Here is a 57,671-nt window from a genome sequence, read left to right as displayed (position 1 = left end):
GCCTAGCGAAACCGCTAGGCCTTTGTTATTCACAGTAGATTGGCTAGAGAGCGCTGTATTATTTAGCGACAAAAGACAGCGGGATCTCAACCAATTGAGGTCCTTGGTTCATTGGATACACTAAATACTCGCCATGGTACTTAACCTTGGATTTGTAATCAGTACGTTTGTGCAGCATAAAGCCTGCTTCATACGCTTTAGTAATAAACTCGGCATGGTTGCCACGAACAAACCAGCTCATTGGTTTGACTAATTTTTCACCATCAAAGCAGTCATCACACTGGTTTGCACACAAAGCAAATGAATTTTGACCGTCGGTAAAGAATTGCACCTTACTTCCATCCGTTAGGATTTCTGATGTAGTGACGCCCCAATCCGCCTGCTCCATTTGCTCTAAGAACGTTTCGATCATCGCATCAGTGACAACTTTGGTTTCGGCACCAAAGAATTCATTGTAATAGGCAGCAATACGACGGAACGTCGACTCTAGCATGGCATCATTGCCTTTAGAGCGCCCCATTTTTTGCCATCGGATGATATCGGGAGCAACCACTTTATGAAAACGCTGCGATTTAATACTTTTCGTTACCCAACGTAGTAAAAACAGGTTGTTTGACGTTGGTGAATCAATCACCTTTCCACTTTGATGCCCTTGACTTAGTTCTTCAAGTGCACTGTTTACCACGTTTTGAATTTCTGAATAATACTCAGACATTATGCTTTTTTTCCTAGTGTCCAATATAAGCCGGCGGATAATACCGAACAAATAGTCATTAATACAATCATTGGCCAAATTGTTCCTGCGGGGAGCATTGCGACAATTGCGCCTACCACCGAACCCGTGCCAAATCTCAATGTTCCTGCTAGCGAAGAAGCGGTGCCTGCCATTGTTGGGTAACCGCTAAGCAACAGCCCCATCGAGTTACTACCAATCGTAGACAACGTCCCAATAAATAGCATCACAAATGGCACAATTCCCCAGATACCCAAATCTAAAAAGCCACTTGCTAACAGCCCTAGCCCGGCAAACAATTGCACACTCAGACCAAACTTTAGCATGCCATGTAGCCCGACCTTTTTAACCAAACGACCATTGATGCTGGTCATGATAATCATGGTCACGATGTTCAAACCAAACAAATAGCCAAATTGATCAGGCGTGACTCCGTAGATATCGATGTAAACGAAGGAGCCTGCGGTTAAAAATGCAAACATACCAGCAAATGAAAATGCACCAGAAAACATTAAGCCCATGGCGACTGGGTTTTTGCATAAACGGGCATAATTTCTAAGGGTAGTTCTAAATCGTAACGGTTGGCGATTTTCCGGTGCTAGCGTTTCTGGGATTTTCCATAGTACCGCAGCAATAACGACGACCGAGAATGCCGTTAGCAACCAAAAGATCGAGCGCCAGCCAAACCAAATCGCTAAATGACCACCGATCATTGGCGCGACTAACGGCGCTAAGGTAATCACCAATGTGACAAACGACATGGTGCGAGCAAAGTCTTCTTTGTCGAACATGTCTCGAACTATGGCTTGAATAATAACGGCAGCAGCGGCACCGGCAAAACCTTGCGCCGTTCGTACTAACGTCAGCGACTCAATACTCGTTGTTGTCGCGCTCACCGCAGAAGCAACACCAAAAAAGAACACGCCAAACAGCAAAATCGGTCTACGACCAAAACTGTCGGCGAGTGGACCATGTAAAAGCTGACCAAGGGCAAAACCGGCGGTGTAGACCGTTAGCGTGATTTGTACTGCACCAGCATTAACGCCAAAATCTTTGGCAATGGTTGGCATCGCAGGTAGATACATATCGATGGCGAGCGGGGTTAACGCACCAATTGCCCCAAGCACTAGAAATAGCAATAAACCTAATTTGGGTATGTCGGGTTGCGTTCGTAATTCAGAACTCATGTAGCTCCTAGGTCATAGCGCTATTATCCTGCAATCCTTGCATTCAAATGCACTCTAAAACTCAATCACTCCGAATTGAGTTAACCATTTACCGTTATCTGCGAAAGAGGATTACCCAAGAGGCTAGGCCCAAAGCAATAATATACAGACACTAACAATAGAATAAGTGTCATGCTGATGAAAAGGCATAACACTTATTACTCACATGACAATTTACCAGTACTACAGTGTCAGGAAGGATGGATTCACTGCAGCGATAATGCTTTATGTTTTATTACTTTTTCCAGATTGAGTCCACTTCTTCTTGAGTAAGATAACGATACTCGCCAAGTTCTAACTCTTCATCTAACTCAATTTCACCAATTCGTTCACGGTGCAGGGCTTCTACTTTATTGCCAAGCGCAGCAAACATACGCTTCACTTGATGATATTTACCTTCATGAATAGTTAGCAGCACTTCTTTTTCTGCTCTCACTTCTAAGTGAGCAGGTAACGTTAGTCCTTTTTCACTGCGAAGCTGAATGCCTTCTTTAAACTTCTCGACATAATCCTCTTCAACTGGCTCATCAAGCCACACGCGATAGGTTTTTTCGCATTTATGCTTTGGTGAAGTAATTCTATGTGACCATTGACCATCATCGGTGATCAAAACAAGGCCAGTGGTATCCACATCTAAACGCCCAGCAAAATGTAGCGCGTCCATTTTAATTTCATCAAGCAGCTCAAATGCCGTTTGATTGGATCCATCTTCATGAGAACACACAAACCCTTCAGGCTTGTAGAGCATAATGTAACGAGGGCCTTTAACCGTGATTTCACGCTCTTGCCATTCTACGCAGCACTGCTCGCTCACCTTAACGGAACCACTCTTTTTGATTTCGCCGTTAACCGTCACTTCCCCTTTTCGTAAAAGGATGGTTGCTTCTCTACGGGTGACACCTAACGAATCACACAAAAATTTATCTAAACGCATGAATACCTCAATCTGATTAAGTTCGCTATTATATGGGCTTTTCATTCAGATGTAGAGTCAAACTCACTCATATGTACACACTTCGTCCATATCAAGCCGACTCCGTAAAAGCGGTCGTGCATTATTTTCGCAAAAACGATACGCCAGCGGTCATTGTCTTACCCACAGGAGCCGGAAAAAGCCTCGTTATCGCCGATCTAGCTCGATTAGCTCGTGGGCGTGTATTGGTGCTGGCGCACGTTAAAGAGTTAGTGGAACAAAATCACGCGAAATATGAAGGCTATGGACTAACTGGCTCCATTTTTTCTGCCGGATTGGGACGAAAAGAAACCTCGGAACAAGTGGTGTTTGCTTCCGTTCAATCCGTTGTGCGAAACCTTGAACACTTCGCCAACCAATTCTCGCTATTAGTCATTGATGAATGCCACCGGGTACCTGAGGTGAAAACCTCTAGCTACCAAAAAGTCATTACGCATTTAAGTGAAATTAATCCCGGCATTAAAATTCTAGGGCTTACCGCCACCCCCTATCGACTCGGCGTGGGCTGGATTTATCAATACCATACCAAGGGCTTAGTACGTAGCGACGAACCTCGCTTCTTTAAAGATTGTATATTCGAGCTTCCTATCCAGTACTTGCTTGATGAAGGCTTTTTAACGCCCGCCAAACTCATTGACGCGCCCGTGTTAAGTTACGACTTTTCACAACTCAAGCCTACGAGCATGGGGAAATACAAAGAATCGGAACTCGACTTAGTTATCGAACAATCTAAACGCGCGACGCCACAGATTATCGAGCAAATAATTCGTTACAGTGAAGATAAGCAAGGCATCATGATCTTTGCTGCCACGGTTCGTCATGCGCAAGAAATCCTATCGCTTCTACCAGAACAATGCAGCCAGATTGTGATTGGTGATACACCAACTCCCGAGCGAGACAGCATCATCAATGACTTCAAAGAAAAACGGCTTAAGTATTTGGTGAATGTTTCCGTGTTAACAACGGGCTTCGATGCTCCCCATGTTGACCTCATTGCGATTCTAAGACCAACCGAATCTGTCGGTTTATATCAGCAAATTGTTGGTCGCGGGCTAAGACTCTCTGAAGGAAAAACCGAGTGTTTAGTTTTAGATTATGCCGGTAATACCTACGATTTATATCAGCCGGAAATTGGCAACCCTAAACCCGATAGCGACTCTGAGATCATTACCATTCCTTGCCCTGCCTGTGGGTTTAACAATAACTTTTGGGGGAAATTGGATGCTAACGGTTTCCTACTTGAGCATTTTGGCCGTAAATGCCAAGGCTACTTCACCGATGAAGAAACCAAAGAACGCGAACACTGCAACTATCGCTTTAGAGCTAAGTATTGCAATGAATGTGGCGCTGACAACGACATTGCAGCGCGAATTTGTCATGAATGCGATGCCACACTCGTTGATCCCGACAAGAAATTAAAAGAGGCGCTCAGCCTTAAAGATGCATTGGTATTTGAATGTGTCGACATGCAGTTGTCTGTTCATAAAGATGACAAAGGAAAAAACAGCCTACGAATTGCCTACATTGGCGAAAACGATGCCCAAGTGAGCGAATTCTGGTCCCTCAATACCAAAAAACAAAAAGCCTTATTTTTGGCGAAGTTTGTACGACCGCATCTCGCAGATAAACACCGCGAATTTGATGCCACATCACCAACAAAAATCGTTAATAATCAACATCGCTTTCGTCTACCGACCTTCATAATTGCACGAAAAAGTGGCCGTTTTTGGAAGTTACGCGATAAGATTTTTTCGGACGAATTGAAGTAACGGTATTCAGCTTCTATTCATATTGAAAACTCTATACTTTGCGGTAGAGTAACCATTAACCCCAATCATAGGTGAGAGTCATGCACGTTCAACGAAACCGACGATTTTCGACATCTTTATTGCCTGTATTCGCGCTTTCTTTATTTTGGATGGCTCCTATTACCACTCATGCTGCATTCCTTTCAGACTCACCCAATGGTCATGAACTCGTGCAAGACGTTGAAACAGGTGGTGCACATATCGAGTTTGATGAAGACCAAGAAGAGGTATTTGACGCCGTTCAAAGAGGCTTAATCAAACCTTTTTCTGAGCTGTTCGCAACCGTAGAAAATGACCTGAATGGCCGAGTCATTAAAGTAGAGTTAGAAGAAGACGACGATGCATGGGTTTATGAGCTAAAATTGATGCATAATCAAGATATTATCAAAGTCGAATATAACGCGACAACACTTGAGTTAATGGAAATAAAAGGCCATAACCTTCAACAAGTCATCAAAAAATAATAACAGACTATTATAAATTATAAGAGACGCTATTCATGAAAATTCTCGTAGTTGAAGACGACCCAAAGTTGGGTGAGCAAATTATAAATACGCTAGAAAGTGCGGGCTGGGTACCGGAGCTCTCACAAGATGGCATAGACGCTTTGTATCGTGCGACATCGGAAGAGTGGGATGTCATCGTTCTTGACCTTGGTCTACCAAAAATTGATGGGCTCACCGTTCTTAAGGGCATCCGAGATGAAAACATCAATACGCCTGTTGTCATTCTTAGCGCCCGAGATACATTGAGCCAGCGTGTTGAAGGCCTAAACGCCGGCGCCGATGACTATTTAACCAAGCCATTCGAAATGGTGGAGCTGATTGCCCGTATTCGAGCGCAATTGCGTCGTGCTTCTGGAAACGCCTCTCCCGTCATGCAAATTGGTGATCTTAGCCTCGACACTCGCTCGTCTAAAGTCATGTGGCAAGGCCAAGCGGTGAGCCTAACGGCATTGGAATATAAGGTCGTTGCGTATTTCATGCACAACGCAGAGAAAGTCATCTCACGAACAGAGCTTGTCGAGCACATATATAAACAAGATTTTGATCGTGACTCCAATACTGTTGAAGTTTTTATCGGTCGGATTCGTAAAAAAATATCACCGAAAATCATTAAAACGGTTAGAGGACTAGGGTATCAACTGAATGCCTAACACAGATGCATCAACGACCCGTACTTCGGCAATAAAAGCTGAGTTTAAAAAACTCAGCTTAAAAACTCGCTTACTACTGGCCGCAACATTGTGGCTATCTGCCATGACGATTGCAGCGGGTATTATGATTCCCGGCTTGGTAAGAGAATACTTGGTTCAAGATTTAGAAACTCAGTTAGGTCGTTCCATGGACGAAATAGCCGCCAACCTTGAAACCAACAAACAAGGTAATCTCGTGCTAACGGCTCGCCTCTCCGACCCACGTTTTAATCAACCCTACAGCGGGCTGTACTGGCGCATTAACACCGATTCCGACACACTGCGCTCTCGTTCACTTTGGGATAAAAACATCTCAGAAAAAGAACGCGCTCACACCACGTCATACTACGGCGCCAAAGACGAAAAGCTCGTCACCATTAAACGTACCATCTTCCTTCCCGACATTAGTGACGGCGTCACTATACTAATTGCACAAGATGAAGCGCCCATCGATAAAGCGCTGCATGCTCTCACCAACCAAGTTTGGGTGTTATTGGGTATTATGGTCGTCGGCATCCTTAGCCTTGTCGTTGCCCAAGTTAGCTGGTCTCTACGACCGCTAACTAAAATGCAAAAAGAACTTAAGATGTTAAGAAATGGCGAGCGCCAGTCGTTAGATGAACAGTACCCGAAAGAAATCGCCCCACTCGTCAACGATCTTAACGCGCTCATTTTCCACTACCAAGAACTACTTGCCAGAGCCCGTAATCATGCTGGTAATCTCTCCCACGCACTAAAAACGCCGCTTTCTATTCTTAAAAATGAGCAAGCCAATCTAAGTGAAGAAGACCGTGATAGACTCGCTCCTGCATTACTGCAAATTCAATCACAGATAGATTATCACTTAGGGCGTGCTCGCATGGCCGGCGCAATGAACATCCTCTCCGTCAAATCAAACCCCAGTGAACGCGTTGATGCCATTTCTCTGGCATTCGATAAAGTCTATGCTGAGCGTGAGATCATACTCATCAATGAACTTGATACTGAGCTATTCGTTTCTGTTGAGAAAACCGACTTAGACGAAATGCTCGGTAACTTAATAGAAAATGCTTATAAGTGGGGAAAGAGCCTGGTTCGAGTACATTCAGCCACGTTAAGCGACAACATGATTCAGATCATCATCGAAGATGACGGTATCGGCATCCCAGAAGAACAATGTCGCAGTGTGATAAAACGTGGTGTTCGCTTGGATGAAACGACACCTGGCACCGGTTTGGGGCTGAACATTGTCAGCGAGATGGCACATGGTTACCGGGGAGAATTAGTACTTTCTGCAAGCAAATTGGGTGGTTTACAAGCAACCCTTACCCTACAAGCCGTAAAGGACTAAAAAATCAGTCAATCTTGGCTTCAAACTATTGCTCAGATGACTATTGGATGTTAGTATCCGCGCTCGTTTTGAGAGTATCTTAAGATACTTCAAGGCGTTCTATGTTCTAACTAGGTCGCTAAGATTAGAACGATATTTATTAATTTTACTATTTGAGAGTAAATACTATGAAATTCGAAGCAGTAGTACGTACTGAACTAGGTAAGGGTGCGAGCCGCCGCCTACGTCACGCTGGCAAATTCCCAGCAATCATCTACGGTGGTGAAGCAGCACCGATCTCTATCGCGCTTACGCACGATGAAGTGATCAACCAAATGGACAAGCCTGAGTTCTACGAAGCAATCACTCTATTGATTGACGGCGCAGAAGTTAAGGTTAAGCCGCAAGACGTTCAACGTCACGCGTTCAAGCCAAAAGTTGAGCACATGGACTTCATCCGCATCTAATTCCCTACCAAGGAATTAGTTGGATTAAATCCAGCCTTTTGCATAAAAAGATACTCAGTCTTACCAACTAAGTAATCTAAAGAAATTCGAAACCCCGATGCTACCAACATCGGGGTTTCACCGTTTCTGGGGCTTAGAACATCGAGTTACATTTCGATTGGTCATAGCGTTTATACCGTTTATACCGTACTCACATGACCTGTTATTCACTCCGATACACCCTCCCATAATCTTGCCCTTTAAGTAACACAACACTTTGTCACTCTGGTCCAAATAGCGTCTGTTCTATTCCGGTCGTCATCCTCTTGAAAGCGAGGGTCTTCCAAAACACATGACTCGCGTTAAATAGAAATGAATTACCGATAATGCGCTTAAGAAGATTCCCTTCTTAAAAAGGAATGACGGTTACTTGTGACTGAGTTGTTGATTTAAATTGTTATGGCGCAAAATCATTTTACTTTCCACACTTATCATAGTTCTGAAGAATGTCTGAAATCGTTTTATCAAACCTACCATAAAACCCAATAGGTACTGACTTTACCATTCAACACTTCAAATTTAGGATGCTGCGTTTCAAATGTTTCGGCTTAAAGATGCCCTTATCTTATTGTATCATTCATGACTCTGTTGAGTTACCTAGATGGATTCCGGTACAGACTTTACCACATGCTAGCGCATGAAGGATCGCTGCATGTTAAGTGAGTATTGAAATGAAATATGCCCTTCTTACTAAAAGGAAGTCGGTAGTAATTTGTGAGGAAGATGAGGTAGATAGCCTGTCTAAAAAGGGCTACAAACTCAAGCGTGAAGCTGACTCATTACAAGTACTAGAGATAGCCAAAGGCGATATAGAAGCTACCTTTTCAAAGAAAAAACGTCGTCGTTACATTATGTTATTAGTACTTCTTGCAGTAGGTTACTACTTCTTCCAGCTATATGTTGGAGATAAAAGAGCTGGGCAAGTGTTTGGTGTAAAAGGTGAAGCTTCAACAAGAGACTTATGTGCAGCTCGCTCAGAATTACGGTCGATTGCCCGAAAAGGCTTCGATGCCAGAGTTGACGGTGATCTGGGAATAGAATGTGTACAGCTAGGGTTCAATCAATGATTATTCGTCTTTTTATTGTTCTAATTTTAACTTCACCAACTGTAGTAAATGCTACGTCTACACAATCCCAGCTAGACCAATTAGCACCTGAATACAGAGACTGGATTAACGATTCATGTTCAAAATCTTTGGGCCCCTCATTGTGGCGCTCGTGTGTTAACCGGAATATAGATGCAATAGCCAGTAACTTTCCGGATAAAAGATTAAAAGATACGGAACGTTCACGCCGTAATTGGATAAACGACTCTTGCTCTCGCTCTCTAGGTCCTAACTTATGGGGTTCTTGTGTCAAACGGAACTTGGAGGCATTTGATAATGACTTCCCTGAGGATCGCCTAGCATCTCTTGACTCATCCACTCAGGCGTGGGTAAATGACTCCTGCGATCGCTCTTTAGGTCCTAATTTATGGTCTTCTTGTGTTACACGAAACTTAAGGGGTATTGATCGAGTAGCACAACAGAAAGAAGAAACAGTCGAGAAAAAAGTTCATAAGACTTCCCACTCTCAGCGAGCTAGTAATGACACCGTGACTAAATGGGAAGTAAATACCAATAACGTAGCTTTTCTTTCGATTAGCCATAACATTTTCTCTGGCTCAGGAACGGCTCTGGTTGCTTGGCCTATGAATAATGGCGAAGTGACCGTTGCGTATACGACATTATCGGTGAATCCAGAAGATCTCGTATGTGATGAGTCAAGCGAGACAGTCCATCGCATTAAAGAGCAAGCGGTTAGGTTTACCACTCATCGTGTTAGCGAAACACAGTGTATGGAAACTCCTAAGTCATCTGCCGGTAGGAAGTTTGTAGCTGAAGCTTTTGTTAATGGTAGATATGTACAGTGGAACAAGGTTCAACTCTCAGCAATTGGATTTACTTCAGCAATGAATAAAGTTACTGAGGGTTATAACGCACTCTAACTATCTGGTTGGGATAAAAATCCAACGTTCTTCTTTATCGGGATATTTCCTATAACAACGAGCACCAATCTAAAAGAGATTAGTGCTCGTTTTTCAAGCCTTTAAAAAGGTGTCATATTTTTTGGTGTGTGTCCTTCTAATCATTCTAATCACATCGATTGAAATCGAGTTTGATGCTTACGAACGAGCTTGGGCTCAAAGCTCGTCTCTCGGTCTCTTGGAGCCTCGATAGGGACTTCGCCATCATCAGTAATGATAGTCTTGGCAGAATAGCCATCACGGGTGTTGGAGTTTGGTTTGTTGGCATGTTTTTCATAACCAAGGTGGTCGTCTAATTCGCCATTGAGCCTTTGGGGCAAATACATTCTAACTGTTCTGCTCCCCAGTTACGTAAACCTCAGGGTCTACAGATACAAAAAATGACAAACTATATTGTCTTCTGGTAACCGACTACTTCGATCACCACGTGATGCTCGCTTTTTTGTCTACGCTATAGTTAGTAGCCGTAATGCTACAACTCCCCCCAAAAGGCTAGGTAGAAGGACTAACAAAATGACTATATGGAAAAATTTAGCGCTCAGTGGAGCCATCGCACTCGTAGTAACTGGATGTGCAAACAACGACATAGGGCATAACGATGTAGGTTATGCATGGTGCAACGCGAGGTACCTTGATTATACCTTTTACACAGCAGAAGCTGGTTTTAATTTAGATAAAGATAAAAGATTCAGTCTTGCAAGCAAAGGTTACCTTTACGCTATCGCTGCGGACTATTCTTTACAGAAAGACCTAGCCAACAAAGATAGACATGTAAAGCTACCACCATATATGCGAGTGGTGTCCGAACTTACAGTAGATAAAGATCCGAACGGCACCGGTTTTGAAGCAACCACCATCGAAATCTATTCTGGCGACGATTTACGAGAGATCGTAATGGCATTTACCGGCTCCAATGATAGTGCAGATTGGGGCCATAACCTAAAGCTAATGAAGTCACAGTTCGGTGTTACAGAGAAGTACATTGATCGGGTGGTTGAGCACTATCGTGACGTACTAGATGACGACTCAATTAAGTTTGTGTCTGCTGGATACTCTCTTGGTGGAGGACTAAGTATGCAGGCTCTTAGGTATGAGAAACGTGTGGACGAAGGTTGGGCTTTCAACCCATCACCATGGTCGGGAATGCCATTTAGTGTAGAAGATAATCAGTACTTGCTTGCTGCTTCTGGGGAGATTCTGGCTTACACACGATGGATAAAGAAAGGTCCTCACCGATTAGGAACTCTCGATGAAAACTATTCGGACAATTACAACCTAATTAAAGCAAACCCGTTCACTACTCATAGTAGATGGATACTCACTAGACAGCTACTCATAATGGCTGATCTTGACTACTTCGAAAAAACAAATCGTACAGACTCACCAGAGCCAGGACGCACCCAATCACCAGCACTAAAGATCTTACATGAATCTCCATTACCGCGGGGTTGTATATCACCTTATCGAGAAGAATTAGAGGCGAAAGGAAGATTAGTAGTGACTATGTCAGAGTAGTTTTTCTGCACTGCTGTCTCTTTCTGGTAGGGCGGCATGTAGTGATACACAAAAAAATACCCAGTCAATTGACTGGGTATAGAAACTAAATTTACTGATAGGAGACGTTAGATAGCCCAACCACCCGCATAGAAAACAACTAACACTAGGGTAATAAGCACAATACCCAGATTCAGTTTCTTCCATTCGCCAGAGAAAAGGCGACCAACAACGAGACACAAGAACCCGAGCATAATGCCTGTTACGATGTTACCAGTTAGAACAATGAATACCGCACAAACCAAACCCGATAATGCATCAACCGAATCATCAAAATTCAGCTTACGTACGTTACCTAGCATCAGTAAACCCACATACATTAACGCTGGTGCTGTTGCGTATGCAGGCACTAAATAACTAATTGGCGCTAAGAATAATAGAAACAGGAACAGCACACCCACCACTACAGCGGTAAGACCGGTTTTACCACCAGCCGCAGTACCCGCTGCTGATTCAATGTAAACGGCGGCAGGTGCACCACCCACCGCACCAGAAACGATACTCGACACAGAATCTGAGGTTAGTGCTTTACCGCCATCAATAATATTGCCGTCTTTATCAAGTAGATTGGCTTGACCCGCTACTGCTCGAATAGTGCCAGTGGCATCAAAAATAGCGGTCATGACTAAGGCTAATACGCTCGGTAAAACGATTGGATTGAGCGCCCCCATGATGTCCATCGTCCCCATCAGAGAGCCCTCACCACCAATGCTAGGTAACGCGAAAAATCCCTGATATTGCACAGCAGGATCAAAAATCAGACCAAAGACAGAAATCGCAACTATAACAAAGAGAATGCCACCAGGAACCTGACGCTTTTCAAGTCCAAAAATAGCGGCAAGACCCAGCATGGACATGATCACTGGAAACGAAGTGAACTCACCTAACGTGACTGGTAATCCTTCTACCGGGTTTTTGATGACAAGACCTACACCGCTCGCGGCGATCAATAAAAGAAATAAACCAATACCAATACCCGTACCGTGAGCAATCCCTTCAGGAAGGTTAGTTAGAATCCACTGGCGCACGCCCGTAACGGTAATGGCGGTAAAAATAACCCCCATTAAGAATACCGCACCCAATGCAACCGGTATTGAAACGCCCTGCCCCAACACTAAGCTAAAAGCGGTAAACGCCGTTAATGAGATGGCACAACCAATGGCCATGGGTAGGTTGGCCCAAAACCCCATCAACATTGAACCAAACGCCGCCACCAAACACGTGGCGATAAAAACAGAACCTTGGTCAAAACCCGCCACACCCAGCATGCTAGGGACAACAATAACCGAATATACCATCGCCAAAAATGTCGTAAGACCTGCAACAACCTCTTGACGAACGTTACTTCCACGTTGTGAAATCAAAAAGAAATTATTGAGCCAACTACCCGTTGCAGTTGATGTAATCTCGGTCATGCCTATTCCTCGTTTCTATTGGGTCTCAGCCGTTCAATAGCGACCCAACAAAATGTTAGTAAAAATTTAAGTGGCGAGAAAATACACGTAAACGTTTGCTTGCGCAATAGGTAGAATCGAAGGTTTCATCTTTGATAGGAAAAAGCAGGATAACATGACCCAAGTGTGGCAAAAATTAACCTGCTAACGCGTTCTTTCATAAACACAACGGCGTTGTCACAGGCATATCATTCAAGCTACACCTTCACGGATATTACGGCGCACTTAACTCGCCGCCATATTCACAGCAATGACTAACAACAGCCCAGCAAAGATCTTTTTAATTGTCGATACTGGTAGGTAATGGGTTGCTTTGGCGCCTAATGGCGCAGTAAACCAAGATGTACATACGATGCCCAGTAGCGCAGGTAAATACACAAACCCTACAAATCCATCTGCTAATGCTAAGTCACGGCTACCTGTAGTGATGTACCCGATAGACCCGAATAGCGCAATAACAATTCCACATGCAGACGCACAGCCTATTGCCTTTTTCATGTCGACCGAAAAAAACGTCAACAGAGGCACCAACAACGCCCCTCCCCCTATTCCAATCATGGCAGATAGACCACCCGTGATTGTGGTAAGGAGCGTTAGCACACCTTTATTAGGTATTTTTCTTTGTTTCGTCTTATGACTTTTGCTGCTCAAAAACATCTTTATCGCGATAAGGACAACGCTTACCGCAAACACTAAGCGAACGACTTGCTCTGGCAAAAGCGTGGCTAAAAAGCCACTGATCAGCGCACCTAATGCCACTCCCACCATAACCCATGGCGCCAGCTCCCAGGGTACGTTGCCGTTTTTATGATGAGCGATCGCTGAAGAGGTAGACGTAAACAATATTGACGCCAAGGAGGTGGCAATCGCCGCGACGACAACTTGCTCAGAAGGCAAAATGTTGAAGTGAAATAAAATACTACTCAGCACTGGCACTATAATCAGCCCTCCTCCTATGCCTAACAGCCCAGCTAAAAAGCCAACACCACTTCCTAGAAGTAAGCAGTACATTACTAACAACAGCATTTCACTCATCCGTTTATCTCTTTAATTAATGTAATAATAAGTATGCAAAAATAAACCACACAAAAATGAGGTATATTTTATTTAAGAAAACATATAACCGACGAACAATACTAATTTCAAAACAAAATAGTTTCAAACAGTATTCATCATGAAAATTATTCATATTGAATGTGAAGTAAAAGCATTTTTCATCACCCGTTAATATCCGTATAAATTACTTAAGCAACAATTTCAATACAGCATCACATTAATGTCATTCCGGTCATAGCACGCTTTCATTAAAACTATCCGAGACGAAAAAACATTAATTTTAGACACTAATTTGGGACAATAAATCATGATAAGCACAGAAAATACACAGTTTGATTTTACGATTAAGAGTACTTGTCTCGATGAAAACTATCAGCCTTCTGACAACACTCGTATCACAACCAACTTTGCTAATCTAGCGAGGGGCCGTAACCGACAAGAAAACTTACGTAACGCGTTAAAGATGATTAACAACAGTTTCAATGCCTTAGCTAGCTGGGACAACCCTAGCGCGGAGCGTTACTCTATTGAACTAGAGATCATTTCGGTTGATTTAGATATTGAAGGTACGGGCCAAGCATTTCCTTCAATTGAAGTTTTAAAAACAAATATTATCGACCATAAAACGAATGAGCGCAGTGAAGGAATAGTAGGAAACAACTTCTCCTCCTATGTGCGAGATTATGACTTTAGCGTCTTACTCCTTAACCATAATAAAGATCAACCACAATTTAGTGTTCCTGATAACTTTGGTGAGTTACACGGAAAGTTATTTAAGCATTTCGTCAACTCCCCAACTTATCAAGAAAACTTTAATAAGCCACCAGTAATATGTCTGAGTGTTTCTGACAACAAGACCTATTACCGCACGGAGAATCAACATCCAGTGCTAGGGTTTGAATATGAGCCAAATGATACGTCGTTAACGGAGCAATATTTTAAAAAAATGGGATTACAGGTTCGCTATTTCATGCCATCGAACAGTGTTGCCCCTTTTGCTTTTTATTTCTTTGGTGATTTATTGAATGATTACACCAATCTTGAACTCATCAGCACAATCAGCACGATGGGCACGTTTCAAAAAATCTACCGCCCCGAGATCTATAATGCGAATGCCGCTGCGGGTAAGTGTTATCGACCAAACTTGAAAAACCTCGATCACTCACTGACTCAAATTGTTTATGACAGAGGTGAGCGGAGCCAGTTAGCGGTTGATCAAGGGAAGTTTGCGGAAGAACACTTTATTAAGCCCTATAACATTGTTCTTGAGCAATGGTCTGCTCAGTACTTTCTTTAATTAACCGAAATATAAGCAGCATTGATTATGAAAAGACTATTACCCACTTCAACCGCTGGCAGTTTGCCTAAACCGTCTTGGCTCGCTCAGCCAGAAACACTTTGGTCACCGTGGAAGTTACAAGGCCACGAATTAACCGACGGAAAACACGACGCCTTACGCGTGTCCTTACAAGAGCAGCAACAGGCTGGGATTGATATCGTCAGTGATGGCGAACAAACACGTCAACACTTCGTCACGACATTTATCGAGCACCTCAATGGTGTTGACTTTGAAAAGCGTAAAACCGTTAAAATTCGTGATCGCTATGAAGCCAGCGTCCCTACGGTCGTTAGTGAAGTTTCTCGCCAAAAGCCTGTATTTGTCGACGACGCTAAACTATTACGTCAACAAACCAAGCAACCGATAAAATGGGCGCTGCCAGGTCCAATGACCATGATAGACACGCTATTTGATGACCATTATAAAAGCCGTGAAAAGCTTGCATGGGAATTTGCTAAAATTCTTAATCAAGAAGCCAAAGAACTAGAAGCCGCCGGTGTCGATATTATTCAATTTGATGAGCCAGCCTTTAATGTTTTTTTTGACGAGGTCAATGATTGGGGTATTGCGACTCTAGAGCGAGCTATTGAAGGGCTGAAATGTGAGACCGCAGTGCACATTTGTTATGGCTATGGCATCAAAGCCAATACCGATTGGAAAAAGACATTAGGTTCTGAGTGGCGACAATATGAAGCCGTGTTTCCTAAGCTACAGCAGTCAAACATCGATATTATCTCGCTAGAGTGTCATAACTCTCATGTCCCAATGGAGCTACTTGAACTGATTCGAGGTAAAAAGGTCATGGTCGGTGCCATTGATGTCGCTACTGAGTCAATTGAAACGCCAGAAGAAGTCGCAGATACTTTACGGCACGCGCTTAAGTTTGTGGATGCTGAAAACCTCTACCCTTGCACTAACTGTGGTATGGCACCATTATCTCGCTCTATTGCAACAGCCAAACTCAAAGCACTAAAAGCGGGCGCAGATATTGTCCGAAACGAACTCTTGAGTTAGCTCTCATAACTGACAAGCTAACTTCAGTCCAGCATGTCACCAGCTAGCGTTATGAAGCCGCTGATGACATGCTTCATTGATAACATTAATTTACTACACATTGAATTAACTGAGTTTCTAGCGCTGAATCCACGTAGTCAGAAATAACCTCTATTCGGCTCTCAGTACTTTCATTTAATTCCACTTCGGTGAGTCCATCTACAGTCATGTTATAACCAAAGATGCCGTCTTTCGTAATAAATACCGCTTTCATTCTTTCGACATCCAGCCCAATCAAAAGGTGAATTAATCGCTTACGGTCAAAGTGTTTGTTGGGTGAAAATCTCCAGCCAACACTTTCAAACCCCTCCCCTTGGTTGGTCGCTTTAATAAGGCCACTTTCAGGCATCGGTAATTCAGAGGCAAGTGGTTTACTGTGCCCGTGGTGGTGATCATGTGGTGGGTGCTCATGAATGCTGGTATCGCCCTCAAAGTCTGCAAATGGAATAGCGCCATGTTGCGTAAATATCACCTTTGTCATCGGGCGACCGACGTCTGCAACGTACGCTTGCAGTTTTTCCGCGTCGCCTGGTTGATAGAGATCGATTTTATTACCAACGACCGTATCGGCAATGGCAATCTGCTGATTGAACGTTTCATTACTGGTATAGCGGCTATCGGATAATTTACGGGCATCCACTAAAGTAATGTTTTTTTGCAATGATAGGATCTTTCGATAGTGTTCTGTCGAGAGAACTTGTAACACTTCTTTAGGGTGCCCAAGTCCCGTAGGTTCGATTAATAATCGGTCAGGTCGAGCTTCTGACAGTAATTGACTCAGTGCAATTTGCATCGGTAAGCCTGCCGTGCAGCACATGCACCCACCGGGAACTTCACGAATAAATACGCGCTGCTCTGCGTTTTTCTGGCCCTGCAGTAAACTGCCATCAACACCGATTTCACCGAACTCATTAACCAAAATCGCCCAGCGTTCATCCTTTGGTTTGTGTTCCATTAATTCTACAATGGCCGATGTTTTACCTACACCCAGAAAACCAGTAATGATATTGGTTGGAACCGCTGAAATAGCTTGTTTATCAGAGCTCATTGGCGATTCTCCTATAGCCTTGCACTAGGGTATGGTTCGCGGAAACCACAGACTCAGAAAAGGCGGAATACTCAGGTGGTACTTTAGAAATGCTGTTTAAATCGAAGCCTGTACCAATATTGGTCATAGGGGGGACATGAAAACGCGCTGGCAGGTCTAACCCGTCCACCACACAGTTATGACGAATCACGCAGCCACTACCAATGACCGCATTAAACACCACGGAATTAAAACCAATAAACACATCATCACGAACTTCACAGGGTCCATGGATAATAGAACGATGCGCAATGGATGAGCGTTCACCAATGGTGACCGCCGCCCCTGATTTTGAGTGAATCACCACGCCATCTTGAATATTGGTATCTCGTTTTATCACAATCGCGTCCATTTCCCCTTGCTCGTTAACCTCATCAGCGCGAATAACGGCATAAGGTCCAATGAAAACGTTCGATTCGATGATCACTTTTCCGCAAATAATCGCGGTCGGATCGATAAAAGCTGATTCTGACACCTCGGGTAAGTGTCCGGTTGGATTTCTTCTTATCATAGTCATTTTTCGTAATTTGAGGATAAGTGAAAAGCATGCTGGTGATCACAAAGGATATGAGAGCAAACGATGTATTTATTGGACACGTTTAGTTTATGAGTTAAATGTTCACTCTCTAGAAAATCCAAAATACGATAAACCGACATCGCCTGAATGCTCTGATCTAAATACTCTTTACAATGATGCCTTCAATCTCTCGCATTTCGCTACCTCAAGTCTAACGTTAGTAACAATCGACGTTGACCTGGTGTCGCTTCTGGCGATCGATGTACCAGCCCTGTATCTTCATTGCCTTCCCAACCGCTTCCTTTGAGTAAGGCAACGTCACCGCGTTCTATCTGGTTGATAGCATTGGTATTTTGATACAAACCTGATTGGTGATCGGGTAAACCAACACTGCCCGCCCCTAATTTGCTGCGATCAACGTCCTCGTTACGTAACCACTGGGTTGCCGCACCCGCATAGGTTGTGACTAAGCGGCATGGTAAATGATCTACATGAAATTTTGGACACATTGGGCTATCAAGTGTGGTGAGTCGCAGCCCTGCTTCGTTTACGTCGAACAGACAACAAAACATATCAACAATTAACGCAATATCCTGACTCAGTTCATCTGCGCATGAATGGTCAGACAATTTGTTTCGAAGCCAAGCAGCGGTAGTATCTGGTGTCACCGTTTGCACCACAGATAACGCAACGCCATTTTTAAGCATTTCATCAATAGATTGAGTTAACGTTGCCGGTAATGAACGTTGCCATACCGCGAGATTATGGTCTTGTTTATAAATATCGGAAAGAACGGTTGGCTGTGTCGCTTTGGCTAGTAAAGACGTTGCACTAACGATATTGGCTGGCTCTAAAGTATTTATCTCTGTAGCACTTATGTTCAAGCGGCTTATACTCATGCTTCTGCCTCCCAGCGAGGAAACGGGTCCGATAGCATCAACCAATAGGATTCTCCGGCAGACATTTCTTGGTCATTTAATAAGCATTCATCAAGAGCTTGCGTCATTGCGACTTGATCAAGACCCTGACCAATAAACACTAATTCCTGTCGCATATCACCAAAGGGTTCTACCCAACTTTGTTGAATGTCTTTAAGAATTTCGGGATCTGTGGGCCATTGATTTGTCGGCGTAGCTTTCCAAAACAACCCAGCAAAACCATGGTTGCCAATGCCTCCAGCTTGGCTCCACTGCCCGGCGAACTCTGGGCGGGAAGCTAACCAAAAGTATCCCTTTGAGCGGATTAACTTGCCAAATCGTTCTGTATCATGAAGAAAATCATGAAATTTTTCTGGATGAAATGGACGGCGAGCTCGGAAACTAAAACTACCAATACCGTACTCTTCCGTTTCAGGTATATGCTCACCCCTTAGCTCTTTTAGCCAACCCGGTGCAGATTGTGCCTGCTCAAAATCAAACCGACCAGTATTCAATACCTCGCCAATATCTACCTTGCCATTACAAATTGGAATGATACGGGCTCTGGTATTCAACATAGTTAGGATAGCAGTGAGTCTTGCGACATCGTCCTGAGAAACAAGATCTACTTTACTGATTAAAAGTACGTCAGCAAATTCAACCTGTTCAATAAGTAAATCCGTGACACTGCGTTCATCGTCTTCTCCCAGGTGCTGCTCGGTCTCTTGTAGATCCTGCGCCGCTTCATAGTCATGTAAGAAGTTAACCGCATCCACAACCGTTACCATGGTATCTAATGTCGCGATATCAGAGAGAGACTCTCCTTCGCCATCTGTAAAGGTAAAGGTTTCAGCAACAGGAAGCGGCTCTGCAATCCCAGTAGATTCAATAACAAGATTGTCAAAGCGTCCCTCTTTTGCAAGGCGACTCACCTCAAGCAGCAAATCTTCGCGCAAAGTGCAACAGATGCATCCGTTGCTCATTTCCACCAGTTTCTCTTGTTGGTAATCCAGTGAAACTTCATTCCTAACCGTTGCAGAGTCAATATTGATTTCACTCATATCATTAACAATCACGGCGACTCGCTTTCCTTGACGATTATTAAGGATATGACTAAGAACCGTTGTTTTACCTGCCCCAAGAAAGCCAGACAGCACGGTGACAGAGATTTTTTCCTGATTCATATTTCTCTCATAATCAAACAGATGGCAAAACTCGACTAACAGCCAAGCGCGCAAACATCAACCAAACTAAGTGTTATGTTATAACATAACACTTAGTTTGCCAATTTAGATTTTTGAAGAGAGTTATGGCGAGAACGTGAAAAGCTGAAGACGCATTCAAAATAGAAACTGGTGGGATAAAGGCGAGTCAACTGGCAAACCACACCAATCACGACAATAAAAAAGGGACTCCATCGAGCCCCTGTAGGTAACTAACATCGCGCAATAACTCGCTATTTACCGCCAATACTCAAGCGAGCAAAGCGAATGTCTGGCGCAAAGAAGGTACGGCTATCGTTGATAAGCTGAATCTCCCCCACCGCCTCGACTTCTTGCAGCATTTTGTAGAAGTTACCAGCAACTGTAATTCCCCGTACTGGCTGGATCCGTTTGCCGTCTCTGCATAAGAAGCCACTCGCGCCAAATGAGAAATCACCACTGACCGCATCCGCCCCCGAATGCACCCCTTGTAATTCAACAAGCTCCAAATATTCGCCAGCTTTTACCTCTGAGACGCTGCTGTTACCTGATGCTATAAGTTTATGATTAGCGGATACATCTAAGCTCGACTTCGCCCCACGAGACGCACTTGCCGTTGACGTTGCGCCTAAGTAACTCGCGGTTTGGCTGTTATGCAGTAACGTATTCAGCCTACCAGCAGCGATAAGGACGTTATCTTGACTGGCAAACCCTTCGCTATCAAAAGCTGAAATGGCCATGCCATTTGGCATATACGCGGCGTCAGTCAAGGTAATCAACTCACTCGCCACAGGTTGTCCAAGCTTGCCTGCCAATGGCGTAATACCTTTCATTGCGCTGACACCGGAAAACGCACTACCAAAGGCACCAAATAGGCTACTTAACGCGTTAATGTGAAAAATTGCGGAGTAATTGCCCGTAGCAACCGGAGCGCCTTCAAGTAAATCCCGAGCAAGGTTATAGCCCTCGTCAATGCAGAATGCCGCGTCTAACTCGTCAAAACGACGACCTACCGACACCTTACCTGCCATGGATTGCTTACCCTCTTTTTCAAACAGCGTATACGCATAACAGCTAAATGAACGTTCAAAGTGCTGGCACATTGTCCCTTGGGTATTGGCAATGATCAGTTGGGCTTCACCGTCACTGTAGCCGTTGTAAGGTGAACTGGTCGCATAAGGGCGCGTAACGACACCTTGCTCTAGCGCTAAGGACAGCGCGATTTTTTCATCTACTGACGTGGTGTCTTGTTGAGCAATTTCCGCGATATCCGTTGTAATTACGCTCTCTACGCAGCGAATGCTTTGATGCTCATCTTGTTTAGAGAAACGCGCACTTTGTAAAGCATTCGTTAGCATTAAGTCTAGGCTTGGCTGCTCTAGTGATTCAGAGTAACTGGTTGCTACGCGAGCGTCTTTTACCACTCGAACCCCCAATACTTGGCTAGAGCTCACTTTATACTCATCTAGCTGACCTTGGTTCGCTTTAAGAGAAAAGCTGCTATTGCGATTAACAATTACATCGGCCTCTGCGCCTTGTCGTTTCGCTTCCGACAGCACGTAATCAATCGAGTTAACAAGTGTTTGTTGCTGGCTCATCCGTTCTTGACTCATTAGTTACCGCCTCCTACCAAGATATTATCTACTTTCAGCGAAGGCTGACCGACCGTTGTTGGCACCGCGCCACTCACAGAACCACACATACCTGGGGCAAGTGCCATGTCTTTGCCGACCATACTAATTTCTTGCAGTACTTTTGGTCCGGTACTAATCAGTGTTGCCGTTTTTAGAGGCTTGGTAATTTTACCGTTTTCGATCAAATAGGCTTCGCGAACAGCAAAGTTAAATTCGCCGGTTCCCGGTTGAACAGAGCCGCCACCCATTTTTTTCGCGTAAATACCGCGCTCTATTCCTGCCAGCATGTCGTCTAGCGAATGTTTGCCTTCTTCAATGAAGGTATTACGCATCCTTGATGTGGGTGCGAACTTATAGTTTTGTCGACGTCCCGAACCTGTGGGCTCATAGCCCGTCTTCATTCCGCCCATTCTATCAACCATAAAACTGGTTAGCTGACCATCTTTAATAAGTTGGGTACGCTGCGTTGGCATGCCTTCATCGTCAACATGAATGGATCCCCACTCGTTGGTCATCGTGCCATCATCGACAGCATTAACCGCAGTGTTAGCAATCATTTCACCCATCTTGTCATGAAATACCGACGCCTTTTTCGCAACCGATGTGGTTTCAAGCAAGTGACCGCATGCTTCATGGAAGATAACGCCGCCAAAGCCATTGCCAATCACCACTGGCATTTCGCCTGATGGACACGCATCCGCCCCTAATTTCACCAGAGCTTGCTGAGCGATGACTTGACCAAGCTCACTGGCATCCACTTGCTCGCTAAACTCCCAGCCCGCTAACGCACCTGGGCCTTCCGAACCAGTAGATTGTTCAGTGCCTCTCTGTGCAACAGTATTGCCCGAAACTCGAATATAATGACGAGTATCATCCACATGCAGACCGTCAGAATTAAAGATAGAAACCTGTTGTTCACGCTGCAGCACGCTGCCAATAAATTGGCTGATGTACTCACTTTCAGAACGTGTCGCTTGATCGACTTTAAGGAGAAATTCAATTTTTGAGTCTAAATTCGCGTCTTTCCCCAAAGGCAGGCGACAAGGATGTTGAAGTGGATACCGATTTAGGTTCAAGGCGCCCGCAGAGGCGATTTGATCGCGTTTATCTTTTGCAGCAAGCAGCGAGGTAACGCGTTTTAGCTCTGCTTCATCCGTGCTATTGGTGTAACCGTAAAGCACTTTGTGACCGAAAAAAAGGCGGACCCCGATACCAAAATCGATCCCTGAATTGACTTTATCTACTTCGCTCGACGCGATCTGGACCGTGTTAGTTTGATGATGTTCAACGAATAACTCGGCGAAATCAGCCCCCAAAAAGAGTGCATGATCGATCACCGCCTTCGCTGTTACAGAATTTAGCATTTAATCTCCTTGCTCGTTGAGCGCTGTCGTCTTCCTTAACATTAAACGCTTGAGGGTAAGCACTTAACATTAAGGAAGACTATGGCACAACTCTATAGAAATATTGGTTCAATTGAATGAATTAAAAGCCTATCGAAACAACTAGGACTCTATCATTTTTCATTGCAAAGTGCCCTCACCATATCAAACGTTAACCTATGGAAATATTTGAAAGCCAAGCATTCCTTACCATACTGCTTGCTAACAGACTCTACTCACGTTTTTATCAGTATTCATTAATACCTAAGTTTACAACTATAAAAATACGGATTTTGTCGACATCATTTGCCATTGATTACTACCTATAAAGGACAGTAAACACGGAACTTATCATGACATCGAGTATCAAGAACAGTTCAGACAACAGTATAAAAACGGTAACCAAAGAGTACCTAACTTTCTGGCTAGGCGAAGAATACTACGGCATTGATATCCTAACGGTGCAAGAGATCAGAACCTATGGTCAAGTCACCGCCATCGCGAATATGCCTACTTATATTAAGGGCATAATGAATTTGCGTGGTGTGGTTATACCCATTGTAGATATGCGTATTAAGTTCAATTTGTCTGATATTACATACCATGACATGACCGTTGTTATTATCTTAAATATTGATGAACGCATTGTCGGTATCGTCGTGGACAGTGTCGCTGACGTGCTATTACTCGACACCGTCGATGTTCAACCCCCACCAGATTTTGCCAGCGCTTTAGACACAAAATACATTAAGGGTCTTACCTCTCAAAATGAATTAATGCTCATATTGATTCATATAGAGAAACTCATGACTAGCCAAGATATGGCGCTATTTAGTCAAATTGAAAGTGACGTTTCACAAGATCATGACATTCAGAAAGGCCATGCTCATGAATAATCAAGATAGAGAATACCTCGTTCAAGAAAATGAAATACTCGTATCGACCACAGACATGTCGGGAAAAATTACCTTTGCTGACGATAATTTTATTCGGGTCAGTGAATACCCACTAGATGAATTACTGGGAAGCCCACATAATATCGTCCGTCACCCAGATATGCCAAAAGAGTTATTCGAAGACTTTTGGCGAGAAATCAGTTCGGGTAACTGTTGGTCAGGTATTATTAAGAACCGACAAAAGAACGGCGGATATTATTGGGTACAATCCGATGTCACTCCCCTATACAAAGATGGCGTTCAACTCGGCTTTATGTCTGTACGCTCTATGCCCAACAAAGCCTGTGTTGAAAAAATAAAAGCACAATATTCACAATTCAAAGAGGGAGAGCAAGGTAATCTCGTCATAAGACGCGGAAAAGTAGTCAAAAAACAAAAAGATCACCCACTTAAAGCGCTTTCTATCAAACAGCGTCTATTTGGACTCGTATTGGTTGCAACTGTGTCTCTGTTCACCGTGCTCGGTATTGGTATCCATAGTTCATATACTGAAAAGGAAGCCGTCGAGCACCTTTACAACAACCATGTTGAATCGTATAGCCGTTTGCTTGCCATCGATAAATTGTGGGCAGAAAACCGACTAATGCTGCAACCCCTACTCGTGGCTGACAACTTCGAACAAAACCTTAACGTCAGTCAAAAACTTAAAGAAAACGCTTTAACGCTTGAGCAACTCACCGCGTTACTTATTGAGAAATTTGATTTAGAGCATATGTCTAAAATTGATAAGTACCAACTTATTGCTAAACAAAGTGAGCAGTTGGCAAAGACATCATTATTAGACATTTCTTCAACTTTATCTTCTAGTGACGAAAGTACCCGCAATAATTCCAATTTCCGTGCGCTCATCTCGGCGTCTATATCAGAAATTGCGACTTACGAACAATCTATTGCTGGTCTCATTCAAGAAAATCGACAACAATCCAAAGAAATTTATGATCAAAGTAAACATGTATTTTGGTTTGAAGTGGCGCTCTCATCGGTTATCACGCTATTTTTCATTTGCGCATATCTAATCTTCGCCTTTATCTTCAACCGCGATATAAATTCTCGATTGAGTAACATCCGACGTTACTTTACACGTCTTGTTAAACAGGACTACTTATTTGAAATTAACGTTGAAAAAAATGACGAAATAGGACAAGTCTTACAATCACTAAAAATCATGAAAGTACAGCTCGCCTATAATATGGAAAGCGTTCGTCAAAAAGCAATAGCGGCAACGCGTATCAAAATCGCGCTTGATCACGTAAGCACTAATATGATGATTGTAGACAACAACAACACCATTATTTACGTTAATCCATCAATCATCGATATGTTCAAACAAGCCGAAGAAGCATTAACCGCTTACTCACCCGATTTCGACGCAAATGAACTATTAGGCGTTAACATCAACGACCTTAAATTAGTGACTATCAATCAGCAAATTGCTGAGGTAGATCAAACTCAAGAGATCGATATTAATGGTCGGATATTTAGTATCGTCAGTAACCCTGTTATCGATGAAACAGGAAAGAAAATTGGCTATGTTACTGAGTGGGCGGATCGAACAACCGAAATAGGCAGCGTTCGTCAAAAAGCCAAAGAGGCAATGCGTATCAAGATTGCTCTTGATAACGTAAGCACTAACATGATGATTGTAGACAGCGATAACACCATCATCTATGTTAACCCATCGATCATCGATATGTTCCAACAAGCCGAAAAAGAACTCACAGCCTACTCACCTAATTTTGATGCAAACGATCTATTAGGCGTTGATATCAACGAACTTAACCTAGTGATAATCAACCAGCAAAATGACCTTAATTCCCCGCAAACTGCTGAGGTTGTTCAAACTCAAGAGATCGATATTAATGGCCGAATATTTAAAATAGTTAGTAACCCAGTTATCGATGAAACAGGGAAGCAAATTGGCTATGTTACTGAATGGGTAGATCGAACAGCCGAAATAGGCGTTGAAAAAGAGATTGAGCATGTCATTCAGTCGGCAGTTGAAGGTGACTTTTCTCAACGCATGACCTTGGACGGAAAAAATGCCTTTTTCACGATGCTTTGCAGCAATATGAACCGCCTATTAGATACCAGTGAAGTTAGCTTAACCGATATCGTTACTGTCCTCTCTTCTTTAGCAAAAGGCGATCTTACTTCGCAAATTACCGCCGATTATTCAGGCGCATTTGGCGAGCTAAAAACAAGTTCCAATTTAACGGTCACTAAGCTGAAAGAAATGATTTTGCATATCAAAATTTCAGCCGACACCATCAATACCGCCACTAAAGAAATCGCGATTGGAAATATAGATTTAGCCCAAAGAACAGAAAAACAAGCACGGAGCCTTGAGGTCACCTCATCCAGTATGGAAGAGCTTACCATCACTGTTAAACAAAATTCTGAACACTCCAAACAAGCGAATCGCCTAGCGAAAGAAACATCGTTGAATGCTCTCAAAGGTGGAGAAGTCGTGAAGCAAGTGGTCGAGAACATGGCTGACATTCATACCAGCTCACAAGAAGTTATGAACATTATTTCGGTGATCGACAGTATTGCCTTCCAGACGAATATTCTAGCTCTAAATGCCGCAGTCGAAGCCGCACGTGCAGGTGAACAAGGGCGAGGTTTTGCTGTTGTCGCAACCGAAGTTCGTAACTTAGCCCAGCGATCAGCTGCCGCGGCAAAAGAAGTGGAAAGTCTGATCAAATCCTCTGTGCGCAAAATTGAAACAGGTTCAAAACTGGCCAGCCAAGCAGGTGATTCAATATCCGGCGTGGTCATGTCAATTCAAGAAGTCGCACAATTAATCGAAGAAATCACTCAAGCCTCTGTTGAACAGAGTGTAGGAATTGATCAAGTGACCCGAGCTATTTTGGATGTCGATGATGTCACCCAACAAAATTCAGCCTTAGTTGAAGAAGGTTCTGCAGCCGCTAGCTCACTAGAAGATCAAGTCGCGAATCTTGCGATTTACATTGCCACATTTGATACTGGTGAACAACAACTCTCCACCCATAACGGAGCAAATTTATCACATCTTAGCGAGAAAAATACGTACGCAACGATAAGCGGACACAACCATCATAATGACAACGATTGGTCAGAGTTTTGATGGTAATCATCACTTGATCTGATGGTGCGAAAGCGAACTTGTGCGTGTTACAAAAGAGCATATACATCCGTTCTTTATCGTCCATGTACACGACACAACGGATATAAAATTAAACCTGAGATCAAAACATGGGTTCAGCTAGATGAACCAAAAGTCTGTAAGGATGCCAAGACTCATCATTTTCGCTGTAGGTTGCCCTTACCATATCAACCTGCAATCTTCGGAAATATTTGAAAACCAACCATTCCTTACCATACTGCTTGCTAACAGACTCTACTCACGTTTTTATCAATATTCATTGATAGTGAACGTTAATTATCATTCAGCTAATCGCTAGAGGGACACTATGTCCGAATCGACTCAACAGTTTGAGAAAATCTTTTTTGAAGAGATGACAGAACATCTTGAAGAGATGGAGTCGCTGTTGTTAGAAATGAATGAGGGTGATAGTGGTAGTAGTGAAATGATGTCATCAGATGCATTAGACGCCATTTTTCGCGCGGTACACTCCATTAAAGGCGGCGCTGGAATTTTTGGGTTTGATGATATTTCCCACGTCACTCATATCCTTGAGAATCGCTTAGATCAGCTTCGTACCGGTCAAATTTCATTACAACGAGCAATGATTGATGTCTTTTTGCAGGCTGGGGACATTTTAGATTCATTAAAAATATCCCATCAATTTGACGATGAAGATGACGTTCCAAAAGAACGAGTCAAACAAGTTTGTGAGGCATTAGACAAACTAAGTTCGCGTCATACGCCCTCGATTCGTGGCGATAAAAGCTCACCTAGCTCAACCGAGGATTTGAAAGCGCCTTCTGCGTCGGTTCTATGTCCTCTTTCGGATTCTGAAAAGTCATCGCTAAAAATCCTATTAGTTGAAGACAGTAAAGTGATTCAAAAAGTCGCAAGTTTTACGTTGAAAAAGCTTGGCTATCCCTTGGTAGATATCGCTGAAAACGGACAACAAGCACTAGATAAATTGAACACTGCACTTAGTGAGCCTTATCAATTCATTTTGCTTGATTGTCAAATGCCCATAATGGATGGTTACCAAGCGACCCAAGCCATACGAGAAGGACTCGCTGGTGATGTGCACCAAAATATTACTATTATTGCGATGACGGCCATGGTCGGTGAAGAAGAAAAACAAAAGTGCTTACAGACCGGAATGGATGATTATCTGGTTAAGCCCATCAAAGCCAACCTTGTTGACGACCTAATTAAGCGATGGCACCACAATAAACAGGACGTAAATTGCGACCCATTGAGCAACAATTCACAGAGCAGCCACCCACAACAATATTCGTTACAAAGCGCTCAACCTACCACTACACTGCCTATTGCCTCCCCCCAACGAAAGAGGACTTCCAACACTCGACTTCGAAACAAACAGCACGAAGCCTCATCGATTCGAGTCAGCACTAAAAAAGTGGATCAGCTCATCAACCAGGTCGGCGAACTCATCATCACACAATCAATGCTGCAAAAACTGACCTTTGATCTAGGTTTAGATGCTAACGAATTACTCGCCGCAAGACTTAACCAACTAGAAAGCAATACCCGTGATCTGCAAGCTTCTGTCATGTCTGTACGAATGATGCCAATAGGTACCGTTTTCGGTCGCTTTCCCCGCATCGTGCGCGACTTATCGAATTCGCTAAATAAAGATATAAAACTGGTTATAGAAGGTGAGCAAACCCAACTGGATAAGGGTTTACTGGAAAAGCTGGTGGATCCTCTCACCCATTTAATACGAAATAGTATCGATCACGGTATCGAGTCCCCCAAAGAAAGAGCCAAAGCGAATAAACCGGAACAAGGCACAATTAAGCTTTCTGCTGTTTACCGTGGAGGCGACGTCATTGTACATGTTGAAGATGATGGCTTAGGCATCGATCCGCAGAAAATCGTCGAAAAAGCTCAAAAAAATGGCATGAACTTGCCTCAAAACATGAATGTTCAAGACATTTTTCAACTGATTTTTTCTGCCGGTTTCTCAACCGCCGAGCAAGTAACTACGGTATCTGGTCGCGGTGTAGGTATGGATGTGGTGAAGCGCAATATCTCCAGTATGGGTGGCACCGTGGAGATTAGCTCAACACTGGGAGTTGGAACAAAAATGTCCATTCAGCTCCCCCTGACTCTGGCCATATTAGAAGGGATGTCTATCTGTGTGGGAGATCATGTCTATATCATTCCTCTCACCTATATCGTGGAGTCAATCCAACCCAATATCGATGATCTTAAAAAGCTCAACAGCGGCGAAACCATGATCAGGGTTCATGACGAATACGTCCCTATCCTTCGACTACATAAGTTTTTCAATCTCGATACGGACGTGACAAAACTGCATGAAGGCATAGTCGTACTGCTAGAGCACGGCAACAAAATGATTGCATTGTTTGTAGACAGCTTAATCGGGCAACAGCAAGTGGTGCTTAAAAATCTTGAAAATAACTTTCGTAAGATTCCCTGTATTTCCGGTGCCACCATTATGGGTGATGGACGTGTTTCACTCATTTTAGACGTCGCGGATTTAGTCAGACAGCGTTAATTATTTTCTAGGCGTGACTTCTGTTGAAGTGATTTCGTCACTCTAACAAGAACTTGCCTAACAATTTCCTAGACTGTTATCAAAACCTACATTTAAACGGTCGATATACAGTTTTGGAAGCACTATAGACCATGATTAAGCACGATAGACCATGGTTAAAAACGATAGGCAATAGTCAATGGACAGGTAATAGCCAACGGACTGGTAATAGCTAACAGACTGGCACAATAGACACGGAACATACCAATGACATCAAGTATCAAGAGCAACTCTGACAGCGACATAAAAACAGTAGCCAAAGAGTACCTGACTTTCTGGCTAGGTGAAGAATACTACGGCATTGATATCCTAACGGTGCAAGAGATCAGAACCTATGGTCAAGTCACCGCTATCGCGAATATGCCTCCTTTTATTAAGGGAGTGATGAATTTGCGTGGTGTGGTTATACCGATTGTAGATATGCGCATTAAATTTCACTTGTCTGATATTACCTATCATGACATGACCGTTGTTATTATCTTAAATATTGACCACCGAATTGTAGGTATCGTCGTGGACAGTGTCGCTGACGTGTTATTACTCAACACTGTCGATGTTCAACCCCCACCAGACTTTGCCAGTGCACTAGACACTAAGTACATTAAAGGTCTCGCCTCTCAAAACGAGCTCATGCTCATTCTCATTCACATTCAAAAGTTGATGAGCAGCCAAGATATGGCTCTATTTAATCAGATTGAAAATGACGTTTCGCAAGCTCATGACATTCAGAAAGGCCATACTCATGAATAATGAAGATAGAGAATACCTCATTCAAGAAAATGAAATACTCGTTTCAACCACTGATATGTCGGGCAACATTACCTTTGCCGATGATAATTTTGTTCGTGTCAGTGGATATTCACGAGAGGAACTGTTAGGAAGTCCACATAATATCGTCCGCCATCCTGATATGCCAAAAGAGTTATTCAAAGACTTCTGGCAAGAAATCAGTTCTGGTAATTGTTGGTCCGGGATTATCAAAAATCGACAAAAAGACGGCGGATATTACTGGGTCAAATCTGACGTCACCCCCTATTACCAAGATGGTGTTCAGCAGGGCTTCATGTCGGTTCGCTCAAAACCCAATAAGGTCGATCTTGAAAAAGCGAAAATACAATATTCACAATTTAAAGAAGGAGAACAGGGTAATTTCATTATAAAACGGGGAAAAGTCGTTAAGAAGCAAAGATCTCATCTACTTAAATCGCTCACGATTAAGCAACGTTTATTCGGATTAGTATTAGTCGCCACTATCTCTCTTCTTACAGTACTTGGTATTGGCATACACAGTTCATACACCGAAAAAGAAGCGGTCGAGAACCTTTATCTCAGTCACATTGAATCATATAGCCGTTTACGTACAATCAACGAATTATGGAAAGAAAACAGGCTGCTCTTACAATCCTTACTTCTAACTAATGACTTCGAGCATAACCTGCTTGTCAGTCAAACACTTAAAGAAAACGCTTTTACGCTAGAGCAAACTACCTCCACTCTTCTTGATAAATTTGATTTAGAACATAACGATAAGATTGAAAGATATCAAATCATCGCCGATCAGAGTGATTTATTAGCCACCACATCTCTAGCAGACATATACTCATCCTTAACGTCTAGCGAAGAAAGTAACCGCAGCTATGCCGATTTCCGTTCGCTCATCCAAGCTTCGATAATAGAAATTGCGACTTATGAGAAGTCCATGAATGATCTAATCCTAGAAAACCGGCTACAATCTTCTGAAATTTATGAACAAAGTAAGCAAGTATTTTGGTTTGAAGTCGCCCTAGCATCGGTTATAACCCTATTGTTTATTTGTGCGTACCTCATTTTCGCCTTTATTTTCAGCCGTGATATCAACACTCGATTAAACGACATTCGACGTTACTTTATGCGGCTTGTAAAGCAAGACTACTTATTTGAAATCAACGTTGAAAAAGACGACGAAATTGGTCACGTACTCCAATCGTTAAAAATCATGAAAGTACAGTTGGCGTATAGTATGGAAAGCCTTCGCCAACAAGCCGTCGCAGTGACTCGTATCAAAATTGCCCTTGATAACGTAAGCACGAACATGATGATTGTAGACAGTGAAAATACCATCATCTACGTCAATCCATCGATCATCGATATGTTCAAACAAGCCGAAGAAGAGCTCGAAGCCTTCTCTCCTGGTTTTGATGCCAATGCATTACTAGGCATTAACATCAACGAGCTTAAGTTGGTTACGATAAATCAGCAAACTCAATCCATCAACGCCCATCAATTAACCAACCAAGCGATAAACATTGAAGAAACTCAAGAGATCGATATTAACGGTCGCATATTTAGAATCGTTAGCAACCCAGTCATCGATGAAGCTGGGCGACAAATTGGCTATGTCACCGAATGGGCTGACCGTACATCAGAAATTGCGGTAGAGAGAGAGATTGAACACGTGATTCAATCCGCTGTAAAAGGCGACTTTTCGCAACGTATGGCTTTGGATGGAAAGAATACCTTCTTCACCATGCTTTGTAGCAATATGAACCGCCTGTTAGAAATCAGTGAAGTTAGCTTGACTGATATCGTTACCGTCCTCTCCTCTTTAGCAAAAGGCGATCTTACCTCACAGATCACTGCGGATTATTCAGGCGCATTTGGCGAGCTAAAAACCAGTTCTAATTTAACGGTCACCAAGCTAAAAGAGATGCTCCTGCATATAAAAGTCTCAGCGGACACCATCAATACGGCGACCAAAGAAATAGCCATTGGTAATATAGATTTAGCACAGAGAACCGAAAAGCAAGCGCGCAGTCTTGAGGTCACCTCATCCAGTATGGAGGAGCTCACGATCACCGTAAAACAAAATTCCGAGCACTCCAAACAAGCAAACCGCTTAGCAAAAGAAACATCGGTTAATGCTCTCAAAGGTGGAGAGGTCGTAACGCAAGTCGTAGAGAATATGGCTGATATCCATACCAGTTCACAAGAGGTAATGAACATTATTTCGGTTATTGACAGTATTGCTTTTCAAACGAATATTCTAGCTCTGAATGCAGCCGTCGAGGCCGCACGCGCTGGGGAACAAGGTCGTGGCTTCGCCGTTGTTGCAACCGAAGTTCGTAACCTAGCGCAACGTTCCGCTGCCGCAGCAAAAGAAGTAGAAAGTCTGATCAACTCCTCTGTACGAAAAATTGAGATAGGTTCAAAGCTGGCCACTCAAGCGGGAGACTCAATCTCCGGCGTGGTCATGTCAATTCAAGAGGTCGCACAATTAATCGAGGAGATTACCCAAGCCTCTGTTGAACAGAGTGTTGGGATTGATCAAGTGACCAGAGCGATATTGGAGGTTGATGATGTCACACAACAGAACTCAGCCTTGGTTGAAGAAGGCTCCGCAGCCGCTAGCTCACTTGAAGAACAAGTCGCTAATCTGGCGATTTACGTTGCTGCGTTTGATACTGGTGAAAAACAAATTTCCCTTCAAAATGGAGCAAATGAGTTGCACCTTGGCAACCAGCATAGTTACGTAACTTCTGGTGCTCACAACCATGATGATGACAACGATTGGTCTGAGTTTTAATGTTAATAAACACTCAGTTTGACTATACCGAAGCAGACTTTAACGCTATTGCCTCCTTAGCGTATAGCCGAGTGGGTATTTCACTACATAAAAATAAAAAGAACCTTGTATATAATCGCTTAATTTCCCGTGTAAGAGCGAATAGACTCGTGAATTTCGCCAAGTATATTCAGCTTTTGGATGATGAGAGCCATATAGAATGGGAGTATTTCGTAAACGCTCTTACCACTAATTTGACTTATTTCTTTAGGGAACACTATCACTTTGAATTGTTAAAGGCTCATGTTCACGAATACTTTGCGCATTCAAACGTTACTGATCCAGTGAGAGTTTGGTGCTCGGCCTGTTCAACTGGTGAAGAAGCTTACAGTATTGCAATGGCTATGGTTGAAGCATTTGGGACAAGCCAGCCGCCTGTGAAAATATTGGCCACCGATCTCAATACCCACGTACTGTCAATTGCCAGGAAAGGCTATTACACGCAAGACCAGCTCGAGCGCGTTACAGAGGGGCAAAAGCATCAATTTTTTATCGCCCATAAGCACAACAATATCTATGAGATTAAGCCTGAGATTAAAGCGCTCGTACACTTTAAGCGTTTAAATTTAATGGATGGCGAATGGCCAATGAAGAAGAACTTTGACGCAATTTTTTGCCGCAATGTGATGATTTATTTTGATAGAAAGACTCAACGCTCTCTATTAGATAAGTTTGCTCATTATCTTCCAAAAGGCGCTTTGTTGTTTCTTGGTCACTCGGAAAGTTTTTCTGGTCACCAGAGTCAGTTTATATTGCTACGGCAAACGACTTATAAGCGAGTGTGAATATGCCTTTAAAAATAATAATCACCGACTCTTGTCATGAAACCTGTGAAGTTCTCAATAAAATCATTAGTAGCCAAGCCAATATGACGGTTGCGGCAATCGCCCATGATGCAAAACAAGCAAGAGCCCTAATAAAACGTATAGACCCCGATGTCATTACCCTTGCTATTGAACTTGACGGCATGAGTGGTCTAGCGTTTTTAGACAAAATAATGACACTACGGCCAATGCCCGTTGTGATTATTTCAAAACTCATTGACAGCCAACCTTTGATTGCACAACAAGCACTAAAACTTGGTGCCATGTCCTGTATTGCCAAACCCAGCAAGCAACAGTCACAGAAAACCAACTTAGATTCATTTACACTGTCGGTTATCAAACAGATCAAACAAGCCGCCGCGCAATTTGAACGTTGCGAGTTGGTATCCTCACCTCCAGCGGTTAATACCACGAAAGTAAACACCACATTAATGCCCCCCCCCAACACCACATCAAACGCCAATCATGTAAACAGTAAACCACCTATTGGCGATGTAACTAACCACCTGATTGCTATCGGCGCATCAACCGGAGGGACAGAAGCCATTACAGAGATCTTAAAAGGGCTTCCCCCCAACTGTCCCGGTATCGTGATTGCCCAGCATATGCCTGCGGGGTTTACTCGTTCATTTGCTGCTCGCCTGCAAGGTTTATGCTCCATAAAGGTTCAAGAAGCGCAACACGACCAAGTAATCCGGTCTGGTCATGCGTATATTGCTCCCGGCAATAAACATCTTCTGGTCCAAAAGCGCGCTGGTGTGTATTACACCATTTTAAGTGACGGTTCCCCTGTAAATCTGCATAAGCCATCTATTGATGTGCTATTTGCATCAATTGCAGAAAACGTAAAGGCGTTAAGCGTCGGTGTTATCCTGACAGGCATGGGAAAAGATGGTGCAGCAGGTCTATTGAAAATGAAGGAAACCGGCGCAAAAACCTTCGCGCAAGATGAAAAAAGTAGCATCGTCTATGGCATGCCACGTGAAGCAAAAAAACTAGGCGCCGTTTCACGTGAATTACCTATAGACCAAATAGCTAATGCTATTCTAACCGTCACTAATCCAACGTCTCCCCCACCCAAATAGCCCCGCTCAACGTTCGCCCACCAATATGGGTTCACCACTACACACATGTCCGCAACGAAGATCACTTTACCCGTAATTATCGTTTAACCGACACTAACGATATCCTTAGGACTCGAAGATATAGGCAATGAGCCTCCCTGACCTTTTGCTGGATCTATCGACATTTGGCATGTAGAGGCTACATTTTTTCTCATTAAAAAGAGACACCGAAGTGTCTCTCTTTTAGCTACGCCATGTTTTCGGCGTCATTTAGTCAGCCCTTAAGCACCAATGACACCACCGTCTTTACGCGTAATCATCATGACCGATGAACGAGGCACAGAATCCCCGCCATCGGGGAAATGGGAAGCGGCTAAATCTTCGCCAGGGTGTTGAACGCCCACAAACATGGTTTTATGATCGGGTGAAAAAGTCAGTCCGGTAATTTCACATGCGATTGGCCCGGTTAAGAATCGGCGAATCTCACCCGTTTGTGGGTCACTACAAAGCATCTGGTTATTCCCCATGCCAGCAAAATCACCTTTGTTGGAGTATTTACCATCGGTCTGAATCCACAATCGCCCTGCCATGTCAAAACCAATACCGTCGGGGCTGTTAAACATATTGTCTTTGTTTATATTACTGCTACCCGCCATTAACCCCGATTGATGGACTTCTGGATTGCCTGCCAAGACATAAATATCCCACTCAAAACGCTCTGATGCATGGTCGCCATTCATCGGGTTCCAACGGACAATATGCCCATATGGGTTTTTCTCACGTGGATTCACCGCATTAATCGGTTGCGACTCTTTGACACCACGATGCTTGTTGTTCGTCAACGTACAGAAGACCGATTTATTACTTGGGTGAACCGCGACCCACTCTGGGCGGTCCATCGTTGTTGCGCCTACTTGCGTTGCTGCCATGCGCGCAAAAATCATCACTGATGCGGCATCAGGAAATCCATTCTCAGGCGTGAGTCCGTTTTTACCCCAAGTCAGCTCTAACCACTGACCTTTACCATTGAGCTCGCCTTCTGTACCTTCAAATTTTGCAACGTATAATGTCCCCTCTTCGAGTAGATCTCGATTGGAATCCGCACCCGCTACATACTTATTCTTAGAAACAAATTTATAAAGGTGTTCACCACGCTCATCATCGCCAAGATAAACCACAACGTGTCCATTATCATTAACCGTAAGCGCGGCATTTTCGTGCTTAAAACGGCCAAGTGCACTGCGCTTCTTAGGCGTTGAGTTAGGGTTCATTGGATCTATTTCAACCACCCAACCATGGCGATGAGGCTCATTAGGTTCTTGTGCCATATCAAAGCGAGTATCGTACTTGTACCAGTCGTAGCCTCGGTCTTTCTTACCAAGGCCGTAACGCTGATTACTTTCTGACAATGGATTATCGGATGTATCTGCAAAATAGCCGTTAAAGTTCTCTTCACACGTAAGGTACGTACCCCACGGTGTTTGCCCGTTCGCACAGTTGTTAAAAGTACCGAGTATTGCCTTACCTGACTTATCTGCATTGGTTTTTAATAGATCGTGTCCAGCGGCAACACCCGTCATTTCCATTTCAGTAAAGGCTGTCACTCGGCGATTTAAACGTCCCTCGCTGTTGACTTGCCACTGACCATTATTCTTCTTGAGCTCGACGATGGATACGCCGTGAGCAGCTTGCCCTTTGCGTACATCGTCTGCAGAAATGTTCTTGCCTTGATGTTGATACAAGTACTCGTTATTGGTGTACTCGTTGTTCACAGCAAGCACCGCGCGCTCATCTGAAATCAGAAAAAAAGTCATGCCGTCGTTGTTGTCACCAAATTGCATTTCTTGCGCTTTTGAGTCATTCGACTGACTAAAGGCTGGCGCCCCCTTCTTAATAGCATCACCCCATGAAATCAATACATCCGCTTGGTAGCCCTCTGGCACCTCTATCGTATCCGCGGTAGAAATTGCGATCGCGTCAAAACCCAATAGTGCTGACTGGCTTGGTTTGGTACTTGCGATAGCTTGGCTCACGGGACTGGCTGCAAAAAAACCAACCGTGCCAGCGGCTCCCGTTGCCTTTAAAAAACGTCGACGAGACATTGCCGCATCAACAAATTTATTGAATTCAGGTTCACAATCTAACGGACGCTGGTCATGGTTTTGGTTAAATAGCTTCACAGTGACTTCCTTTCTATTGAAGAAAAGGCCATTCAAATGGCCATATTGATATTCTGGCCGCTATCATGCCCTGTATTTATGACAGGTCAGTTACAGATAATTAACACTTATATTAATTAAAAACCCAAAGCCCACAACCACGTCAGCGTCACTCGTTGGCATGACTATTCCGTTAAATACGCTTAATCATTCAGTTAGACACGCATCATTATTCTGTCAAATGCGGCGCGACAATCGATTCGCTCAATAGCCCGGCATAGATACCATTCATGGCAACCAGTTGCTGGTGATTCCCCTGCTCGACCACCATCCCCTGCTCTAACACTAAAATCTTATCCGAATGCCTAACCGTACTTAAGCGGTGAGCAATGGCAATTACCGTTTTTTCTTCGAATAAGCGTGTCATTGCCTTTTGAATAAGATCTTCTGTAATAGAATCAACCGAACTCGTTGCTTCATCAAGCATCATCACTTGTCCACCTTGGGCAATAGCACGAGCAAACGAGATTAACTGCGTTTGCCCCACTGAAAGGTTTGAGCCATTTTTATCAAGCAAAAAATCATAACGCTTTGGTAACTGTGCAATGAACTTGTCCGCATAAACATATTGCGCTGCCTGCTCTACTTGTTCACGTGATATACCAGCTTTACCTAAGGCAATATTAAAGTGAACACTTTCGGTAAACAGATGAACATCCTGCATCATCATTGAAAAGAGATGCGCAGTATCGTCACTAGAAAGCATCGATAACTCAATCCCATTCAACAAGATACTGCCTTCATAATCTTGGTAGGTTTTTGATATCAAACGCATGATGGTTGACTTACCCGATCCCGTTGATCCTACCAAGGCGATTTGGTGCCCTTTCTGTAACACAAACGATACATTTTTCAGTACGTATGGCGAATCAGGTTTGTACCGAAAACTCACATTGTTAAATTCTAAACTCTCAAAGTTTTTCAGCGATTCTTCTACCTGATGGCTGGCAAGAAGATCTCGTCCCTCATCTTCTGTTGGCTCAGTGAAAAGCTCCTCAATATGGTCAAACGCCGCAAACGAGCTTTGTATAGAGGCGATTTGCGACGTGAAATCACGAATAGGGACAAATACCTTCTCTAGAGTATTAATAAACGCAATCAACACACCAAGCGTGAGGGTTCCCTGCAACACTTGTTCAGAACCATACCAAATCATCAATGCAATGGTGATTGAGGTGATACCTGAAATGAAGGAAAACAAAATCGCATCGTATTTATTGATTTTCTTTTGTGCCACTAAGAATTCATCGATGTGCCCATGATATTTACGTTCTACGTACGTTTCCGCTCGATACATCTGAACGGTATCCATACCAAGAAGTACTTCTTGCAAGAAACCAATGCCTCTTGCCAACGCTGAACGAGTGATTTTATGCATCGCCCGCAATTTGTTTCGAACCCGCACAGTCAAATACATCACAGGCGGCATGACGACTAAAACAATCAGGGTCAATTTCCAATCAATGAACAGCATCATTACGAGCAAAGCGATGGTGTTAATGGAGTCTTTAACCAATCCAACAACAGACTGAACAAAAGTCTCGCCTATCGTTTCTAAATCACTGGTAAGGCGAGACAGCGTGACACCTGCGGGGACTGTATCAAAATAGCTGCGTGGTAGTTTAAGGACTCGAGCAAATAACACCGACCGCATGTCCGTGATTGTATGCTGCCCTGTTTTACGCAAATTATAGGCGTAAGTGGTATCCACCACGTAGCTGGCAATGAGCACTAGAACTAGGTAAACCACGTACTGCAATAGTCCACTTAGGTCATTTTGGCTAAATTGAACATCGATAATTTGAATGATAAGCCAAGGAAACAACAGACTAGTAATAACCGAAAGTGGCAACATAGCAATGCCAATGAACGCGGATTTTTTATAGCTTTTTGCAAACTTTAAAAAGTGCTTAAGGTACTTTACGTCAACGCCTTTTAACATGCGGTAACCTCCGTTTCATTCTGCTGCAATTGCCATGTTTCGTAGTAATACGGACAGGTTTTTAATAAGGTTTTATGATCACCTTTGGCGATGATCTTTCCCTCATTAAGAACGATGACTTCATCCATATACTCCAACGCGTTTACACGATGAGAAACCACCAAAACAGACTGATGTTTCAATCTCTGAAAAAGAGCATCCAATATTTTGCGCTCGGTGTCGTAATCGACTGCGGAAAGGACGTTGTCCATAATGATGAGATCGGCAGGCTTTAGCAGCGCACGTGCAATACTTAACCGTTGCTTCTGCCCTCCGGACAACATAACGCCTTTTTCACCGACTAAGGTTTGGTCGCCGTTTTCAAATCGCGCTACATCCGAGGCTAATTGGCTTAAGGCAAGCACTTCATCGACCTGCTCTTTAGCTACGTCACTATGTGGACTACCAAATCGAATATTCTCCTCAACCGTTGCTGAAAATAGATAAGGGTCTTGCGTGACCGTTTTGATATAACGTCGCAGGTCATATCGAGAAATGCTTGTGATATCTTTGCCACCAAGAAACACACTATTGTTCGGTATATCAAGATGATGATTGAGACAATTAACTAATGTCGTTTTTCCAGCGCCAATCCCTCCCAGTACACCGACCTTTTTACCAGCAGGAATATCAAAACTGATGTCATCAAGAATGAGACGACTCTGTTTTTGGTATTGGAAGCTGAGGTTACGAACAGAGAACGTTTGCCCTTTCAACTGCTCAACACCATCAAGCGAAAGCGCCATTTTATCTGTATCAGGAATATCAGCATTAAGAATGGTTTGAGCACTTTGAATCCCTACCACGCCGCGTTGATAAATCGTCGCTATGCGCCCTAACTGCATTAAAGGCATGGCCAGTAATACGGAATAGGTCAAAAATGCCGTAATCTCACCTAGAGTCAGTTCCTGATTCATCAACATATAACCACCAAGACCCAGAATAAGAATTTTCATCACATCATTGGCGTAATCCAAAACTGGCATGAAAAACACTTGAATACGCGTAATTCGCATGCGACATCGCAACAGTTGTTGGTTGAGTTTTTCCGTTTCTGCCGTCACCCAAGAAGACATTCGCTGGCTTTTGATTAAATCAATGCCTGAAAGGTAGCTCATTAGCTGCGCCGACAGGTTTTGAAGGCGGTGCATGTGTTCTGTATGAAGTGCTTTCATACGAGTAAATCCAACACGAAAAATCACAAATGCTATAGAGATAGGGATAACAGAATAGAGGGTTAATTCTGGTGAAATTCGCCACATATATAAGGGGGTAAGCGACAACGCGAACATGGTGTTGAAGAACTGGAGAAAGCCAATACCGAATAGCAGCCGAATGCCCATGACATCGTTATTCATAATCGATATCAACCTTCCAGAGGCAAACTTTTCGTGATAACTGTTCGGTAGTCGGTTCAATTTTTCTAACAGGGTATTTTTTAATGCCGCTTCCGTGATCCGTCCGGGATTAAGCGCATACATTCGCGACAGAATGCGAACCACCACCATGGCGACTGACATTCCAACTACGATACCAACATAATATTGCAGCTGCTGATGACCAACATTGGAGGCATCATCAATCAGATCGATAGCCAACTGAATATAGCGTGGGATTTCGACTTGAAGCCAATTGACGAGAAAAATAAAAATAATCGCAAGTAGGTACGATTTGCGATTCATACGCACATAGTGCGCGATAAACTGTCTTGTAGTCATGAGAGCTTTATTTGGCAGAAAGTGTCACAGCGAACGATTGAATGCCAAGATAGAGCCGATTTACGATAGCAAAACAATCGCTTAAGATTAACTTAGATTATTATCAATTTTGATATAAATAGCGAACCCTATCGACAGGTTTTATTAATCAGGCATAGTGAGATTGACACGCTCTATACTCAAATTCACCTATCAAAGCCAACCCACTCTAAAAGCTGTTTCGTCGCTTTAGACAAAATTTGATTCTGCCTAACAATATAGCCAAGGTTCGTTGTTGGAAACGCCGGCAACGGAGTTACTGTTGTGTTGACATTACGCTTCGTAGACAGCGCAAATTCAGGCACTATCGCAACACCAAAGCCCGCTTCAGCCCAATCTATTTGCGCGTCAACACTACCCACTTCCATCACTCGATAGTTTGATAAGTTTAATTTTGGCAGCGCTTCATCAATCAGATCTCGCGTTCGTGTATCATGCCCGAGAAGAATAAGCGTAAGCTCTCTTTGTTCATTTATGTATCTTTCAAAGTCATTACCGAACGCTACCCATTTAACTTGCTGTAATTCAACAAAATGTAGCGGCTGAGTTTGCTTTTGAGAGATAACAAATCCTAAGTCCGCCTCTGCATTTTTTACTCGCTCAGACGCCTGAGAAGACGTGGTATTTAATAGAACTATATCCATTCCTGGGTAGGCATTTTTAAACAGTTTAAACGCATTAATCAGCAACATCCGCGAAATAATATCGCTCGCTGCAATAGTAATCGTGCCTTTGTTTAGATCATTAAGAGCATTAAGATCGGCTTGGCAAACTTGCAACTCTTGTAGCGTCTTTTGGCTACTTTCTAACAGTCGCTCTCCAGCCTGGGTTAAGTGAAACGGGCTACGATCGATGAGCTTTACGCCCGTTGTTTGCTCTAGTTGTTTGAGATGCAAGCTCACATTTGGCTGAGTCATATGCAGTGCATTGGCGGCCTTACCGAAGTGTTTATGCTCAGCCAAAATGACAAAGGTTTTCAGCCAGTGAATATCTAACATCGTTACCTCCGATAAGTAGTCACGTAGAGAAAAATAGAATATCGCGATATGGTTTTCTTATTAAGTTAATAATTATAATTAATTTTCCTTATTTACTCCACAGCGGTAATCTAATTTCCTAATCAATTAGGAGAAGTATTATGTCGTCTATTGTTGTTGTGGGTGCTAACTGGGGTGATGAAGGTAAAGGTCGTATCGTTGACTTTTTGGCAGCAGATGCGTCTGCAAGTATTCGCTTTCAAGGCGGTAACAATGCAGGTCATACCGTCGTCAATGATTTTGGTACTTTCAAATTGCACCAACTTCCAAGCGGCATTTTTAATCCTAATTGTACCGCTGTACTCGGCCCTGGCATGGTGATTAGCCCAGCCGCTCTTAGCGAAGAAATCGCCGAAGTAGAATCGGCAGGTGTGAACGTTAATTTGTGCATTTCAGACCGTGCAACACTTTGTCTTCCTCTGCACGCGCTTGAAGATACGCTAGAGGAACAACGCTTAGGTGATGCCGCTTACGGCTCAACTCGACAAGGTATTGCGCCAGCCTATGGTGACCGAGTCATGAAAAAAGGTATTCTTGTTGGTTGGTTGAAGCAACCAGAAGTCCTTGAGCAGCGCCTTCAATTTATGCTCGACTGGAAAATGCCTCAACTTAAAGCGCTTTACCCTAACTGTGACTACTCTCAAAGCGCAAAAGAAATCACAGAATGGTTGTTAGAAGTGACTCAATCTTGGCGTCCATTTATCTGCAACGTAACAGAGCCACTAAAGGCACTGCAAGCAAAAGACGCAAACTTGCTTTTTGAAGCTCAATTAGGGGCTGGCCGCGATTTAGTTTATGGAGAATATCCTTGGACAACTTCGTCAAACGTCACAGCAGCATACGCAGGTATTGGTAGCGGATTACCGGCACTACGACCAGAGCGTGTCATTGCTGTAGCCAAAGCCTTTAGCTCTTCAGTTGGAACGGGGACGCTCGTTACCGCGATGGAAGAACAAGACAACTTCCGCGAAAGCGCGAATGAATACGGTGCCACCACTGGTCGCCCTCGCGACATGGGATTCTTTGACGCTGTCGCCACCAAAAATGGCGTTGAACTGCAAGCTGCAACGGAAATTGCATTAACTAAAATCGACTGCTTGACTGGTCTAAAAGATTTGAAAATTTGTGTCGCGTATGACGGTGAACATACGGAGAACCCTATTTGGCCGCAAACTGCTGCGCTTAAACCTGTCTATGAAAATATGCAGGGTTGGGAACAAGACATTACAGGCTGCCGTACTTTCGAGAGCTTACCTAAAGGTGCTCAAGACTATGTCACTCGTATTGAAGAACTGATGGGTGTACCCGTTCGTATGGTATCTGTTGGTCCTGAGCGTGAGCAGATGATAATTCGCAACTAAACCCTAAAACATACGACTGCAGAGGCTAATCTGTCATCGATGCAGCCTCAACCAATAGCCCCTTCTCATCATGATATTAGGGTGCTATTGGGAGTGAGCATGGCTGCAACGATAACCGACATTAAAGTATTCGAAGAATTAAGCGTTATTTAAACCTAACGAGGCCTCTATCCTACCCTTTTTCAAGCTTGTCAGCTTTAGCAGGCCAATACAAAAAATCGACATAAGAATACCAGCCAGCGATACAGTAAACACTGAAGCATAACCATAGTAATCAATCGACAACCCTGCCACCATGGTTCCAACACCAAACCCGCCAGCCATAGCAAACATGAGTAAGCCTTGTGTTAATGCAGGAGAGCTAGTGCCAAGACGACCGGCTATAGCTGGCACCACCATATCGTTCCATGACATCGTCTGCATTAACAAGATTAATAATGTTAAAGGTAGAGCAGCAGGAACCGATTTACCCGCGGTATACCAAAAGACAGAGCCGATGACTAAATAAGCGGCTTGAGCAATATACCAAATTTTGAATGGCCCTACCTTTTGCATCCAACGCCCCGCAGACTCCAACAAAAAAATACTAATAATTGCTGACATCGCCATGCCAAGTGCTGAGTTACCTACTTCAACATCATAAACTTCACTGATGAGTAATGGGCCTAACTCCATAAGATTCGACGAAAGAAACATCGAGAAAAATACCGCCAGCAAAAACAGCAGCATGACAAATAGGCTACCTCTCTTTGCTATCAAAGGAGCGGTATCATTGGAGTCATGGCTAGCTTCATTTTTAGGAGCGTGGATTTTAGGTGGCGGGGAGACAAACAACGCAACGAGCACCAACACAAGCAGCGCCATTAGTATAAATAACTGGTTACTACTCGATACTTCAAAATACCCCGCAACAGCAATAAGCACACCAGCCAAAACCACCCCGAGAAACTGAAACTGAAATAAACTCGCCAGTCCTTTACTTTCTTCATTTTGATCTTTGCTCGATGCAAGGACAAACGTTGGATTGAGTACTAATAACGACACACAGCCAATACCTATCAGCGCACCGACTAACCAGTACGTAATCGCTGCCGTCTCAGCAAAGTACAACACAATTAACGCGATGAGGTTAATAAGCACGCCGAATTTTTGTAGCACACTATGACAAGAATAGCGGTCACTGATGGTGCCGATCAATGGCGCTAATATTCCAGCGCCACCAATGAGTGCCATGACTTGACCAAGAAGAGTCCCGCTACCGGTCCTCTCAATAATGATAGGGTTTAATAGAGCAGCAACGCCTATCCAACCAACGATTCCCATCGTTGCTTGTGCACTGTGCCAAAGCGGTGGTTTTCTCACTGGGCAATACCGTCAAGTTATGAAGTATGTTCAATGAGAATACTACTTTTTGTCTATGTCCCAAGTAACATACCGGAGGTCAGTTCTTGGGACAGGCACAATTAGCTTTGTAATTTAAGAGAAATGACGTTTATTCAGCAGCCACCTATCTACCAAGCTAGCTACGCTTGTTCTTTTTTTTACCCGTTCCCGCAGGCTTTGCCATCGGCTTATTGAGTTGAAGGTATTCTTCTTTAAATTCTTCCTCTACTTCAAAGCCAGCGACTTCTTCCCGCTCAAGACGAATTTTGTTCTTTTTCTCAATAATTTTGAAGTGATGGTAGTCTTCGTAATCAATCAGTGACAATGCTAAACCCACTTCTCCAGCACGACCACTTCGACCAATACGGTGCATATAGTCAGCCGGGCTTCTTGGTAAATCAAAGTTGATTACCACCGGAAGCTTTTCAATATCGAGGCCACGAGCGGCAATATCAGTAGCAATGAGCACTTCCACTTCACCCGCTTTGAATGCTTCTAACACACGACTACGTGCGCCCTGCCCTTTATCACCATGGAAGACTTGCGCAGTAATGCCGCGCTTCGATAGTTTCTCAGCCAAGTGGTTACACGCATTCTTTGCATTAACAAAAATAAGCGCTTGTCGCCATTGATGCTGTTGGATTAGATGGGCAAGTACAGCCGTTTTTGCACCACGGTTAACCGTAAACACGCGTTGCACTAAAGTGCTCGCATCAGCGCTTTGTAATTGAATTTCTGATGGATTATTCAACAGATCTTGGGTTAACGCCTGTACTTGCTCTGGAAACGTAGCTGAAAACAATAACGTTTGTTTGTTCTTTGGCACTAATGCTAGTAACTTTGTCAGCTCTTCAGTGAATCCTAGGCTTAACATACGATCGGCTTCATCAAGTACTAGAGATTTTACCTGGTCTAGCTTAATCGCATTACTGGAAATCAAATCGAGTAATCGACCTGGGGTGGCGACTAAAATGTCGGTACCGCCTCGCAGAGCTAACATTTGCGTATTCACAGAGACACCGCCAAATACAGCAACGGTTTTGATCGCGCCATTAAAATGCACGGCGTAAGAACGAATCGCGTCAGCTACCTGCTTCGCAAGCTCGCGGGTCGGAACGAGAATCAACCCAGAGACGTAATTGCCTTTCGCGCTTTTAGTCATCAACGGCTTTTCTTCATGTAACCGCTGTAACAATGGCAAAGCAAACGTAGCCGTTTTCCCTGACCCTGTATTTGCTCCAGCAATCAGATCACGTCCAGCCAAAATACTCGGTATGGCTTGCGCCTGAATTGGCGTTGGCTGTTGATAGTCCATCTCTGAAAGTCGGGCTAATAACGGCGGTATAAGGCCAAGTTCATCAAAGTTGGCTGGTGTGGTGATAGTGCTCATTAATCTAAAAGGCTCAGGCTAAAATAATAGCCGGATATTTTAGTCTATTTCTGCCCTTTTCGGTTAGTTAAATCAGCAAAAAACACCATTATCGTTAAAACTCGGCGATAAGGTGGTGTATAGAGCAACACATGTTGGAGTTACTCTATAACAACAACGTCACTTAGGCGATACCATCCATCAGCCTGCTTACCCTTATTGGCCAAATTTAACGGCGCACTTTCACGACTTTCGCTGACGGCAACCTCAATATAATAGCGACCTTGTGTTAAGCCTTCTGGTAATACAGCCGTCAAGCTCGATTGATACGAACCAGGAAGCCAAGTCTGAGTGCTCGTATCATCACGACCAAGAAAAACAACATCGTTATCACTATTTACCAATCGAAAATAGGCATAGTAAGCTTGGTAAGTAGGAGTCACACCTTCATTGATGAACTGGGTTTCAAACGTAAACTCATGGCCTGCCTCTAAGCGCGACGGGTGGCGAAAGGTATCAACTCGAAAGCGATAACCAATTTTTAATAACGCGTCATCCAACAGATCACGATATTGCTCCGGAATAGGTTTCGATTTTAGATTAAGGCTGCTCACATGCTGACTGATCGCCCAATCCAGTGACGCCTTTACCTGTGCTCTCGTGTATTTTTGATCAGCCAACCATCCTTGCATATCACCACACACCTCAAAGCTCACGGGTGCACGCTGCCAAGCCGTGGAAAACAATGGTGTTTCCAATTCCGCCTGCTTGATGCGATAAGGATAATCATCTCTCATATGACTCCATGTTGTGGAGAAATTATGCCAATCACCCCAGCAATCTGCTCGCCAACCTGCGCCTTTTTTAACGGCGTAAGCAAGGGATTTACCACCATTTAGCAACATTAACTTTGCCGTCGTTGGAAAGGCATCAAAATGCATGTCTACGTATTTATTTAACAATTGAGTTGGGTATTTCTTTAATAGTGGCTCTAGCTCTGTAAAGTTGCTGTTGTGCCATTCACCCCAAGAACCCACCATCCCAATATCCATTTGAGCCAATTGCGGGTGACCATCGTAGCGCTGACCAAATGCGTTAAGTAACCTTTCGACATAAAATAAATACGTTGGATCATCAAGATCCGGCACGAACGTTTTATTACTGTCGACCCATTGGCCTGAAATGCCCTTATCAATAAGCCACTGAGGGATTTTACTTCCCGTAGACGGTTCATCAAGCGCCATAAACCTCAGCGCCACCTTACGTGCTATTCCAGTTTGCTCTGTCAGCAAAGCATCGATAAGAGGAAAGTTATATTCTCCCTCATTTGGCTCTAACTCAGTCCAGTAGTAGCGATAATAGCCCATGCCCGACGCTGGATATTGCGCTACCGTTAACACCGTTCTCCAGCCATCATGGAAAGCTTCAATACCTGTTCCTGGGTTTGTGATGGGAGTGTTCAACGCTTCTATGTAAGTGACTTCTTCCTCACCCTCTGCTGCGCGAACAAAAAACGCAGCAACAGAAAGTAATACCAATAGGTATGGAATCGACCGCTTAATCTGTCTACGGTTGTTCATCTATGCTCCAGTTAAACGTTCACAGTGATTGAAACCAATCCCATATTCCAAGAGAAAAATCTTCAAAAATATCAATACCCAAAGCAGACTTTAGCAAATACAACGCAAGCAATGCTAGCAACACTCCTGTCAGCAATAATGTCGTGACAAGAGCCGTTGTTGCGTAGACTAGCCATTTTGACTCGCCCTGTCGTGACGTGGCACGACGGTCGCGGCCACTTAACAACACCACATAATAACGCTTACCAAACCACGGAAAGGTTTTGCGAACATCTAGCGAATGTTTCGCAACAAGCCCTACACGATCCACTGCCTTCTCGATGGCTAACTTTTGCTCTTCGGTTAGGTCTTGTTGTGTATCGTGATCGAGAACATGATAAAACTGGGTAACCGCTCTACTTTTCTTCGGCTCTTCCATTGTGTCACTTTTCATTTGATGGCTACTCACATTACTTTCCCATCGCTTTACGGTAAACATCCGCCGTTTGTTTGGCGATTTTGTGCCAATCATATCGAGCAAGATACTGATGATAGTCTTGCTGTGGCAACGTACACCTTTGCTGTAATGCCTGCGCTAACATCGCGACGTCTTTTACTGGAAAATAACAGTCTGAATTGAGTTCGATCACGCGATTTGGTGCGATATCACTCACGACAACCGGTAAGGAATAAGACATCGCTTCTAATAGCGCAATGGGTAACCCTTCATGATAAGAAGGCATGACAAACAATCTTGCCTGAGAAAAAACGACTTGCAGCGCTTCACCCTTGAGAAAGCCTGTGAGTATCACACCAGGAGTCTTCTTGGCCGCTTGTTTTAGCGAATAGCTATAGTCACTTTCATGATCGGTATCGCCGACAAGGACGAGCGGCATATCTAGGCCTGATGCTTGGTAAGCATCAATAAGATCATGAAAACCTTTCTCTTCAACAAACCGCCCAACAGCGACGATATACCCTCGCTCGACAAGTTGATGACGCTCTAAAATGGTTGATATCGTCTCTTTTGAGTAACCAATCGCTGGATTGACACCATTATAAATGAGGTGTGCATCGTATCTTTGGTACTCGTGTTTAATTAAATCATTGATCACTTCTGATATTACAATCACTTCATTTGCGTACTTTACCGCAAATCGTTCTCCTAACTTGAGTACGGTCTTTGCCAGCTTCCCCCACTTCTCTCGCTGATAATCGGGCCCGTGGTGGGTGAATACCACTTTTTTGCCCATCAAACGCAATAGTGGTACCACCAGCCCAGGTCCAATTGCATGCACATGTACGACGTTGGAGCCATCCATTAACGTTGAAAATGCCGCTCGCGTCGAATGTACAATTGCTTCAAGTGACGTTTTTTTAGGTGCCCATAATGCCTTGGTTTTTACACCCTTATAACTGCTATTCTGATACGAAACGTAAGGGGAACGCGCGATAACTTCTACGTCAAAGCCTTGCTCAACAATAAGTGGGTAAAGGTGCTGACAATGCGTTTCTACACCGCCCAACACGTCTGGGATTCCACGAGTACCCAACACCGTTATTTTCATGCTCGTTCACCTAATAGACTCTGATATAAATCGACTAATTTTTGATGGTGTGAACTCAAAGAGTAATGAGACTCTAACCGCTGCCTTGCTTGCAAACCATATTGCTGCGTAAGCTCAGGTTGCGACGAAAATTCATCCATAACCGATGCAAGAGAGTGTGCATTGCCCGCCTCAAACAACCGCCCTTCTTTTCTATCTCGCACCTGCTCGGGGATTCCACCAATATTAGATCCAATGATGGGCTTGCCATAAGCCATCGCTTCTAACACAGACATAGAACAATTTTCATAGCACTCTGAAGGCACAATCACCGCACTGGCCTGTTTGATTAGCTGATGCAACGCCTCTCCTGTTTTAAAACCTAACCATTCGATATGACTACCCTTGTTTGCAAGAGTCTCACCGAGCGGCCCAGTCCCGGCAATTTTTAACGGGATTGCTTGATTTGAAAGTTCGAAAGCCTCCACCATCGTCGCGACGCCTTTCTCGTGGCTTAGCCGCCCTAAATACAAAAAGTAACGATGATCGGCCACATCATGCCTATCCACATTTTCATCAATACCATTCACAATGACGTCAATTCTATTGTCAGGCAGTTTACGACGAATGATATTGGCTAAAAACTGACTGGGTGACACAATGACATCCAATGATTGGTAATTCTGTGCCAATGATTGATACATGGCTTCAACAACCAATAACCCACTTTTAAATAGCGACCCTTGCTGACAACGATACTTCAACGCATTAAGCACACTTCCGTCTAAGCACGCCTCACAAGTATGCCCATTGCGATACATGGTGTAGCTCGGACAAGCAATTTTCGTATCGTGCGCCGTCAATACCGTTTTACACCCTGCGCGTTTCGCCACTTTAATGATGGACGGCGTGAGTTGATGGTAAATATTATGAAAATGAACAATATCCGGTTGCTCCTTTTCAATCAACTGAGCGAATTTTTTACACGCCTCTTGATTATGAACAAACCTGACCGCCGTCTTCAGGGCACCTAACTTGCTATCACTAGCGTGATAATCCACATTGTTGACAAAATAATCGCTATAGGAAGATGAGACGTTATTGTCATGAGCCATTGAAAAGTCTATGACGGAAAAACCCCATTCATTTAGCATGTCACGCTCTTGAAAGAAAACCGTTTCCGCCCCGCCTTTCAAGAAGAAAAATTTGTTCACCACCAAAATTTTCATCATGATTCTCGCTCTATTACTTTGTGCCTTGGAGGTTGGTTTGGGTCTTTATTAGGTAAAAACAAGCCATTAATTAACCCCGCAGCAAACACCGTCAAATTGACAATGCTTAACGCCGCATCTTTAGCCGAACGATTTTGAATAACTTTGATCACAAAGAAAATCGCCATCGGCAATAGACTGATAGCAAGCGTGCCGCTATTTCCAACTAACAATACTAAGATTAACCACGCAAGGTAGCAGGCAAAGATAAGCTCATTACGAACCACTCGCACTGCCTGTTGAAAGTGTGGTTGCCCAAAGGCACTCTTTAGCAATTCCCCAGAGGCAAACAAGTACCCTCTCTTCCAACGATAACGAAGCAATTCCAACGTTGGCATGTCGTAAGACGTATGATGAAAGAAAGGCGTGTCTAATCGCTGTAACTTATATCCTGCCTGTTGTAAGCGCATACCTAGCTCCGACTCCTCGTAAGCGTGCAAGGTGCGGTGCGTTAGATAACCAATGTCATTAATCGCGCTCGCTCGGTAAACGCCCCCTCCAGCTAAATGTCCGCAATCACCGATAGGGTAAATCTTGTGATGCCTCTGTTTCCGAGATTTGAATTCGTAACTATTTGCCTCATCCATTTCCACTGTGCCCGCGACCGCCGCATAAGTAGGTTCATTTTCTAAAAATGTAATAGCAGCATCGATAAAACCATCTTGTAGGCGCATATCACCATCAAGTAACAGCAAGTAGTCACCCGTTGCATGCAAATATCCAAGCTGATGGCCCACTCCGCAGCAACGGTCTTCTGGGTCAATCAACGTCACGACTTTGGCGTGATGTTCTAACGCTATTTTCTGCGTGCTATCGGTCGATAAGCTGTCTGCGACAATCACATCGTAGTCGTAGTTTTTGAGCTGTTCTTGAACACTTTGAATGGTCGCCGCAATACCCTGTTCTTCATTAAAGGTCTTAATAATGACGGTGATGCTGGGTAAAGAACTCATAGACGCTCTCCCGATTGATAGACAGACTTTCGAATAACAAGGCTTGCGCCAAGTGAAAAATAAAACAGAAATTGTAGCATTGGCACCAACATCAAAATTTGGCTATAAGGCAAGCTTAATAAGCCTGCAATGCTAAACGCGATAAAGGCCGGTTGCCATGATGCTAATTGTAAGTCTTGAGGTGATAATTGCTGGCGCCTTAGCATTTCTTTGGGCATTGAGGCCTTCAACGCCAGCAGTACTAGTGTTAAAAACAAAGCTAACCCCACGATACCAAATTCCCACAGCATCATGCTTAATGACGTAGAATCCAAAAGCACGTTAAACACTTGATTCAAAAACCCCGGAGCAACCGAGCTGCCATGGTTGGTTGCATTTAACCCATAACCAAATACCACACTAGACCAACCATAAAGCTGACTATTATCCAACCAAAAGAATAAGGTCGTCATCCGGCCTAATTCGCCCGTGGGCAAGACATAACTCGAATCATAAATGTACTCTAAAGAGTCCCAAAATACTTTGAGAGCGCTATGCTCTGGGTCGGTATCAAATGCGGTGGCGTACGATGCGGCGAGTACTGCAATCGCCACTAGAATCAGCAACACCATTGCGCTGACCATGAGTATGACTTTCTTTATATCATTCTGCCGGACACCATAGACATAACTAGGACAGAGCCAAACAAAAATCATCAATAGCGGTGATAGTAAAATCACAAACTTTACCTCGCCCAACACACACAACACAAAGGCAGCAATAATATGCAGCACCATATTAAGGCGGCTAATCACGCCATGCCGGAATTCAGAAAGCTTAAGTAACATAATCAGCAAGCAAAACAGACCGAGTGCAGCGGTGTTACCGCCTCCCATAGGGTCACCACCAAACGTACCCACCACGGAGTCCCATTTTTCAAACTCCCCTTTGAATGCGACGCGTTGCGGCACAACGATTAAGATTTGATACAGGATAACGGGGAATTGCAGATAAAAAATCCAATACAAGAAATGGACGGACCGATAAAGCTGAGATTCCCTTATAAAACCAAACAGTAAGCATAAAAAAACCAGTGACAGAGCCAACTCATTTTTCCAGCCCACAATCGTGACCGTCAGGCCATTTTGTAGGAATGTCGATACTAAAATTAGCGCATACATGCCAAGTAATAACACCGCTAAGATCTTTTCCATGTTATCCAAGCGACGGCCTTCGTAAGTGGTCTGCATCAGTAAAAGCAGCACCATTGCAAAAGCGGCGATAAACGGTAACCACAGTACCGCACCAACACCCGTTAAATATTGAACGAGCCCACACACAACAAGGGTGAGTAACGTATAGGCCTGCAAGAACATTCCATTATTTACTCTCACACCGCCTCCGTTGTTTCTCGCATTCGGGTTGCCGTTTTATTCACCTTAAGATAAATAAAGCCATAACGAATCGTAGATAACACGGCAAACGCCATCACTGAGTACGCGTAATCACTGACAACAAACGGCAGAGCAGCAAACGCCAGTAAAACCACTATCAGTTGCTCGATCTGAATTCGAAGAAAGTACTTTGGTGAGCCATAAACAAGCTCAAGTACCGTCAATGGACACACTGCTAGTGCCGTAAATAGATAAGGAAGCATATAACGAGAAGTTGGTACTGATGCGACCCACTCTTCACTAAAACCAAGCTGCATGACTAACGGATAAAAAACAAATACCCCTAGTGCTGCAATCACTCCAAACCCAAACAGCAATCGCCGTACCTTAATGAACTCCGCATAATTGAAATGATTTTGACGAAAATCGACTGACCAACTGGAAAAGATTGAGTTTCTAACCGCGTTACCGACAATGACAATAGGCGCTAAACAAAAGCGACTCACTACCGCGTAGTAGCCTGCCACTATTGGGCTGAACCAGACATTAATTAAGATAACGGGCAAATTATTGTTGACCATAGCAAGGACTTCGGCACTGCCTACTTTGGTAATATGATGCCTATGTAGTTTGTAAAAAGCGCTCAACGAAGCGGGCGAAAATTGACGACAAGTGAGAGTCCCTTTCGGGAGTGAGTAGCCAATAAATAACGCCATCGACAATAATAGGCTTGCCCCCCAACACCAGTAAAAGGTATTCAAGTCATTAGTCATATAAATAAGTAACAGAACTAACGTCGAGATCGCGGTACGCTGCAACGCCAGAGAAGTCATTTTTTCATCTCTAAGCAATAGATTTTCGGAGATCAGTACCCAGGCATGCGCAAGCGTTAGCATCAGCATTTGAATGACTGGGCGGTCAAAAAACCACGCTACGCCAAAAGAATACGGCAAAGAAAGAACAAAACTGAATAACAAGCAAAACGACGCATTTTGCCCCAACGCACTCAGTTGTTGCTTTGGCAACAACAACTGCGTCGCGAGTGTACAAACTTGCGCACCAATCAAGGCTATACTGTAGGTCAATGCGTATGAACCAACATCCGACATTCCGTACCAGTGCGATATAAGCCATATCGATCCTGCACCAATAAGTTGAGACAGAATTGATGAACTAGCAATCGTTGAGATGCTTTTTAGCAGGCTCACTAGGCCTCCTCAACCTTGAGTAGCTCGGTACTTCCTTGCTCTATATAACGTCTAGACTCCTCCCCAGCGACCAACTCATCGAGAGTCTGATTAAGGACACCAAAAACTGAACTCTTCGTATTCGAGGTTACTTTATCGAGTTGCAAGCGTAATTCGCTCGCGGAGTGTTGCTCTGCTTTTACCACTACAATAAGACTATCAAGATGGCGAAGTAACAACTGAGCATCCTTACTGTCATTTAATGGCGGCAAGTTAACAATAACCATCTCAAACTGCTGACAAAGTTGCGACAGTGATGCTTCGCATTCAGGGCGAGCAAAGAAACTCAATGGGGACTCTTCAAGTGCACCGGGAGGAAGGTAGGATAACCCCGCTGACAGCGGAATGATGACATCCTGAACCTCCAACGGGTTGGGAAGTTTAGATGGGCTAGCAGGCGAAGTGACATCTAACTGGCTACGCACAAGCTCACCAAAACCAATCGATTTGTCTTGCTCATTTTGATCACACATTTCAGCGATAAGATCGTGGCTAAACTCTGCTTGACCACGATAATCCAAATCTAGCAACAGGGTTGACTTCACTTCACTGGTCGCTGAGGCGAGCAAAAAGGCCATCAGGGTCGCACCTTCGCCATTATATGATGAAACCACGCCGACACATTGGCTATTAGGGTGTGACAAAGACAGTGCCGTACTCGCTCCGTTGGCGATTTCACGAGCATATTGGTGAGAAATAACTTGCTGACCTAACGCCCAGGTCGGCATAGCTTCATTGGTAAATTTTGGGAGGTCGATTAACGGCTTCAAGCCAAGCTTTGATTCTAGTTGAGCAAGTGTGGTAATGGTTTGTTTGGTGGCGGCACGGACAATCACCACCAATGCGCCAATAATCAAAGTCATGATTGCCACCATCACGACCAGTAAAGGCTTGTTCGGTTTCGCAGGGCGCTCACTCTCCACCGCCGGATCGTATAGCTCGGCATCTTGTTCACGATAACTGGTATTAAGCGTATGCTCTATCGTACGTAAGTAGAGCTGCTCATAGAGTGACTGTTTTTGATTAAGATCGGCCATCAGACCGTCATACTGCTCTTTCTTATCAGCCAACTCAAAAAAATCTTTTTTATGCAGTGCCAACAGCGCTTTATAGTGATTCTCTTTGATTAGGTCCGCTTGATATTTTTGCTGCAAACCTAGCTTTAGTTCATCAAGTAGCTGCAACGTTTGCTTCTGGATAACCTCAATTTCAGCGTTTGCTTCAAGCACTTTAATGTACTTTGGTCCATAGCGGCGGTTTAAATCAGACAGCTTTCTTTTCGCTTGTATTAAGGCAATTCTTAAGTCTTGAAGCTGAGGATGGGACGATATATCGGGCAATGATGTAAGATCTGCCGTATTCCCCTTCATATATTTATTCACGAGCTCGTAGTTGGCTTGGGACGCTAACCGTCGCTCTTTTGCATCAGCAAGCTTATTAGTAATAATCCCCAGCTCTTCTGTTTCAAACCCATCGACACCACGAAAAGTTAATAAACCTTCACGCTGTAAGAAAGCATCGATTTCTTTCTTTTGCTCGCCAATTTGTCCTTTGAGTAGATCAAGCTGTTGCTGATTCCAAATTTTCGCCTGCTGAGTTTTTGCTATCTTTTGATCAACCGTATAGTCAATAAATGCTTGCGCTACACCATTGGCAATTTCTGACGCTTGCTGGGCGTTCGCTGATTCATATGATACGTACACCAACTGGGTTAAACGAACCGAGGTGAAGGTTAAATGGCGTCGAAGTTCTTTTATCGCATTATTAATACGCTGCTCTTTTGGTAACGACCAGTCTCCATAGTCACCCTGTGTTGCGCCATTAAACGTCTCATTTTGTGCTAACGCCAAATCGCCGACGGCTTTTGCCAACACGACTCTAGATTGCATGAGGTTAAATTGAGTTTCATAATATTGGGAACGCGCAGAATCGTAGTCTTCAATTGGCTCGATAGGCGAAGCATTATCAGATTGCGCTTTGATTAATACCGTGGCGGTAGAAACATATTTCGACGTCATTGACCAAATCAAAGGCAGACTCAGCCCTGTCACTATGGCCGTTAACAGTACTGACTTTAATCCATGAGTTTTCAGCGCTGTCAAAAACGGCGCAAAGTTGACATTACTTTCTAGGCTCTTACCACGTTCTACCATTGATTCTCTCATCTTAGAAAAAGCTTTGCTCTACAATGACAACATCACCCGGATACACTGAGTCTGTCATGTCGACTTTCTTTATCAGGTCTTTTTGTCCCGACGGGCGAATATTGATATCCCCCCTATCCGCTCTGTCGGTGAAGCCACCAGCCATGGCAATCGCTTGTTCGACTGTGAGTTGTGGTTCGTATTCATAGCCATTCGGGTTTTCCACTTCTCCGAGAAGGAAAAACTTGCGAAATTGTTCCATCGTGACCGTCACCATTGGCGATCGTACAAATCCAGCTTTTAATCGAGTTTCAATATCGTGCTCAATTGAGTCTGTCGTTCGCCCTGAGAGTTGCACACGACCAATATAGGGGAAGTTAATCGCGCCACGTTTGCCTATTTTCAAAGACATGGACATCTCCTTCTCCCCGTAGACCCAAATTCGAATCATGTCTCCGGGCCCTAAAAGGTATTCTCTAACCTCAGCATTAGCTGGTGTCGTGTTGACCTGCTCGCTATGACTGACGGTCGTTACGGCGTCACTTGAAGCTTCAATGTTATTGGCTGTCGTGCTCTCTGCTGCCATTGCCGAGAAAGCTATGCTACTTATCAACACACAGCAGCCTGCGAGGCATCGCTTTATCTTCTTCATTTCTAAATTTGTACCTTCAGCGTCAATCCAATTGTGTTTTTGTCATAGCCAAGTTGGCGTATCACAGGACGTTGAGAGCCGTCTCCAATAAAAAATACGACTTCATCGTAATTCGAACGTTTATGAGCAAATTGATAATTCAATTCAAGCCTTATCGATGGCCGGAAATCATAACCCAAAGTGACCGATGCAATGTCCAAGTCATCTTTTCTATCGTTCTGTTGAATCTGATAATTATCCGCTTCCCTTCCATAGTCAAACGTAGTACTAAACCGCTCGGCCCACCAATGATGTTTCCACGACACACCCATTTTAGTATGAAGGATATACCCTCCTTCTTCCGTTGGGTCTTTCACTCTTCTCCAGCCATACAGTGACCATTCCGAATGTTTTACTGGTTTCCAATTTATGTTGGCATCCCAGTTTAAACCACTAAATGATTGCGCCTGACTGTTATTAGGAAAACGCTTGTACAACCAGGCTACATCAGCTTCTACCGTCAACTTTCCCGTTCGATGTGACTTCAGACCAATAAGGGCATAATGCTCATTTGAGTTTTTAGCTGGGTTCACATCGTATTTTCGTAAATTACTTATCAAGCTATATCGAAATCGTGTACGCGACGAATATTGGTCAAATAACTCTGCCGTTATGGTATTTTCTTGCCACTCTTGCTCTTTCACATAACGATAGA

Annotated in this window: 45 protein-coding genes and 2 pseudogenes (1 of these 47 only partly in view); 18 read left to right on the top strand and 29 right to left on the bottom strand. The window is 43.7% G+C overall.

Annotation, left to right across the window (positions count from 1 at the left end; all coding sequences use genetic code 11):
- Positions 1 to 58 precede the first annotated feature (58 nt).
- The 3 genes from L4D05_RS19765 to rsuA all read right to left on the bottom strand — a co-directional run bounded on the left by L4D05_RS19765 (position 59) and on the right by rsuA (position 2,893).
- The gene (locus L4D05_RS19765) at positions 59 to 715 is read right to left on the bottom strand and encodes a DUF2913 family protein (protein ID WP_428795035.1); all 657 of its coding nucleotides are present in this window, start codon (positions 713 to 715) and stop codon (positions 59 to 61) included.
- Positions 715 to 1,920, bottom strand: a complete 1,206-nt coding sequence (locus L4D05_RS19760; RefSeq protein ID WP_428795034.1) for a Bcr/CflA family multidrug efflux MFS transporter — start codon at positions 1,918 to 1,920, stop codon at positions 715 to 717. Before L4D05_RS19760 ends, L4D05_RS19765 begins: the two co-directional genes overlap by 1 nt.
- Positions 1,921 to 2,194: 274 nt before the next feature.
- Positions 2,195 to 2,893 carry a 16S rRNA pseudouridine(516) synthase RsuA gene (rsuA, locus tag L4D05_RS19755; protein ID WP_428752508.1) on the bottom strand — a complete coding sequence of 233 codons (699 nt, stop codon included), beginning with the start codon at positions 2,891 to 2,893 and terminating at the stop codon, positions 2,195 to 2,197.
- Between the two features lie 71 nt (positions 2,894 to 2,964).
- On the opposite strand from rsuA, the gene radD reads away from it, so the two are divergent.
- From radD to L4D05_RS19720, 7 genes are all read left to right on the top strand, one after another.
- Complete coding sequence (radD, locus tag L4D05_RS19750) at positions 2,965 to 4,701, top strand: DNA repair helicase RadD (protein ID WP_428795033.1); 1,737 nt, start codon at positions 2,965 to 2,967, stop codon at positions 4,699 to 4,701.
- 149 nt (positions 4,702 to 4,850) lie between these two features.
- The gene (locus L4D05_RS19745) at positions 4,851 to 5,204 is read left to right on the top strand and encodes a PepSY domain-containing protein (protein WP_428752566.1); all 354 of its coding nucleotides are present in this window, start codon (positions 4,851 to 4,853) and stop codon (positions 5,202 to 5,204) included.
- A 35-nt stretch (positions 5,205 to 5,239) separates the two neighbouring features.
- Positions 5,240 to 5,896, top strand: coding sequence for a response regulator transcription factor (locus L4D05_RS19740; protein WP_428752510.1), 657 nt, complete (start codon positions 5,240 to 5,242; stop codon positions 5,894 to 5,896).
- Positions 5,889 to 7,265, top strand: a complete 1,377-nt coding sequence (locus L4D05_RS19735) for an ATP-binding protein (protein WP_428795032.1) — start codon at positions 5,889 to 5,891, stop codon at positions 7,263 to 7,265. The genes L4D05_RS19740 and L4D05_RS19735 overlap by 8 nt, the downstream gene beginning before the upstream one ends.
- Positions 7,266 to 7,432: 167 nt before the next feature.
- Positions 7,433 to 7,711: a 50S ribosomal protein L25 gene (gene rplY, locus L4D05_RS19730; RefSeq protein WP_265677090.1), complete on the top strand. Its 279-nt coding sequence runs from the start codon at positions 7,433 to 7,435 to the stop codon at positions 7,709 to 7,711.
- Positions 7,712 to 8,409: 698 nt separating this feature from the next.
- Positions 8,410 to 8,817 carry a hypothetical protein gene (locus L4D05_RS19725; RefSeq protein WP_428795031.1) on the top strand — a complete coding sequence of 136 codons (408 nt, stop codon included), beginning with the start codon at positions 8,410 to 8,412 and terminating at the stop codon, positions 8,815 to 8,817.
- The gene (locus L4D05_RS19720; protein WP_428795030.1) at positions 8,814 to 9,737 is read left to right on the top strand and encodes a hypothetical protein; all 924 of its coding nucleotides are present in this window, start codon (positions 8,814 to 8,816) and stop codon (positions 9,735 to 9,737) included. The genes L4D05_RS19725 and L4D05_RS19720 overlap by 4 nt, the downstream gene beginning before the upstream one ends.
- A gap of 152 nt (positions 9,738 to 9,889) precedes the next feature.
- Here L4D05_RS19720 and L4D05_RS19715 read toward each other — a convergent pair.
- A pseudogene (locus L4D05_RS19715) lies at positions 9,890 to 10,102 on the bottom strand (transposase); the annotation flags it as partial.
- Between the two features lie 187 nt (positions 10,103 to 10,289).
- Between L4D05_RS19715 and L4D05_RS19710 the strand changes: the two are divergent.
- A complete protein-coding gene (locus L4D05_RS19710; protein ID WP_428795029.1) occupies positions 10,290 to 11,291 on the top strand; it encodes a DUF6792 domain-containing protein in 1,002 nt (333 codons plus the stop codon).
- Positions 11,292 to 11,398: 107 nt separating this feature from the next.
- On the opposite strand, the gene L4D05_RS19705 is transcribed toward L4D05_RS19710, so the two are convergent.
- Complete coding sequence (locus L4D05_RS19705) at positions 11,399 to 12,745, bottom strand: NCS2 family permease (protein WP_265677085.1); 1,347 nt, start codon at positions 12,743 to 12,745, stop codon at positions 11,399 to 11,401.
- A 264-nt stretch (positions 12,746 to 13,009) separates the two neighbouring features.
- Complete coding sequence (locus tag L4D05_RS19700; protein ID WP_428795028.1) at positions 13,010 to 13,819, bottom strand: sulfite exporter TauE/SafE family protein; 810 nt, start codon at positions 13,817 to 13,819, stop codon at positions 13,010 to 13,012.
- 328 nt (positions 13,820 to 14,147) lie between these two features.
- On the opposite strand from L4D05_RS19700, the gene L4D05_RS19695 reads away from it, so the two are divergent.
- A complete protein-coding gene (locus tag L4D05_RS19695) occupies positions 14,148 to 15,137 on the top strand; it encodes a DUF1852 domain-containing protein (RefSeq protein ID WP_428795027.1) in 990 nt (329 codons plus the stop codon).
- A 27-nt stretch (positions 15,138 to 15,164) separates the two neighbouring features.
- Positions 15,165 to 16,193, top strand: coding sequence for a methionine synthase (locus L4D05_RS19690; protein WP_428795026.1), 1,029 nt, complete (start codon positions 15,165 to 15,167; stop codon positions 16,191 to 16,193).
- An 85-nt stretch (positions 16,194 to 16,278) separates the two neighbouring features.
- Here the strand turns inward: L4D05_RS19690 and L4D05_RS19685 are convergent, their stop codons facing one another.
- From L4D05_RS19685 to L4D05_RS19655, 7 genes and pseudogenes are all read right to left on the bottom strand, one after another.
- Positions 16,279 to 17,280 carry a CobW family GTP-binding protein gene (locus tag L4D05_RS19685; protein ID WP_428795025.1) on the bottom strand — a complete coding sequence of 334 codons (1,002 nt, stop codon included), beginning with the start codon at positions 17,278 to 17,280 and terminating at the stop codon, positions 16,279 to 16,281.
- On the bottom strand, positions 17,270 to 17,830 hold the full coding sequence (locus L4D05_RS19680; RefSeq protein WP_428795024.1) for an LbetaH domain-containing protein: 561 nt from the start codon (positions 17,828 to 17,830) through the stop codon (positions 17,270 to 17,272). The genes L4D05_RS19685 and L4D05_RS19680 overlap by 11 nt, the downstream gene beginning before the upstream one ends.
- 35 nt (positions 17,831 to 17,865) lie before the next feature.
- A pseudogene (locus L4D05_RS19675) lies at positions 17,866 to 18,012 on the bottom strand (transcriptional repressor); the annotation flags it as partial.
- A 24-nt stretch (positions 18,013 to 18,036) separates the two neighbouring features.
- The gene (locus tag L4D05_RS19670) at positions 18,037 to 18,735 is read right to left on the bottom strand and encodes a DUF1826 domain-containing protein (protein WP_428795023.1); all 699 of its coding nucleotides are present in this window, start codon (positions 18,733 to 18,735) and stop codon (positions 18,037 to 18,039) included.
- Positions 18,732 to 19,937 (bottom strand): zinc metallochaperone GTPase ZigA, encoded by a 1,206-nt coding sequence (zigA, locus tag L4D05_RS19665; RefSeq protein ID WP_428795022.1) that lies wholly within the window; start codon positions 19,935 to 19,937, stop codon positions 18,732 to 18,734. The genes L4D05_RS19670 and zigA overlap by 4 nt, the downstream gene beginning before the upstream one ends.
- Positions 19,938 to 20,209: 272 nt before the next feature.
- Positions 20,210 to 21,553, bottom strand: coding sequence for a TldD/PmbA family protein (locus L4D05_RS19660; RefSeq protein WP_428795060.1), 1,344 nt, complete (start codon positions 21,551 to 21,553; stop codon positions 20,210 to 20,212).
- Between the two features lie 14 nt (positions 21,554 to 21,567).
- Entirely contained in the window at positions 21,568 to 22,953 is a 1,386-nt protein-coding gene (locus L4D05_RS19655; protein ID WP_428752525.1) for a TldD/PmbA family protein, read from the bottom strand.
- Between the two features lie 371 nt (positions 22,954 to 23,324).
- On the opposite strand from L4D05_RS19655, the gene L4D05_RS19650 reads away from it, so the two are divergent.
- From L4D05_RS19650 to L4D05_RS19620, 7 genes are all read left to right on the top strand, one after another.
- A complete protein-coding gene (locus L4D05_RS19650) occupies positions 23,325 to 23,867 on the top strand; it encodes a chemotaxis protein CheW (protein WP_428795021.1) in 543 nt (180 codons plus the stop codon).
- Positions 23,860 to 27,036, top strand: a complete 3,177-nt coding sequence (locus L4D05_RS19645) for a methyl-accepting chemotaxis protein (protein WP_428795020.1) — start codon at positions 23,860 to 23,862, stop codon at positions 27,034 to 27,036. Before L4D05_RS19650 ends, L4D05_RS19645 begins: the two co-directional genes overlap by 8 nt.
- Positions 27,037 to 27,382: 346 nt before the next feature.
- Positions 27,383 to 29,596: a chemotaxis protein CheW gene (locus L4D05_RS19640; protein ID WP_428795019.1), complete on the top strand. Its 2,214-nt coding sequence runs from the start codon at positions 27,383 to 27,385 to the stop codon at positions 29,594 to 29,596.
- A gap of 246 nt (positions 29,597 to 29,842) precedes the next feature.
- Positions 29,843 to 30,385, top strand: coding sequence for a chemotaxis protein CheW (locus L4D05_RS19635; protein WP_428795018.1), 543 nt, complete (start codon positions 29,843 to 29,845; stop codon positions 30,383 to 30,385).
- Positions 30,378 to 33,197 carry a methyl-accepting chemotaxis protein gene (locus L4D05_RS19630; RefSeq protein WP_428795017.1) on the top strand — a complete coding sequence of 940 codons (2,820 nt, stop codon included), beginning with the start codon at positions 30,378 to 30,380 and terminating at the stop codon, positions 33,195 to 33,197. Before L4D05_RS19635 ends, L4D05_RS19630 begins: the two co-directional genes overlap by 8 nt.
- A complete protein-coding gene (locus tag L4D05_RS19625; RefSeq protein WP_428795016.1) occupies positions 33,197 to 34,021 on the top strand; it encodes a CheR family methyltransferase in 825 nt (274 codons plus the stop codon). Before L4D05_RS19630 ends, L4D05_RS19625 begins: the two co-directional genes overlap by 1 nt.
- A gap of 2 nt (positions 34,022 to 34,023) precedes the next feature.
- Positions 34,024 to 35,145, top strand: coding sequence for a protein-glutamate methylesterase/protein-glutamine glutaminase (locus L4D05_RS19620; RefSeq protein WP_428795015.1), 1,122 nt, complete (start codon positions 34,024 to 34,026; stop codon positions 35,143 to 35,145).
- A gap of 260 nt (positions 35,146 to 35,405) precedes the next feature.
- Here the strand turns inward: L4D05_RS19620 and L4D05_RS19615 are convergent, their stop codons facing one another.
- The 4 genes from L4D05_RS19615 to L4D05_RS19600 form a co-directional block, all read right to left on the bottom strand.
- Positions 35,406 to 37,226, bottom strand: coding sequence for a PhoX family protein (locus tag L4D05_RS19615; protein ID WP_428795059.1), 1,821 nt, complete (start codon positions 37,224 to 37,226; stop codon positions 35,406 to 35,408).
- A 286-nt stretch (positions 37,227 to 37,512) separates the two neighbouring features.
- Positions 37,513 to 39,285, bottom strand: a complete 1,773-nt coding sequence (locus L4D05_RS19610) for an ABC transporter ATP-binding protein (protein WP_428795014.1) — start codon at positions 39,283 to 39,285, stop codon at positions 37,513 to 37,515.
- Complete coding sequence (locus L4D05_RS19605) at positions 39,279 to 41,042, bottom strand: ABC transporter ATP-binding protein (protein ID WP_428795013.1); 1,764 nt, start codon at positions 41,040 to 41,042, stop codon at positions 39,279 to 39,281. The genes L4D05_RS19610 and L4D05_RS19605 overlap by 7 nt, the downstream gene beginning before the upstream one ends.
- Before the next feature lie 185 nt (positions 41,043 to 41,227).
- Positions 41,228 to 42,079 carry a LysR family transcriptional regulator gene (locus L4D05_RS19600; protein ID WP_428795012.1) on the bottom strand — a complete coding sequence of 284 codons (852 nt, stop codon included), beginning with the start codon at positions 42,077 to 42,079 and terminating at the stop codon, positions 41,228 to 41,230.
- Between the two features lie 140 nt (positions 42,080 to 42,219).
- Between L4D05_RS19600 and L4D05_RS19595 the strand changes: the two genes are divergently transcribed.
- Positions 42,220 to 43,479: an adenylosuccinate synthase gene (locus tag L4D05_RS19595; RefSeq protein ID WP_428795011.1), complete on the top strand. Its 1,260-nt coding sequence runs from the start codon at positions 42,220 to 42,222 to the stop codon at positions 43,477 to 43,479.
- A gap of 138 nt (positions 43,480 to 43,617) precedes the next feature.
- On the opposite strand, the gene L4D05_RS19590 is transcribed toward L4D05_RS19595, so the two are convergent.
- The 12 genes from L4D05_RS19590 to L4D05_RS19535 all read right to left on the bottom strand — a co-directional run.
- On the bottom strand, positions 43,618 to 44,841 hold the full coding sequence (locus tag L4D05_RS19590) for an MFS transporter (protein WP_428795010.1): 1,224 nt from the start codon (positions 44,839 to 44,841) through the stop codon (positions 43,618 to 43,620).
- Between the two features lie 157 nt (positions 44,842 to 44,998).
- Positions 44,999 to 46,252 (bottom strand): DEAD/DEAH box helicase, encoded by a 1,254-nt coding sequence (locus L4D05_RS19585; RefSeq protein ID WP_428795009.1) that lies wholly within the window; start codon positions 46,250 to 46,252, stop codon positions 44,999 to 45,001.
- Positions 46,253 to 46,392: 140 nt separating this feature from the next.
- Positions 46,393 to 47,811, bottom strand: a complete 1,419-nt coding sequence (locus tag L4D05_RS19580) for a DUF4832 domain-containing protein (protein WP_428795008.1) — start codon at positions 47,809 to 47,811, stop codon at positions 46,393 to 46,395.
- A gap of 19 nt (positions 47,812 to 47,830) precedes the next feature.
- Positions 47,831 to 48,259, bottom strand: coding sequence for a hypothetical protein (locus tag L4D05_RS19575; RefSeq protein WP_428752543.1), 429 nt, complete (start codon positions 48,257 to 48,259; stop codon positions 47,831 to 47,833).
- 1 nt (position 48,260) lies between these two features.
- Positions 48,261 to 49,358: a glycosyltransferase family 4 protein gene (locus L4D05_RS19570; protein WP_428795007.1), complete on the bottom strand. Its 1,098-nt coding sequence runs from the start codon at positions 49,356 to 49,358 to the stop codon at positions 48,261 to 48,263.
- Entirely contained in the window at positions 49,355 to 50,566 is a 1,212-nt protein-coding gene (locus L4D05_RS19565) for a glycosyltransferase family 4 protein (protein WP_428795058.1), read from the bottom strand. Before L4D05_RS19565 ends, L4D05_RS19570 begins: the two co-directional genes overlap by 4 nt.
- A complete protein-coding gene (locus tag L4D05_RS19560; protein WP_428795006.1) occupies positions 50,566 to 51,561 on the bottom strand; it encodes a glycosyltransferase family 2 protein in 996 nt (331 codons plus the stop codon). Before L4D05_RS19560 ends, L4D05_RS19565 begins: the two co-directional genes overlap by 1 nt.
- Complete coding sequence (locus tag L4D05_RS19555; protein ID WP_428795005.1) at positions 51,558 to 52,934, bottom strand: capsular biosynthesis protein; 1,377 nt, start codon at positions 52,932 to 52,934, stop codon at positions 51,558 to 51,560. Before L4D05_RS19555 ends, L4D05_RS19560 begins: the two co-directional genes overlap by 4 nt.
- The gene (locus tag L4D05_RS19550) at positions 52,931 to 54,142 is read right to left on the bottom strand and encodes a lipopolysaccharide biosynthesis protein (protein ID WP_428795004.1); all 1,212 of its coding nucleotides are present in this window, start codon (positions 54,140 to 54,142) and stop codon (positions 52,931 to 52,933) included. The genes L4D05_RS19555 and L4D05_RS19550 overlap by 4 nt, the downstream gene beginning before the upstream one ends.
- On the bottom strand, positions 54,142 to 56,334 hold the full coding sequence (locus L4D05_RS19545; RefSeq protein ID WP_428795003.1) for a GumC family protein: 2,193 nt from the start codon (positions 56,332 to 56,334) through the stop codon (positions 54,142 to 54,144). The genes L4D05_RS19550 and L4D05_RS19545 overlap by 1 nt, the downstream gene beginning before the upstream one ends.
- A gap of 13 nt (positions 56,335 to 56,347) precedes the next feature.
- Positions 56,348 to 56,911, bottom strand: coding sequence for a polysaccharide biosynthesis/export family protein (locus L4D05_RS19540; RefSeq protein WP_428795057.1), 564 nt, complete (start codon positions 56,909 to 56,911; stop codon positions 56,348 to 56,350).
- A 68-nt stretch (positions 56,912 to 56,979) separates the two neighbouring features.
- A protein-coding gene (locus L4D05_RS19535; RefSeq protein WP_428752550.1) for an outer membrane beta-barrel protein crosses the window boundary here: on the bottom strand, positions 56,980 to 57,671 show its 3' portion. 613 nt of this gene lie beyond the right edge of the window; the window shows 692 of its 1,305 coding nt (coding positions 614–1,305); its start codon lies beyond the right edge, outside the window — the gene reads right to left on this strand; it ends in the stop codon at positions 56,980 to 56,982.

Source organism: Vibrio nomapromontoriensis (genome assembly GCF_050337205.1).
GTDB classification, from domain to species: Bacteria; Pseudomonadota; Gammaproteobacteria; order Enterobacterales; family Vibrionaceae; genus Vibrio; species Vibrio nomapromontoriensis.
Note: the sequence above shows the minus strand (reverse complement) of the source record. Positions and strands in the feature narration are given on the sequence as shown.

Coding starts and splice junctions, on each gene's coding strand:
- L4D05_RS19595 (WP_428795011.1), top strand. CDS start 42,220: ATGTCGTCTATTGTTGTTGTGGGTGCTAACTGGGGTGATGAAGGTAAA.
- L4D05_RS19650 (WP_428795021.1), top strand. CDS start 23,325: ATGACATCGAGTATCAAGAACAGTTCAGACAACAGTATAAAAACGGTA.
- L4D05_RS19645 (WP_428795020.1), top strand. CDS start 23,860: ATGAATAATCAAGATAGAGAATACCTCGTTCAAGAAAATGAAATACTC.
- L4D05_RS19660 (WP_428795060.1), bottom strand. CDS start 21,553: ATGAGCCAGCAACAAACACTTGTTAACTCGATTGATTACGTGCTGTCG.
- L4D05_RS19625 (WP_428795016.1), top strand. CDS start 33,197: ATGTTAATAAACACTCAGTTTGACTATACCGAAGCAGACTTTAACGCT.
- L4D05_RS19635 (WP_428795018.1), top strand. CDS start 29,843: ATGACATCAAGTATCAAGAGCAACTCTGACAGCGACATAAAAACAGTA.
- L4D05_RS19620 (WP_428795015.1), top strand. CDS start 34,024: ATGCCTTTAAAAATAATAATCACCGACTCTTGTCATGAAACCTGTGAA.
- L4D05_RS19670 (WP_428795023.1), bottom strand. CDS start 18,735: ATGAGTATAAGCCGCTTGAACATAAGTGCTACAGAGATAAATACTTTA.
- zigA (WP_428795022.1), bottom strand. CDS start 19,937: ATGAATCAGGAAAAAATCTCTGTCACCGTGCTGTCTGGCTTTCTTGGG.
- L4D05_RS19690 (WP_428795026.1), top strand. CDS start 15,165: ATGAAAAGACTATTACCCACTTCAACCGCTGGCAGTTTGCCTAAACCG.
- L4D05_RS19540 (WP_428795057.1), bottom strand. CDS start 56,911: ATGGCAGCAGAGAGCACGACAGCCAATAACATTGAAGCTTCAAGTGAC.
- rplY (WP_265677090.1), top strand. CDS start 7,433: ATGAAATTCGAAGCAGTAGTACGTACTGAACTAGGTAAGGGTGCGAGC.
- L4D05_RS19600 (WP_428795012.1), bottom strand. CDS start 42,079: ATGTTAGATATTCACTGGCTGAAAACCTTTGTCATTTTGGCTGAGCAT.
- L4D05_RS19580 (WP_428795008.1), bottom strand. CDS start 47,811: ATGAACAACCGTAGACAGATTAAGCGGTCGATTCCATACCTATTGGTA.
- L4D05_RS19605 (WP_428795013.1), bottom strand. CDS start 41,042: ATGACTACAAGACAGTTTATCGCGCACTATGTGCGTATGAATCGCAAA.
- L4D05_RS19760 (WP_428795034.1), bottom strand. CDS start 1,920: ATGAGTTCTGAATTACGAACGCAACCCGACATACCCAAATTAGGTTTA.
- L4D05_RS19585 (WP_428795009.1), bottom strand. CDS start 46,252: ATGAGCACTATCACCACACCAGCCAACTTTGATGAACTTGGCCTTATA.
- L4D05_RS19565 (WP_428795058.1), bottom strand. CDS start 50,566: ATGAAAATTTTGGTGGTGAACAAATTTTTCTTCTTGAAAGGCGGGGCG.
- L4D05_RS19710 (WP_428795029.1), top strand. CDS start 10,290: ATGACTATATGGAAAAATTTAGCGCTCAGTGGAGCCATCGCACTCGTA.
- rsuA (WP_428752508.1), bottom strand. CDS start 2,893: ATGCGTTTAGATAAATTTTTGTGTGATTCGTTAGGTGTCACCCGTAGA.
- L4D05_RS19570 (WP_428795007.1), bottom strand. CDS start 49,358: ATGAAAATAACGGTGTTGGGTACTCGTGGAATCCCAGACGTGTTGGGC.
- L4D05_RS19700 (WP_428795028.1), bottom strand. CDS start 13,819: ATGAGTGAAATGCTGTTGTTAGTAATGTACTGCTTACTTCTAGGAAGT.
- L4D05_RS19765 (WP_428795035.1), bottom strand. CDS start 715: ATGTCTGAGTATTATTCAGAAATTCAAAACGTGGTAAACAGTGCACTT.
- L4D05_RS19680 (WP_428795024.1), bottom strand. CDS start 17,830: ATGATAAGAAGAAATCCAACCGGACACTTACCCGAGGTGTCAGAATCA.
- radD (WP_428795033.1), top strand. CDS start 2,965: ATGTACACACTTCGTCCATATCAAGCCGACTCCGTAAAAGCGGTCGTG.
- L4D05_RS19695 (WP_428795027.1), top strand. CDS start 14,148: ATGATAAGCACAGAAAATACACAGTTTGATTTTACGATTAAGAGTACT.
- L4D05_RS19560 (WP_428795006.1), bottom strand. CDS start 51,561: ATGAGTTCTTTACCCAGCATCACCGTCATTATTAAGACCTTTAATGAA.
- L4D05_RS19545 (WP_428795003.1), bottom strand. CDS start 56,334: ATGGTAGAACGTGGTAAGAGCCTAGAAAGTAATGTCAACTTTGCGCCG.
- L4D05_RS19720 (WP_428795030.1), top strand. CDS start 8,814: ATGATTATTCGTCTTTTTATTGTTCTAATTTTAACTTCACCAACTGTA.
- L4D05_RS19705 (WP_265677085.1), bottom strand. CDS start 12,745: ATGACCGAGATTACATCAACTGCAACGGGTAGTTGGCTCAATAATTTC.
- L4D05_RS19745 (WP_428752566.1), top strand. CDS start 4,851: ATGGCTCCTATTACCACTCATGCTGCATTCCTTTCAGACTCACCCAAT.
- L4D05_RS19735 (WP_428795032.1), top strand. CDS start 5,889: ATGCCTAACACAGATGCATCAACGACCCGTACTTCGGCAATAAAAGCT.
- L4D05_RS19630 (WP_428795017.1), top strand. CDS start 30,378: ATGAATAATGAAGATAGAGAATACCTCATTCAAGAAAATGAAATACTC.
- L4D05_RS19655 (WP_428752525.1), bottom strand. CDS start 22,953: ATGCTAAATTCTGTAACAGCGAAGGCGGTGATCGATCATGCACTCTTT.
- L4D05_RS19740 (WP_428752510.1), top strand. CDS start 5,240: ATGAAAATTCTCGTAGTTGAAGACGACCCAAAGTTGGGTGAGCAAATT.
- L4D05_RS19615 (WP_428795059.1), bottom strand. CDS start 37,226: ATGTCTCGTCGACGTTTTTTAAAGGCAACGGGAGCCGCTGGCACGGTT.
- L4D05_RS19640 (WP_428795019.1), top strand. CDS start 27,383: ATGTCCGAATCGACTCAACAGTTTGAGAAAATCTTTTTTGAAGAGATG.
- L4D05_RS19610 (WP_428795014.1), bottom strand. CDS start 39,285: ATGTTAAAAGGCGTTGACGTAAAGTACCTTAAGCACTTTTTAAAGTTT.
- L4D05_RS19685 (WP_428795025.1), bottom strand. CDS start 17,280: ATGAGCTCTGATAAACAAGCTATTTCAGCGGTTCCAACCAATATCATT.